64 protein-coding genes (1 of these 64 only partly in view) are annotated in these 55,413 nt (G+C 58.2%); 37 read left to right on the top strand and 27 right to left on the bottom strand.

Annotated features, from left to right (window positions below; translation table 11 throughout):
• The 3 genes in view from LYZ69_00320 to LYZ69_00310 are tightly spaced (each overlapping or abutting the next) and all read left to right on the top strand, a layout consistent with a single transcriptional unit that may run on beyond the window.
• A protein-coding gene (locus tag LYZ69_00320) for a chromosome segregation protein SMC (protein ID MDV3276893.1) crosses the window boundary here: on the top strand, window positions 1-60 show its final stretch. Its footprint begins 3,483 nt before the window's first position; 60 of the gene's 3,543 nt are visible here — the last part of the coding sequence; its start codon lies off the left edge, out of view; its stop codon occupies window positions 58-60.
• Window positions 53-715 carry a hypothetical protein gene (locus tag LYZ69_00315; GenBank protein ID MDV3276892.1) on the top strand — a complete coding sequence of 221 codons (663 nt, stop codon included), beginning with the start codon at window positions 53-55 and terminating at the stop codon, window positions 713-715. Before LYZ69_00320 ends, LYZ69_00315 begins: the two co-directional genes overlap by 8 nt.
• Window positions 708-1,247 (top strand): SMC-Scp complex subunit ScpB, encoded by a 540-nt coding sequence (locus LYZ69_00310; protein ID MDV3276891.1) that lies wholly within the window; start codon window positions 708-710, stop codon window positions 1,245-1,247. Before LYZ69_00315 ends, LYZ69_00310 begins: the two co-directional genes overlap by 8 nt.
• 46 nt (window positions 1,248-1,293) lie before the next feature.
• Here the strand turns inward: LYZ69_00310 and LYZ69_00305 are convergent, their stop codons facing one another.
• Window positions 1,294-2,445, bottom strand: a complete 1,152-nt coding sequence (locus LYZ69_00305) for a transposase (GenBank protein ID MDV3276890.1) — start codon at window positions 2,443-2,445, stop codon at window positions 1,294-1,296.
• Between the two features lie 116 nt (window positions 2,446-2,561).
• Between LYZ69_00305 and LYZ69_00300 the strand changes: the two genes are divergently transcribed.
• Genes LYZ69_00300 through LYZ69_00270 form a run of 7 tightly spaced genes read left to right on the top strand, consistent with a single transcriptional unit; the run spans window position 2,562 to window position 6,042 of the window.
• Window positions 2,562-2,948 (top strand): 30S ribosomal protein S8e, encoded by a 387-nt coding sequence (locus LYZ69_00300; protein MDV3276889.1) that lies wholly within the window; start codon window positions 2,562-2,564, stop codon window positions 2,946-2,948.
• Window positions 2,945-3,271, top strand: a complete 327-nt coding sequence (locus LYZ69_00295) for a hypothetical protein (GenBank protein MDV3276888.1) — start codon at window positions 2,945-2,947, stop codon at window positions 3,269-3,271. Before LYZ69_00300 ends, LYZ69_00295 begins: the two co-directional genes overlap by 4 nt.
• A 37-nt stretch (window positions 3,272-3,308) precedes the next feature.
• Window positions 3,309-3,539: a Gar1/Naf1 family protein gene (locus tag LYZ69_00290; GenBank protein ID MDV3276887.1), complete on the top strand. Its 231-nt coding sequence runs from the start codon at window positions 3,309-3,311 to the stop codon at window positions 3,537-3,539.
• Window positions 3,539-4,486, top strand: a complete 948-nt coding sequence (locus LYZ69_00285; protein ID MDV3276886.1) for a transcription factor IIB — start codon at window positions 3,539-3,541, stop codon at window positions 4,484-4,486. The genes LYZ69_00290 and LYZ69_00285 overlap by 1 nt, the downstream gene beginning before the upstream one ends.
• Window positions 4,486-5,013 carry a MarR family winged helix-turn-helix transcriptional regulator gene (locus LYZ69_00280; protein MDV3276885.1) on the top strand — a complete coding sequence of 176 codons (528 nt, stop codon included), beginning with the start codon at window positions 4,486-4,488 and terminating at the stop codon, window positions 5,011-5,013. Before LYZ69_00285 ends, LYZ69_00280 begins: the two co-directional genes overlap by 1 nt.
• Window positions 5,014-5,023: 10 nt before the next feature.
• Window positions 5,024-5,434 (top strand): cytidine deaminase, encoded by a 411-nt coding sequence (locus LYZ69_00275; protein ID MDV3276884.1) that lies wholly within the window; start codon window positions 5,024-5,026, stop codon window positions 5,432-5,434.
• On the top strand, window positions 5,431-6,042 hold the full coding sequence (locus LYZ69_00270; GenBank protein MDV3276883.1) for an RlmE family RNA methyltransferase: 612 nt from the start codon (window positions 5,431-5,433) through the stop codon (window positions 6,040-6,042). The genes LYZ69_00275 and LYZ69_00270 overlap by 4 nt, the downstream gene beginning before the upstream one ends.
• On the opposite strand, the gene LYZ69_00265 is transcribed toward LYZ69_00270, so the two are convergent.
• Window positions 6,003-7,193 carry a tRNA (guanine(26)-N(2))-dimethyltransferase gene (locus LYZ69_00265; protein ID MDV3276882.1) on the bottom strand — a complete coding sequence of 397 codons (1,191 nt, stop codon included), beginning with the start codon at window positions 7,191-7,193 and terminating at the stop codon, window positions 6,003-6,005. The two genes, LYZ69_00270 and LYZ69_00265, sit on opposite strands and share 40 nt — an antisense overlap.
• A 215-nt stretch (window positions 7,194-7,408) precedes the next feature.
• Here LYZ69_00265 and LYZ69_00260 point away from each other — a divergent pair, with 215 nt between their 5' ends.
• Complete coding sequence (locus LYZ69_00260) at window positions 7,409-7,906, top strand: nucleoside-triphosphatase (protein ID MDV3276881.1); 498 nt, start codon at window positions 7,409-7,411, stop codon at window positions 7,904-7,906.
• A 67-nt stretch (window positions 7,907-7,973) separates the two neighbouring features.
• A complete protein-coding gene (gene rnhB, locus LYZ69_00255; protein ID MDV3276880.1) occupies window positions 7,974-8,594 on the top strand; it encodes a ribonuclease HII in 621 nt (206 codons plus the stop codon).
• Here rnhB and LYZ69_00250 read toward each other — a convergent pair.
• Window positions 8,588-9,238 (bottom strand): fibrillarin-like rRNA/tRNA 2'-O-methyltransferase, encoded by a 651-nt coding sequence (locus tag LYZ69_00250; protein ID MDV3276879.1) that lies wholly within the window; start codon window positions 9,236-9,238, stop codon window positions 8,588-8,590. The genes rnhB and LYZ69_00250 overlap by 7 nt on opposite strands.
• Window positions 9,235-10,428: a hypothetical protein gene (locus tag LYZ69_00245; protein MDV3276878.1), complete on the bottom strand. Its 1,194-nt coding sequence runs from the start codon at window positions 10,426-10,428 to the stop codon at window positions 9,235-9,237. The genes LYZ69_00250 and LYZ69_00245 overlap by 4 nt, the downstream gene beginning before the upstream one ends.
• A gap of 72 nt (window positions 10,429-10,500) precedes the next feature.
• Between LYZ69_00245 and LYZ69_00240 the strand changes: the two genes are divergently transcribed.
• The 4 genes from LYZ69_00240 to LYZ69_00225 all read left to right on the top strand — a co-directional run bounded on the left by LYZ69_00240 (window position 10,501) and on the right by LYZ69_00225 (window position 13,842).
• A complete protein-coding gene (locus LYZ69_00240; GenBank protein MDV3276877.1) occupies window positions 10,501-11,310 on the top strand; it encodes a YhfC family glutamic-type intramembrane protease in 810 nt (269 codons plus the stop codon).
• A gap of 134 nt (window positions 11,311-11,444) precedes the next feature.
• Complete coding sequence (locus LYZ69_00235) at window positions 11,445-11,555, top strand: hypothetical protein (protein ID MDV3276876.1); 111 nt, start codon at window positions 11,445-11,447, stop codon at window positions 11,553-11,555.
• Window positions 11,552-13,174 carry a tRNA uridine(34) 5-carboxymethylaminomethyl modification radical SAM/GNAT enzyme Elp3 gene (locus LYZ69_00230; GenBank protein MDV3276875.1) on the top strand — a complete coding sequence of 541 codons (1,623 nt, stop codon included), beginning with the start codon at window positions 11,552-11,554 and terminating at the stop codon, window positions 13,172-13,174. The genes LYZ69_00235 and LYZ69_00230 overlap by 4 nt, the downstream gene beginning before the upstream one ends.
• Complete coding sequence (locus tag LYZ69_00225; GenBank protein MDV3276874.1) at window positions 13,171-13,842, top strand: hypothetical protein; 672 nt, start codon at window positions 13,171-13,173, stop codon at window positions 13,840-13,842. The genes LYZ69_00230 and LYZ69_00225 overlap by 4 nt, the downstream gene beginning before the upstream one ends.
• Here LYZ69_00225 and LYZ69_00220 read toward each other — a convergent pair.
• Genes LYZ69_00220 through LYZ69_00205 form a run of 4 tightly spaced genes read right to left on the bottom strand, consistent with a single transcriptional unit; the run spans window position 13,808 to window position 17,355 of the window.
• Window positions 13,808-14,668 (bottom strand): sulfurtransferase, encoded by an 861-nt coding sequence (locus tag LYZ69_00220; protein MDV3276873.1) that lies wholly within the window; start codon window positions 14,666-14,668, stop codon window positions 13,808-13,810. The two genes, LYZ69_00225 and LYZ69_00220, sit on opposite strands and share 35 nt — an antisense overlap.
• 50 nt (window positions 14,669-14,718) lie before the next feature.
• Entirely contained in the window at window positions 14,719-15,561 is an 843-nt protein-coding gene (locus tag LYZ69_00215; GenBank protein ID MDV3276872.1) for an ABC transporter permease, read from the bottom strand.
• Complete coding sequence (locus LYZ69_00210; GenBank protein MDV3276871.1) at window positions 15,558-16,367, bottom strand: ABC transporter permease; 810 nt, start codon at window positions 16,365-16,367, stop codon at window positions 15,558-15,560. The genes LYZ69_00215 and LYZ69_00210 overlap by 4 nt, the downstream gene beginning before the upstream one ends.
• Window positions 16,357-17,355: an ABC transporter ATP-binding protein gene (locus tag LYZ69_00205; GenBank protein ID MDV3276870.1), complete on the bottom strand. Its 999-nt coding sequence runs from the start codon at window positions 17,353-17,355 to the stop codon at window positions 16,357-16,359. The genes LYZ69_00210 and LYZ69_00205 overlap by 11 nt, the downstream gene beginning before the upstream one ends.
• 127 nt (window positions 17,356-17,482) lie before the next feature.
• Here LYZ69_00205 and LYZ69_00200 point away from each other — a divergent pair, with 127 nt between their 5' ends.
• Genes LYZ69_00200 through gatE form a run of 3 tightly spaced genes read left to right on the top strand, consistent with a single transcriptional unit; the run spans window position 17,483 to window position 21,919 of the window.
• Window positions 17,483-18,646 (top strand): RNA-guided endonuclease TnpB family protein, encoded by a 1,164-nt coding sequence (locus LYZ69_00200; protein MDV3276869.1) that lies wholly within the window; start codon window positions 17,483-17,485, stop codon window positions 18,644-18,646.
• Window positions 18,647-18,704: 58 nt separating this feature from the next.
• Window positions 18,705-20,021, top strand: coding sequence for a Glu-tRNA(Gln) amidotransferase subunit GatD (gene gatD / locus LYZ69_00195; GenBank protein MDV3276868.1), 1,317 nt, complete (start codon window positions 18,705-18,707; stop codon window positions 20,019-20,021).
• Between the two features lie 5 nt (window positions 20,022-20,026).
• On the top strand, window positions 20,027-21,919 hold the full coding sequence (gatE, locus tag LYZ69_00190; GenBank protein MDV3276867.1) for a Glu-tRNA(Gln) amidotransferase subunit GatE: 1,893 nt from the start codon (window positions 20,027-20,029) through the stop codon (window positions 21,917-21,919).
• 37 nt (window positions 21,920-21,956) lie between these two features.
• On the opposite strand, the gene LYZ69_00185 is transcribed toward gatE, so the two are convergent.
• Both LYZ69_00185 and LYZ69_00180 read right to left on the bottom strand, forming a co-directional pair.
• The gene (locus LYZ69_00185) at window positions 21,957-22,319 is read right to left on the bottom strand and encodes an SHOCT domain-containing protein (protein MDV3276866.1); all 363 of its coding nucleotides are present in this window, start codon (window positions 22,317-22,319) and stop codon (window positions 21,957-21,959) included.
• 123 nt (window positions 22,320-22,442) lie between these two features.
• Entirely contained in the window at window positions 22,443-23,216 is a 774-nt protein-coding gene (locus tag LYZ69_00180) for a nitroreductase family protein (GenBank protein ID MDV3276865.1), read from the bottom strand.
• A 203-nt stretch (window positions 23,217-23,419) separates the two neighbouring features.
• Here LYZ69_00180 and LYZ69_00175 point away from each other — a divergent pair, with 203 nt between their 5' ends.
• Entirely contained in the window at window positions 23,420-24,673 is a 1,254-nt protein-coding gene (locus tag LYZ69_00175) for an MFS transporter (GenBank protein ID MDV3276864.1), read from the top strand.
• Window positions 24,674-24,888: 215 nt separating this feature from the next.
• On the opposite strand, the gene LYZ69_00170 is transcribed toward LYZ69_00175, so the two are convergent.
• The 5 genes from LYZ69_00170 to glnA form a co-directional block, all read right to left on the bottom strand.
• A complete protein-coding gene (locus LYZ69_00170) occupies window positions 24,889-25,194 on the bottom strand; it encodes a TRAM domain-containing protein (protein ID MDV3276863.1) in 306 nt (101 codons plus the stop codon).
• Window positions 25,195-25,619: 425 nt separating this feature from the next.
• Window positions 25,620-25,991, bottom strand: a complete 372-nt coding sequence (locus LYZ69_00165) for a type II toxin-antitoxin system VapC family toxin (protein ID MDV3276862.1) — start codon at window positions 25,989-25,991, stop codon at window positions 25,620-25,622.
• Entirely contained in the window at window positions 25,988-26,197 is a 210-nt protein-coding gene (locus tag LYZ69_00160; protein ID MDV3276861.1) for an AbrB/MazE/SpoVT family DNA-binding domain-containing protein, read from the bottom strand. Before LYZ69_00160 ends, LYZ69_00165 begins: the two co-directional genes overlap by 4 nt.
• A 164-nt stretch (window positions 26,198-26,361) precedes the next feature.
• Window positions 26,362-28,407, bottom strand: a complete 2,046-nt coding sequence (locus LYZ69_00155; protein MDV3276860.1) for an amidohydrolase family protein — start codon at window positions 28,405-28,407, stop codon at window positions 26,362-26,364.
• A 301-nt stretch (window positions 28,408-28,708) separates the two neighbouring features.
• The gene (glnA, locus tag LYZ69_00150; protein ID MDV3276859.1) at window positions 28,709-30,169 is read right to left on the bottom strand and encodes a type I glutamate--ammonia ligase; all 1,461 of its coding nucleotides are present in this window, start codon (window positions 30,167-30,169) and stop codon (window positions 28,709-28,711) included.
• 130 nt (window positions 30,170-30,299) lie between these two features.
• Here glnA and LYZ69_00145 point away from each other — a divergent pair, with 130 nt between their 5' ends.
• The 5 genes from LYZ69_00145 (at window position 30,300) to LYZ69_00125 (ending at window position 33,537) form a co-directional block, all read left to right on the top strand.
• Window positions 30,300-30,746, top strand: coding sequence for an Lrp/AsnC family transcriptional regulator (locus LYZ69_00145; protein MDV3276858.1), 447 nt, complete (start codon window positions 30,300-30,302; stop codon window positions 30,744-30,746).
• A gap of 49 nt (window positions 30,747-30,795) precedes the next feature.
• Window positions 30,796-31,254 (top strand): hypothetical protein, encoded by a 459-nt coding sequence (locus LYZ69_00140; protein MDV3276857.1) that lies wholly within the window; start codon window positions 30,796-30,798, stop codon window positions 31,252-31,254.
• A gap of 76 nt (window positions 31,255-31,330) precedes the next feature.
• The gene (locus LYZ69_00135) at window positions 31,331-31,849 is read left to right on the top strand and encodes a hypothetical protein (protein ID MDV3276856.1); all 519 of its coding nucleotides are present in this window, start codon (window positions 31,331-31,333) and stop codon (window positions 31,847-31,849) included.
• A gap of 88 nt (window positions 31,850-31,937) precedes the next feature.
• Window positions 31,938-32,612 carry a DUF47 family protein gene (locus tag LYZ69_00130; protein ID MDV3276855.1) on the top strand — a complete coding sequence of 225 codons (675 nt, stop codon included), beginning with the start codon at window positions 31,938-31,940 and terminating at the stop codon, window positions 32,610-32,612.
• Window positions 32,605-33,537 (top strand): inorganic phosphate transporter, encoded by a 933-nt coding sequence (locus LYZ69_00125; GenBank protein MDV3276854.1) that lies wholly within the window; start codon window positions 32,605-32,607, stop codon window positions 33,535-33,537. Before LYZ69_00130 ends, LYZ69_00125 begins: the two co-directional genes overlap by 8 nt.
• Here LYZ69_00125 and LYZ69_00120 read toward each other — a convergent pair.
• Window positions 33,528-33,989: a hypothetical protein gene (locus tag LYZ69_00120; protein ID MDV3276853.1), complete on the bottom strand. Its 462-nt coding sequence runs from the start codon at window positions 33,987-33,989 to the stop codon at window positions 33,528-33,530. The two genes, LYZ69_00125 and LYZ69_00120, sit on opposite strands and share 10 nt — an antisense overlap.
• 474 nt (window positions 33,990-34,463) lie before the next feature.
• Here LYZ69_00120 and LYZ69_00115 point away from each other — a divergent pair, with 474 nt between their 5' ends.
• The 3 genes from LYZ69_00115 to LYZ69_00105 are packed head-to-tail and all read left to right on the top strand — an operon-like array spanning window position 34,464 to window position 37,656.
• Complete coding sequence (locus LYZ69_00115) at window positions 34,464-35,459, top strand: hypothetical protein (GenBank protein MDV3276852.1); 996 nt, start codon at window positions 34,464-34,466, stop codon at window positions 35,457-35,459.
• Window positions 35,374-36,942 carry a DUF87 domain-containing protein gene (locus LYZ69_00110; protein MDV3276851.1) on the top strand — a complete coding sequence of 523 codons (1,569 nt, stop codon included), beginning with the start codon at window positions 35,374-35,376 and terminating at the stop codon, window positions 36,940-36,942. Before LYZ69_00115 ends, LYZ69_00110 begins: the two co-directional genes overlap by 86 nt.
• A 27-nt stretch (window positions 36,943-36,969) precedes the next feature.
• Window positions 36,970-37,656 (top strand): helix-turn-helix domain-containing protein, encoded by a 687-nt coding sequence (locus tag LYZ69_00105; protein MDV3276850.1) that lies wholly within the window; start codon window positions 36,970-36,972, stop codon window positions 37,654-37,656.
• Here the strand turns inward: LYZ69_00105 and LYZ69_00100 are convergent.
• Complete coding sequence (locus LYZ69_00100) at window positions 37,644-38,681, bottom strand: hypothetical protein (protein MDV3276849.1); 1,038 nt, start codon at window positions 38,679-38,681, stop codon at window positions 37,644-37,646. The two genes, LYZ69_00105 and LYZ69_00100, sit on opposite strands and share 13 nt — an antisense overlap.
• A 55-nt stretch (window positions 38,682-38,736) precedes the next feature.
• On the opposite strand from LYZ69_00100, the gene LYZ69_00095 reads away from it, so the two are divergent.
• Window positions 38,737-39,006, top strand: coding sequence for a hypothetical protein (locus tag LYZ69_00095; GenBank protein ID MDV3276848.1), 270 nt, complete (start codon window positions 38,737-38,739; stop codon window positions 39,004-39,006).
• A gap of 78 nt (window positions 39,007-39,084) precedes the next feature.
• Window positions 39,085-39,885 (top strand): DUF92 domain-containing protein, encoded by an 801-nt coding sequence (locus LYZ69_00090; GenBank protein ID MDV3276847.1) that lies wholly within the window; start codon window positions 39,085-39,087, stop codon window positions 39,883-39,885.
• Here the strand turns inward: LYZ69_00090 and LYZ69_00085 are convergent.
• From LYZ69_00085 to LYZ69_00065, 5 genes are all read right to left on the bottom strand, one after another.
• Complete coding sequence (locus LYZ69_00085) at window positions 39,882-40,550, bottom strand: hypothetical protein (protein MDV3276846.1); 669 nt, start codon at window positions 40,548-40,550, stop codon at window positions 39,882-39,884. The two genes, LYZ69_00090 and LYZ69_00085, sit on opposite strands and share 4 nt — an antisense overlap.
• Before the next feature lie 302 nt (window positions 40,551-40,852).
• Entirely contained in the window at window positions 40,853-42,316 is a 1,464-nt protein-coding gene (gene glyS, locus LYZ69_00080; GenBank protein ID MDV3276845.1) for a glycine--tRNA ligase, read from the bottom strand.
• Between the two features lie 104 nt (window positions 42,317-42,420).
• Window positions 42,421-42,807, bottom strand: a complete 387-nt coding sequence (locus tag LYZ69_00075) for a Zn-ribbon domain-containing OB-fold protein (protein ID MDV3276844.1) — start codon at window positions 42,805-42,807, stop codon at window positions 42,421-42,423.
• Window positions 42,808-43,971 carry a hypothetical protein gene (locus LYZ69_00070; protein MDV3276843.1) on the bottom strand — a complete coding sequence of 388 codons (1,164 nt, stop codon included), beginning with the start codon at window positions 43,969-43,971 and terminating at the stop codon, window positions 42,808-42,810.
• Between the two features lie 7 nt (window positions 43,972-43,978).
• The gene (locus LYZ69_00065; GenBank protein ID MDV3276842.1) at window positions 43,979-45,043 is read right to left on the bottom strand and encodes a hydroxymethylglutaryl-CoA synthase; all 1,065 of its coding nucleotides are present in this window, start codon (window positions 45,041-45,043) and stop codon (window positions 43,979-43,981) included.
• A gap of 120 nt (window positions 45,044-45,163) precedes the next feature.
• On the opposite strand from LYZ69_00065, the gene LYZ69_00060 reads away from it, so the two are divergent.
• Entirely contained in the window at window positions 45,164-45,604 is a 441-nt protein-coding gene (locus tag LYZ69_00060; GenBank protein MDV3276841.1) for a helix-turn-helix transcriptional regulator, read from the top strand.
• 45 nt (window positions 45,605-45,649) lie between these two features.
• Here LYZ69_00060 and LYZ69_00055 read toward each other — a convergent pair whose 3' ends face one another.
• Window positions 45,650-45,850 (bottom strand): hypothetical protein, encoded by a 201-nt coding sequence (locus LYZ69_00055; GenBank protein ID MDV3276840.1) that lies wholly within the window; start codon window positions 45,848-45,850, stop codon window positions 45,650-45,652.
• A gap of 60 nt (window positions 45,851-45,910) precedes the next feature.
• A complete protein-coding gene (locus LYZ69_00050; protein ID MDV3276839.1) occupies window positions 45,911-47,080 on the bottom strand; it encodes a DDE-type integrase/transposase/recombinase in 1,170 nt (389 codons plus the stop codon).
• Between the two features lie 178 nt (window positions 47,081-47,258).
• On the opposite strand from LYZ69_00050, the gene LYZ69_00045 reads away from it, so the two are divergent.
• Both LYZ69_00045 and LYZ69_00040 read left to right on the top strand, forming a co-directional pair.
• Complete coding sequence (locus LYZ69_00045) at window positions 47,259-47,474, top strand: hypothetical protein (GenBank protein MDV3276838.1); 216 nt, start codon at window positions 47,259-47,261, stop codon at window positions 47,472-47,474.
• A 3-nt stretch (window positions 47,475-47,477) separates the two neighbouring features.
• Complete coding sequence (locus LYZ69_00040) at window positions 47,478-47,990, top strand: hypothetical protein (GenBank protein MDV3276837.1); 513 nt, start codon at window positions 47,478-47,480, stop codon at window positions 47,988-47,990.
• A 420-nt stretch (window positions 47,991-48,410) separates the two neighbouring features.
• Here LYZ69_00040 and LYZ69_00035 read toward each other — a convergent pair whose 3' ends face one another.
• Entirely contained in the window at window positions 48,411-49,106 is a 696-nt protein-coding gene (locus tag LYZ69_00035; protein ID MDV3276836.1) for a polyprenol monophosphomannose synthase, read from the bottom strand.
• 37 nt (window positions 49,107-49,143) lie between these two features.
• Window positions 49,144-50,256, bottom strand: a complete 1,113-nt coding sequence (locus tag LYZ69_00030) for a DegT/DnrJ/EryC1/StrS family aminotransferase (GenBank protein ID MDV3276835.1) — start codon at window positions 50,254-50,256, stop codon at window positions 49,144-49,146.
• 70 nt (window positions 50,257-50,326) lie between these two features.
• On the opposite strand from LYZ69_00030, the gene LYZ69_00025 reads away from it, so the two are divergent.
• Window positions 50,327-51,343, top strand: coding sequence for a hypothetical protein (locus LYZ69_00025; protein ID MDV3276834.1), 1,017 nt, complete (start codon window positions 50,327-50,329; stop codon window positions 51,341-51,343).
• A 47-nt stretch (window positions 51,344-51,390) separates the two neighbouring features.
• Complete coding sequence (locus tag LYZ69_00020; GenBank protein MDV3276833.1) at window positions 51,391-51,909, top strand: hypothetical protein; 519 nt, start codon at window positions 51,391-51,393, stop codon at window positions 51,907-51,909.
• 1 nt (window position 51,910) lies between these two features.
• On the opposite strand, the gene LYZ69_00015 is transcribed toward LYZ69_00020, so the two are convergent.
• Window positions 51,911-52,264 carry a hypothetical protein gene (locus LYZ69_00015; protein MDV3276832.1) on the bottom strand — a complete coding sequence of 118 codons (354 nt, stop codon included), beginning with the start codon at window positions 52,262-52,264 and terminating at the stop codon, window positions 51,911-51,913.
• A gap of 141 nt (window positions 52,265-52,405) precedes the next feature.
• Here LYZ69_00015 and acs point away from each other — a divergent pair, with 141 nt between their 5' ends.
• A complete protein-coding gene (acs, locus tag LYZ69_00010) occupies window positions 52,406-54,391 on the top strand; it encodes an acetate--CoA ligase (GenBank protein ID MDV3276831.1) in 1,986 nt (661 codons plus the stop codon).
• Between the two features lie 151 nt (window positions 54,392-54,542).
• Window positions 54,543-55,413: hypothetical protein (locus LYZ69_00005; GenBank protein ID MDV3276830.1), on the top strand; the 871-nt coding region annotated here is incomplete at its 3' end.

The following is a 55,413-nucleotide window of genomic DNA, read 5'->3' as shown; positions in this document are numbered from 1 at the left end:
GGAGGGGTTTCGAGAGTGGTCCATTACAAGCCAGCGGAGGTGCCGGTAAGCAGTGGGTGACAAGGCGCTCCTGTCCAGGCCGCCGCTCAACATGCTGGTCGACCCGTCGCTGGCAAAGCGCAAGAGTCCTTGGGAGATCAACCTATCAGAGCTCCTCGGCCTGTTCCTCCAGGCGATTTCCTTCTCTGATACAGTCGACATGAGGGCAGCGGGCACCGCCGCCCTGTCGTCGGCAACGATATACCGCCTCAAGGTGGAGAGCCTCTTCCTCTTCGAGCGCCTCCGGGCGCAGAGGAGAATGATTGACGCTACCGAGCCCCCACAATTCATCGTGATGCCGTTCAGGTACGAGGTTTACTCGACGAACATCGAGGAGCTGTTCGACGAGCTCGCGCGCCTTCTGGAGCAGATCGTAATCGACCAGGAGAGCGGCGCCGCGAACCCGCTTCCGATGGGGGACCTGCCTCCACCCAACTTCGACAACTACGTCATCTCGCTTCAGGCCCTTCTCCTGGAATTCCGCAAGATCCTGGCCGACAGGCTCAGAGCCACCGGCAGGACAATGCTCTCCGAGCTCATAAAGGGACTCAAGCCCATCGACGCCGCTCGCGTCTTCATCCTCCTCCTCTTCGCGGCGAACAGAGGCGAGGTCGTAATCGACCAGGGGGAGGCCGACGAGGACGCCATGGTGGTCTCGGTGGGCCAGCTTGAGTGAAACCCAGGAAGAGCAGCCGTCGAAGGAGATGACGGCAAAGGTGGAGGCCGCGCTCTACGCTTCCGGAAGACCCCTCGACGCAGAGGAACTGGCCAGGGTTGCTGGCACGACGTCGCAGAGAAAGGCTGTGATGGTCGCGAGAGAGATAGCAAAGACTGTCAACGGAAGCCTGAAGGCGGTCGAGGTGGTCGAATACTCTGGCCCGAGGTTCGCGATGCAGCTGAAGGCTGAGTACACCCAGGTCGCCAGGAAGTTCGCGACCAGGCCATTGCTCACTCTCGGGGCTACTAGGACTCTGTCCTTCATAGCCTACTTCCAACCGATCCACACGAGCGAGCTTGTGTTGAAGCGGTCCTCGAACGTCTACCAGCATCTCAGGGAGCTGGCAGACGTGGGTTTCGTAGTCGGAGAACGGGTCGGCAGGAGCAAGGTGTACAAGACAACGCCCAGGTTTGCAGATTACTTCGGGCTGAGCACGGACCTGGCAGCGATGAAGAAGCAGCTCGAAGCCAAGAACCTGGCCCTAAGGTAGGATCAGCCCAGATTTCTTCAGCAGGTTCTGTCCAGTCTTCGTTTGGTCAAGAAGAAGACCTGACTTCCACCAATCTGCTCTGAGGATTGGAGCCATCGTCGTCTCGTTCCCCTTCACTGCTTCCCTTTGGTGACCGAGCCTGCGGAACCGCGCAGGCCATCATGATGTTTCTTGAGGCGTTCACGTCCCTATCCCAGACCCGACCGCAAGGGCAGAGCATCCTTCTGTCCTCAAGCGACTCCATGCGGGAGTGACATTTTGCACAGTTTCGGGACGTGCCTCTCGGATTGACGTAGGAGACGGGCACGCCGAGCCATGCCGCCTTGTATTCCACTTGCCTCTGGACTTCGTGGAAAGTCCATGAATTCATCCTTCCTCTGTATGATGTTCCCTGACCGTTCCCTTTCCGATACAGCTTCCTGATTCCTTTCAGCTTCTCCATCCTGATTCCAAGACGGTTATTCCGGGCGTGTTCGACTATGGCCTTCGAGACCCTGTGGAGGGCTTGGATGGTTCTGTCCTTCTCGCGCTTGCCGTATTTGGAGTAGAGTCTCTGGCCGACCCTTCTGTCCTGTCTGGTTCTGTGGCCTATCTTCGCCTTGATAGCTCGGTAGGTCTCTCTGACCTCCGCTACCTGAGATGTATCATAGACCTTTGTGTTGCCGAGAGTGTCAGACGCGGTGACGTTTCTCTCGTTCACGTCGATTCCGACGTTTCCCAGAGGCTCGATGGCGACAACCTCTTTCGAGACGGCCAAACTGATTGTGCGGTCAGTGATTGTCACAGAACCCCTCTTGAGAGTCGGTTCTTCGATGAAGGAGAGGTGATAGTCGGAACCTTGGAGCGTGAGATGGACGAATTCTCTTGGCCTGATTGGGATTCTCAGCAGAAGATGGTTCAGAGTGTAGGTCTGGTTGTCCAGCTTGATGAACGCTTGCTCGATGTACGGGTCGGATTTTCGATTCTTGTTGCGATAGACCGAGTAGGCCACCTCGCAGGCAGAGAGGATGTAGTGGGTGTGGAGGCCGTATTCCTTCAGGCGGGGATAAGCCGACTCGATGAGCCCAAACCTATTCTTCGGGTTCTCTTTGAGGGCGATTCCAATGGCGTCGTTGCACATCAGGCGGAAGTCCTCGAAAAGAGAGGAGAGGTCGGCAGAGGGCCGATAGCAGAACTTGACAGAGATGGTTGACCGCATAGTCAGAATCCGCCCGGATCCATTTAAGCGCCACCAAACGAAGACTGGACAGAACCCTTCAGCAAAACGCTTAACACCACCCCAAGCGGGGCGATTCTCCTAAAGGCGCAATAGAGATGACACGGGCCTTGGAGAACCTGGCAAAGAGGAAGTCGACGGGCGGAAGATACATTCCCAGCAGGGACAGACGCGCGTTCGAGAGGGACGGCTATGCCATAGAGCCGCTCGTCGGGGCGACGACCAAACGCCTTTCGAGGACGAGGGGAGGGAGGGTCTCCGTGGGCTTGGTCACGGCAGACACGGCGAACGTCGCCGACTCGACTGGAAAGGTAACGAAGTCAAAGATCCTCAGAGTCAAGCAGAGCCCTGCCAACCGAGACTACGGGAGGCGAGGCGTGATTACGAAGGGTGCAGTGATAGAGACAGAGGCCGGCGAGGCGAAGATCACTTCAAGGCCCACAGACGACGGCGTAGTAAACGCGGTCCTGACAAAGAAGAAATGAAGGACTACGGGAGTTACGTCATCTGGCTCGACTACTTCAACTCGGAACTGAAGAGGGCGGGCGGCAGAAGGGTGCCGCTCAGCATGGCCACCAGGGCACCGACTCTGGAGGAGCTCGAAGATGCCTGCAGGAGGCTCAACCTCCAGCCCACGTCGCAGAAGGCTTCATTCCCGGCCTCGGCCTCAAGAGCGTCGGGCTATGTCTCAATCAAGAAGGCGAAGCCCAAACATGGTCTCGTTCTGAAGATAGCGAAGGAGCTCTCTGTCGTCAGGGGTCAGGCCCTGAAAAAACAGGGGCATCAGCGATCGGGTCAGAAAAAGTAGACAACCCTTGGGAACGTTTAAAGGTGGGAAGATAGCCATGATGAATTCCTTGCTTCAAGTTGGCGTTATTCTTCACCAAGCCAAGAGTGGGCGGCTGATTGTCCTCCTCTCGAGGGAAGTCAAGCCGGGCACTTCAATTCTGGACAACAAGGGTAAGAAGCTGGGCAGAATCGTAGAGCTAATCGGGCCTGTGAGGTCACCTTACGCTTCGGTCAGCGTTGCAACGAGCCGTCTCGGCAAGGACGGAGACCCAGCCTTCGTGGAGTGATGAACGAGTTGAGCCTCTGGAGCAAACGAGAAGACGGTTTCAGGACCTACTGCCCTGTCTGCGGGAACACGCTCATCGGCGACACGGAGAAGGGCGAGCGGGTCTGCCCGACGTGCGGGTACGTCACATCGGCCCCGGCCGACGAGGGCCCAGAATGGAAGGCGATTGACCTTGAGGAGAAGAGCAAGCGGGTTAGAGTCGGCTCACCCACGACACTCGCGCTTCACGACATGGGCCTTTCCACGGAGATCAGCAGGTCGATGCGCGATTCTCACGGGAAGTACCTGGACCCTGCGATGCGTGCCACGGTGGAGAAGATGCGGAAGTGGCAGAGCCGCACGCGAACCATAAACAGCGAGGAGAGGGGGCTCTCCAACGTGCTCTCGAAGATAAGCGAGCTCTGCGACGCTCTCAACCTCCCGGACAACGTGGCCGAGACTGCCGCTCAGATCTACCGCACCTCAGTCAGGATGAAGGTGGCGAAGAGCAAGTCCATCCTAGGGATGACGGCGGCGACCGTCTACCTAGCTTGCAGGAAGTGCGGGGTGTCCAGGACCCTCAAGGAGGTCGCTCGTGCTGCAAACATGGAGAAGGGGAGCGTTGCGCGGTACTTCAGGCTCGTCCTGAAGGAGGTCGAGAAGGAGTATGTGCCTCCGCCCTCGGTCGAGAAGTACATCTCCAAGCTCATCAACATGGCCAAGATCGACCCGAGGGTCGAGCACCTCGCGCTGAACCTCTCCAGGAAGACGAATGACTCGAAGATCTCTAGCGGGAAGGCTCCCGCTGGTCTGGCTGCGGCATACGTCTACCTCTCCTCGGTCATGATAGGAGAGCACCTACCACAGCGCGAGGTCGCCGAGTTCGCAGAGGTCACCGAGGTCACGGTCCGCAACAGATGTCGGGAGATTCTGGACAACTACGTCATCAGGCAGGAGTTCGGTTCATAATGCCGAAGGCAGTGAAGAAGGCCAAGCCCCGCGCGAAGCCTGTCCGGAAGCCAGCCCCGAAGCCTGTCAAGAAGCAGGTCCCCAAGAAGGAGAAGGTCAAGCAGAAGGCCCCGCCTCAGCCGGTGGAGAGGACCGAGGAGGAGCTCGTGGACCTGACGTCGAGGGTCTACAAACTCGTTGTGGAGAGGGGCAAGGACGGCGTGCTTCAGAGCGAGATCTGGAAAGAGCTCGGCCTCACTAGCAGGGACGGCTCCAGGCTCGCAATTAGGCTCGAACGGAGGGGCCTGATAGGGAGGGTAAAGGTCCTCGAGGAGGGAAGATGGACGTACAAGCTGACCCCGCTCCGCTTCCCCACGGACATGGCCTCAATAGAGAAGGCGCCGTGCATAGTTTGCCAGTACGAGCCGAAGTGCTCCATAGACGGGGAGGTCAGTCCATACATCTGCCCCTGGATCGGCCCATGGGTGATTGGGGAGTCGAAGGAGCCCAAGGCCCCGGTCGAAGCCGAGTCTGTCCAACTGAGATAGGTAATCACCGATGACAAGCAAGGAGCAAGTGAAGGTTCTCGTGGCCAGTGCAAGGAGAGCAATGAAAATGGCGTACTCCCCCTATTCCGGAGTCAGGATAGGCGCCGCCGTACTCACCTCAAGCGGCAAGATCTTCACGGGCTGCAACATCGAGAACGCGTCCTACGGACTTTCGTGCTGCGCCGAGAGAACTGCGATCTTCAAGGCTGTCTCGGAGGGCTCCCTCGACCTGGTCGCCATCGCTGTCGTTGGCAAGTCAGACGACTTCACGAAGCCATGCGGGGCCTGCAGGCAGGTGATGGTCGAGTACAACCCCAGGATGAAGGTCTTCAGGAGGGGGACGGACGGCTTCTCCTCCGACACGACAGCAGCTGAACTCCTCCCGTCGGCCTTCAGTCCAGAAGAGCTCATCAGAAAATGAGGCTTCAGGAGGCGAGGCGTGACCTCTACAGAAGGCTCGCCAAGGAGCAGGGATACAAGAGCAGGGCAGCCTTCAAGCTGATCGAGGCAAACGAGAAGTACGGGTTCATCGGCGAGGGGGACAGGGTCGTGGACTTGGGCGCAGCGCCGGGCGGCTGGCTGCAGGTCTGTTCCAGGATTGTAGGGCCGCGGGGCCTGGCTGTAGGCATCGACCTGCATGAAATCCGTCTCAAGGACAAGAACGTGAAGACGATTGTCATGGACGTGAACGACTCCGGCGTCCTCGAGAAGGTGTTGGAGCTCACAGGAGGGAGGGTCGACGTAGTCCTCTCAGACCTTTCCCCGTCCGTCTCAGGTGTCTGGGAGCTGGACCAGATCCGTCAGGTGGACCTCACCTTCAGGGCCCTGGAACTCTGCGAAGTCATCCTCAGGAGGGGTGGCAGCGCCTTCCTCAAAATCTTCGAGGGTGAGCGGTCTCAGGAGGCTCGGGACGAGCTCAGAAAGCGGTTCCGGACAGTCAGGACCGTCAAGCCTCAGGCGAGCAGGAGCGCCAGCTCGGAGCTCTACTACTACTGCGAAGGCTGGACTGGGTCATCGAAGCCGTCCTGACCATTCCCAGCGCGCCGGTTCGCCGCCTCTCTCACAGCTGACACCACGTCCTCGTGCAAGGCGTCTGTCTTCAGGCCTGTCTTCTCGAAGGGCTGTCCGTGAGTCTTGAACCCCTTGGACTCGAGAGACTCTGCAACCTTCTCGGGAGAGACGCTCGCCACTTTCAACGTCGAACATATCTCCTCAAGGCTGTAGCTGTACGGAGGGAACTCGTTCAGGCCGACCAATGACTCGATGACCTTGGCGGCCATGGCGAACTTCCTTTTCCTGCACGCAAGCAACGTCGCTTCCAGTACTCCCTGATCAACCATCCTCCCAGCCCAGAGCGGCCCTGCGGACCTCGCCCTCGCGCCGCACTTCTCGCACTTGCTGGACGGCTCCGTCGCTTGAGTAACGTGCCCACACTTGGCGCACCTTATCACGTAGCCCTCATTCTTCATCGACTCGTCGGCCTTCGAGGCGCCCACCTCAGCTCGTAGGAAAACGCGCAGGTAATGCCGCGTGCTATGTGCCAGGACGGGTGCAACGCCGATATCGATGGTCGCTGCGACCCGCCTGCAAGCGTTCGCAAGTATTCTGACAGCGGTCTCATGGTGAAACGAGTTGTTCAGGGGCGTCGCCCAGTATCGTCGCCTCGCCACGTGTGGATAGACTCCGCACAGCACTGCGGTGTCCGTGGCAGTGACGGAGACAAGCCCACCGCCGGAGACTGCCTTGAAAGCAGCCTGCAGGTAAGGCGCTGGCGTGCCGAACGGGTCGATGTCGACGTAGTCGAACTTTTGGTCCCTCCTGAACAGCGAGTGGAGGAATGTGTTTGCCTCCTCAGTGACGAAACTGCACCTCTTGCTTACACCGTTCAGTCGGGCGCTCCTGGCTGCAAGCTTGAGCGAATCGCTGTTGAAGTCCACCATGGTCACATCCATCCGTCTTCCCACTTCATTTGCGACCCTCACGCCCCTCGCTCCCACCCCCGCCAAAGCGTCGCAGAACGTCCTCCCCCGGTCCGCCTGGGTGACGGCGACGGAAATGTCCCTGTTCAAGGACGCTGCTGGATTGAAGAAGACGGGCGTGGTCGGAGGCACTGGCCCTGCAACGCTCGCCTTGGGAACGGTCAGTCTTGTCTTGCCTTCGAGGATTGTGACGAGATTCAAGGGCTTCTCGGCGCAGCCAACGCCACTGCGATGTTAAACGGTTCTGAAGGAACGAGACTGCAGACCTTTCGATCCTCGTCTGGGCACGCCTTGTCGTTCTCAGCTGGTCAGCCTGCCCCTGCGCCATACTATTCTAGGCCCTCCACAGTGGCTTGTGCGGCTTGGGAGGCATTTGGCTTGTCACCGGTCCGCCCGGTGTCGGAAAGTCCACAATCGTGTCCAGCGTGGTCCTTAGGCTGAAGGCGAGGGGAGTGATCGTGGGAGGATGCGTCACAGCTGAAAGGAGGGTCAAGGCGCAGCGTGTCGGGTTCGACGTGAGGGACCTCACGAACGGCACCCAGGGAGAGCTGGCCTCGCTGGTAGGGGGTCTGGGGCCGCGGGTCGGAAAGTACAGGGTGAACCTCAGGGACTTGGCCTCGGTCGGTGCGAAGGGGTTGCTCGACGCTGTTGCGTCGTCCGAACTGATCGTGATCGACGAGGTCGGGCCTATGGAGCTCGTCAGCCCCGAGTTCCGGCGCGCCGTGAAGACATGCATCGACTCTGGGAAGCCGGTTCTGGCCGTCATCCACGAGAGGATGGAGGACGACCTCCTTACCGAGCTCAGAAGCAGGGCCAAGACGCTCTTCGAGGTCGACGTCAACAACAGGGATGAGACTGCGGAGACACTCGGTTCGGAATTGATTGCGGTCTTTGGCGCCCCGAAATCTAGTTAAGGCAAGCAGCGAGTCACAGAAAGCGGCCATGCTTGTCGGGGGAGCTGACGAAGCTGGACGCGGGTGCTTGATTGGGGCTCTCGTTGTGGCAGGAGTCTCCGTGAAGGCAGAGACTGTCAGGTCGCTGAAGAGAATGGGTGTCCGCGACTCGAAGACCCTCTCCGCGAGCCAGCGCGACCGGCTCTACGACCAGATTCTGGAAAAGTGTGAACGTGTGTCGACTGTGCAGATCACACCTTCGGAGATTGACGCGGTCGTGAGCTCTGGCAAGAAGTACAGGAAGCTTAACCATCTGGAGGCGATCTACTTCGCAAAGGTGATCGGCGGCCTGGGTGCCACCAAAGTCATCGTTGACGCGTCTGACACAAGCCCCCGCAGATTCAGAAGTGTGATAATGGAAAACCTCAGGAGGCGTTGTACGGTGGTCGCTGCCCACAAGGCCGACCGCGATTTTCCCGTGGTCTCCGCAGCTTCAATTGTGGCGAAGGTGGAAAGGGACAGGTCTGTGGAGAAGCTCAGGAGAAAGCTCGGCGACTTCGGCTCCGGGTATCCGTCGGACCCAAAGACGAGGGCGTTCTTCAAAGAGAAGATGGCTCGAGGCGAGCCGCTTCCGGAGAGTGCGCGCAAGAGCTGGAAGACATGGAAGAGGTTCGGGCAGAGCGTCTTCGAGGCCGCAGGTCCTCAGTAGGTCGCGTAGATCAGAGCGTGGTCTTTGTCGAACGGGCTGAGCTCTATCATCTGAGAGACATGGAAGCCAGCCGCCTCCAGCTTCCGCGACTCCTCCCTGAATACATCCTTCGGCTCCCTGATGACGTCGATGCTCCTCGCTTTCACGATCAGAAGCAGCCTGCCGCCCTTCTTTAGCAGCCTCCGGCAGTTCAGGATTGCAATCTCGGTCTGGTCCTGCTGGGCTATGTCGCAGTACACGACGTCGCACTTGGTCAGCGAATAGCTTGACGGGTCCCGGGCGTCGGCCACGTACGGTATGACGTTCTTCCTCTTCCTGGCGACATTCTCCACGAACTCTCTGGCCACCCTCGGCGCGAACTCGACGCCGACGACGAGACCACTCTCGCCAACGATGTCAGAGACGTGGGATGGGGTAGTGCCCGTGGACGTGCCGAGGTAGAGCACCTTGTCGCCTTCCCTTATCAGGTCGTCGGGGAGCCCCTTCAGAATCGCAGCTGCCAGCTTGCTCCTGAACGGGTCCCAAGTCCTGAACTCGACCCCGTCCCGAATGAGAAGGTCCTCGTTGTACGTCTTGTTTCCCGGGACGAGGTTCTTCGTCAGGAGGGACGTTCTGCCGTCTCTCTCCTCTCTCCTTAGCTTCATCTTCTGCGCTGCTTCTGCCTTCGGTCGAACCCTTCGCGCCTCGGGGGCCGCCGGAATGGGGGTCTGCCCTCCTGTCTGCCAGGCCTCTCTTCCCTCTCGGCTTTGTGTTTGGGCGGTTCCTTGTACTTCGCCTTGATCTGTTCCAGCCTCAGGTCCAGGCCCGCCTTGACGGAGAGCTCCTCCGTGCCCCTGAAGTAGTCGATTCGCGCTGCTATCGCTATCTTGTTGGCCAGCGTCCTCGCGATCTTCCCCCTCTGCCACTTCGGGGCTCCGTGGACCTCCTGGTGCTGGAAGAGGATGCCGTGCTTCGGCGGCTTGGCTCCGGTCCTGAGCGCCCTGAAGAGTGCCTTCTCTGCGCCCAGAATTTGTATCGTGCTGGCTGGCATCACGGCGAGCCTGTCTAGACCGCCGGCCTTCGCCATCAGCCTTGCCCCTATCGTGGCCCCCGCAACGTCGGTTACGTTGGGCGCTATCTTCTTCATCATTGACTCCACGTAGGTGTTCAGCCTGTCCCTCTGGGAGGCGACCTCGAGGGCGAGCGTGGCGAGTGCCTTCACCCTGCCCAGATCGCCGTCCGAGATTTCCCCTCCCTTCGACCTCTCCCTGGCCGCTAGTATCGCTTCTACCTTCTTGTCCGTGAACCCCCTGCCCTGGAGGTTCTCTTTGCTGAACCCGTCTCTCCTGCCCACTTCGACGACGACTCTGCAGAGGCCGATGTTGTCGGCCATCATCTGGGTCAGCTCGGGGAAGTGAAGTCCGTACCACTCCGAAACCCTGGTCGCAGTCGTGTTGAGGAACTTGTCAGAGTCGTCGAGAGCCTGAATAGCCTGGACGAGGTGGAGGTCTGGCCTGGCTGAGGCCTCTCTTATCACAGCCTCTGCGGCTTCGATTGACTGCTGCCTGATGATCTCGAGCGCTGACGCCTCGTCAGGGGCGAGTCTCGACCTCACTATCAGGCCAATCTTGTCCGCGTCCAACCTCTCTCTGTCCTCCGGCCTGATGAGGGTCGCTTCTAGGCCGACGGCGCGGGCAGAAGAAAGTTCCGACTCGTTGGAGACCACTACGGCGGTTACACCCATCTGCTTCGCCTTGTCGAGAAGTTGCGACGCGGCCTTTGCCGCGCCAATCGCCTCGCCCGCCCTCAGGAGGATGCTGCCTGCCTCGGTTGTATAGATCGTGAGTTGCTCCAACGGAGTTCGGCGACGCCCTCAGCTCGCTCGATTAAAGGGTTTAACGTTCCGATGAACAGGCAGCGCTGACAGATGCAGAACATCGACCCTGTGCTGTTCGCGCAGCCCATCCTCGTGATAGCCATGTCGGTCGGCGCAATATGGTTCTGGTGGAGAAGCAGGGGGTTTCGTGGGATCCTCCTCGGCCTCTCTGCAGTTGCCTATGCAGCCGCAATCGCCGCAAAATACACGATTCAAATCCTCACGCTGGCTCCAGTAGTAGCCTACTTCGGACGGATGTCACTCGGGCTAGGGCTATACTATGGGTTGCAGACTGTCCTTCTCGAGGTCGGCTTCGCCTATCTTCTGGCCTTCTACGGTGCTCGGAGGAGGAACCTGAAGGTCTCCGACTCTGTGCCGTTCGGGCTCTCGTTGGCCTTCTGGGAGAACGGCGTCCTGCTAGGTCTGCTCTCGCTGCTCAACTTGAGCGTCCTGTACCTGCTCCTGGGATCGGGGACGGGCGATGCCCAGGTTGTCTACAATCAACTCGTCTCGACCACACCCTACCTCTTCCTCCCACCACTCAACCTCCTTCCATCTGTCCTCATCGGCGCTCTCGAGAGGGTCTCCTCCATGCTGGCTCACGTCGCGTGGGGGGTCCTGTGCGTGATTGCAGCTGCTACAGGGAATAGACGCTTCTTCTACGCCGCGCTGCCGATGGGGCTGATAGATGCCCTTGTACCATTCGCGAGTCTGGACACGAATGTCTTCGAGGCGGTGGTCTTCCTCCTCTCATGCGGGTTCCTGGTGGTTGCCTACTCAGCAACCTTGTCTGTCAGCCGGGGCGGGGCAATCCAGTCAGAACCCGTCCAGCCAGCGATTGCGCCTGCCTCGAAAGATTAAATTACGCAACCGAAGCTAGCCATCCAAAGGAGGATGAGAACAAAGCATGCCGACCCACGGGAGTCAGCAGTCTAGCAACAAGCTAGCTGCCTCCAGTCACTAAAGCCGGAAAAGTTAGATCACAAACTCCTAAGCTGGAAGCGAAGCCGAAGCCCAGCGCAATACCGAAGGTAAGGAACCACCGGACTTTCGAGAAGCGCTTTACCCTGAAGCGCAAACCGGGACAGAACTGGATGCGCCAGTGACCGCCCAGTCTGTTGACCGAGTCCCAGAAGCTGTCTCCTACATAGCGGGCCGCATCGCCAGCGGAGAGATAGCTTCCCGGGAAGGGCTGCAGCAGGCGAAGAGGAAGGCCGCTCGCGACTTTTCTCTGGACAGGTACGTCTCCAACTCGGAGGTACTCGCCGCGCTTCCGACCGACGGCAGGCAACGCTTTCAGGAAATTCTCAGGGTTCACCCGCGCCGGAGCGCATCGGGCATCGTTGTTGTAACTGCGTTTTCAGCGCCGTTTTCCTGCCCCCACGGTACGTGCACATTCTGCCCAGGTGGGCCGACCGAGGGGACTCCTCAGAGCTACCTGCCTGCAAGCCCGGGCATGCGTTCCGCCCTGGCCACCGAGTTCGACCCGTTCAGGCAGGTGCGCGAGTGCCTGAGGAAGTACACTGCCAACGGCCACGACACGAGCAAGGTGGAGACGATAATCGAGGGAGGAACATTCATCGCCGTACCTACGGACTACCAAGTGTCCTTCGTCAAGGGGGTCTATGATGGCCTCAACGGCACGGCTTCGTCTTCGCTCGAAAGCGCGCAATCTGCAAATGAGGGCGCCCAAAGCCGCTGTGTCGGGCTGACCCTCGAGTCCAAGCCCGACTGGTGCAGGCCGCGCGACATCGACTTGATGCTCAGCTACGGGATAACGAGGCTCGAGATCGGAGTCCAGAGCCTCAGGGACTCCACATTGAAGAGGAGCAACAGGGGTCACACTGTCGAGGACTCGATTAATGCATTCCAAGTTGCCCGGGATGCTGGCCTCAAGACTACTGTCCACATGATGCCGGGCCTGCCCGGCGCTTCGCCCGAGGAGGACCTACAAGACCTGAGAAGGCTCTTCGACGACGAGTCGCTCCGTCCTGACATGATGAAGGTCTACCCGACCCTCGTGGTCCGCGGGGCCTCCTTGGAAAGGCAGTTCCAGGCGGGCCTCTACGAGCCGTACGAGCTGGGTACCGTCGTGGAGCTGCTCAGCCAGATGAAGCGTTTCGTGCCTCGTTGGCACAGGATAATGCGCATCCAGCGCGAAATCCCTGCCTATGAGATATCAGCGGGCGTGACGAACGGCAATCTCAGGGAACTCGTCCTCGCCAGGGCGAGGGCAAAGGGGTCGCCGTGTCAATGCATCAGGTGTAGGGAGGTCGCCCTTGCAGAACCCTCTGACCTCGAATCGGAAGACGAGCTCCGCCTCGGGCTGGAGCGCTATCCCGCGTCCGGTGGCACGGAGCTCTTCGCGTCCTACGAGTACGGGAGGAGCGGCCGTATCGCAGCCTTCGCCAGACTCAGGCTACCATCCGAACGCGCCCACAGGGAAGAGATGCGCGGGTCGGCGGTGGTCAGGGAGCTGAGAGTGTACGGTACTGTCGTAGGGATAGGCGCGAAGAGCGGCAACGCTTGGCAGCACAGGGGTCTCGGGGCGTCGCTGATGGGAGAGATGGAGCGGGTGGCCAGGGAGGAGTTCGGCTCGTCCAGACTGCTCGTTACGAGCGCGGTCGGGACCCGCAACTACTACCGGAGGCTCGGCTACGAGAGGCTCGGCCCGTACATGGTCAAGCAACTAACCGGTAGCAACAACGGGAACCCCACGCCATGAAGATCGGGGGCTGCGAGTTCCCGGACTCGTTCCTCTACGACGTGGACAGCGGGACGTGGGGACGGAGGGAGGAGCATCTCTACACGATTGGGGTGGCCCCTCAACTCAACTGGGTCTCCGGAGGGTTCACCTCTGTCTCGTTCAAGCAACCCGGTACTCGCGTAGCAATCGGCAAGAGCGTTGGCTCGGTCGAGGGGCCCAGACACTTCGACGTGGTCAGGGCACCTTTCGACTGTGTAATCTCTTCAGTCAACGGGGAGGTATTCTCTGAGCCCAGGCTCATCAACAGGGACCCCTACGGGAGGGGTTGGTTTGCGATCCTCGAGTTCCTCGGCGGTCCTTCCAAAATGAAACCGCTGGGCGAGGTCTCCCAGTCGCTTAAGGCGAGGCTGAAGGAGCTCGGGCTGAGGTGCTTCGCGGAATTCCCAGACCGCGAGATGTTCGAGATAGGAGTGGAGTGCTCGGCCGTGCTCGTGAGGTTGAACGACCTGCTTGGGGCTTCGCCCTCCGGGACAATCGTCCACATCGTGTCTGACGACCCTACCTCCGACGTCGAGATGGCGAGGTGGGAGCTTCAGACTCGCAACCGAGTGCTCGAGTCGATTCGCGAGGGGAGCCTCTTCCACTTCATCGTCAAGAAGTCCCCGATTTCCCAATCGGGTACATGATCGAGTTCCCCCACTCCGTCCACGACCCGTCGTAGTTCCTGACTTCTGGGTAACCCAATAGGTACTTCAGGACGAACCACGTGTGGGAAGACCGCTCGCCTATCCTGCAGTACGTGATTATTTCCTTGTCTTTGGTCACGCCAGCCGAGGCGTACAGTTTCTCCAACTGCTCCCTTGGCTTGAATGTGCCGTCAGAGTCGTTCACAGCCTGCGCCCAAGGTATGTTCTTCGCGCCTGGAATGTGCCCTCCTCTCTGTGCCTGCTCGTTCGGGTACTCTGGGGGCGCCGTGATCTCTCCGCTGAACTCCTTCGGTCCTCGGACGTCAACGAGGACCTTTTCCTTCTTGCCAATTGCCCTCCTCACATCCTCCCTGTAAGTTCTGACCTTCACGTCGGGCGACCCCACCCTGAAGGTCTGCCGCGGGAATGCAGGGACGTCCTTGGTGACAAGTCTGTCCTCGAGCAGCCACTTCTTCCTGCCGCCGTCCATCAGCTTCACGTTCTCGACCCTGTAATACTTCAGGTCCCAGAACGCGTACGCAGCGAACCAGTTGTTGAAATCGCCGTAGAGGACCACAGTCGTGTCGTTCGAAACACCACTCCTCCCCATCAGGTCCTCGAGCTGCTCCTTAGACAGGATGTCCCTCGTCACAGGGTCGTTCAGGTCTTTCCGCCAGTCGAAGAGGACAGCCCCGGGGATGTGGCCCAGGGAGTAGTTAGACGCGGGGTCGTAGTCTACCTCGACGATTATGACCTTCGGGTCATTCAGGTGCTGGCTGACCCACTCGGTGTTGACGAGGACCTCGGGGTGTGTGTAGCCACTCATGTTATAACATATGTGATATTCAGCCATTAAAGCCTTTCGTCTTGCTTGTGTTACGCGAGCCGCCTGTCAATGACGCCGCTCCTCCTCGCCTTCTTCTCAGCCGCGAAGTAGACCCAAAGGCCTGCCCCCAGCGTGACAAGCCCTCCTATTACACAATACAGCAGCGCGGTTGCGTACGCCTGGGGGAGGTTGTAGATGATGGCGTCTCTGGCGGCATTGATGAACTGGGTGTAGGGGAGGGCGGCTGCTCCCACGGAGACCGGCCAGGGGAGAATCGACGGAGAGAAGAGGGCGCCAGAGAAGACCATGAGCAGCCCAGCGATGTAGCCCGGCAGGGCCCACTCGAACCTGCTCGCGTACAACGCGTACGCCCCAAGGAAGTACCCGAGCCCTAACGCGCCGGGTATGTTCACGAGCAGCGCCACGGCCAATAGCGTTACGGAGACTGGTGTGATCACGAGCGGTATTGAGGTGTGAAAGAAGGAACCCAACAGATAGTAGACGACGACGAGGGCGGCCATCGAAGTAATCGTGGAGTTCACGAACGCAGAGAGCGCCCTACCAGCAAGGTAGAGCGCAGAGGAACGGGAAGTGATGTAGATGTGAGGAAAGACTCCGAGGTTCTTCCCTTCAGCTATCGCCTGCGTCGGGACCCAGGCGTAAGAGGCGATGTGTGCGTACAGTGTAGAACCGACGAGGACGAACGCGAGCCTCGTCGGGTCGAAGAGTCCCGCAGTGCTCGAGCCGAACCAGTAGATTATCGACGTCGTCATGGCCGACGCTATGGGCGCGACAGTCCTCAGCATGAGTGCAGCGCCCGGGTTGGTCCAGGAGAGGTCGTGCTGGACTCCCATCCACGCGGACGCGAAGAGCGACCTCAGGCTAATCATCATCTTATTCTCACCGTTATCGTCCCATCCCTCCTCCCCTTGTTCTCGAGCGCCCTCAGCGCGAAGCTCGCCAAACCGAGTAGGACAACCGACATCACTGCGAGGGCAACCAGGTTGGGCCAGACGGCAGCAAGCCCTTGAGAGAAGAAAAGTGACCTGCGCAGCGCGTCCATCCCAAGGGTGAGGGGTATCAGCGATGCTGCGACTTGGAGCGCGAACGGGAAAGGAGAGAAGTTGCCTATCGACGGGAAGTAGACGCCTGAGAGCATCGACACGGGCTCCTGAAGGACTTCGTTCAGCGACTCAGCCGACCTGCCGTCCGCAAGGTACAGGGACGACAGTGTCATCCCCATGGCATAGAGCGCGGTCAGGGTGAGACTGAAAGTTAGTATCACGGCGCCCCAGGAAGGGGCGATTGGAGGGTGGAACAGAGCCCATCCGATGGCCGTCACGATCGCCGCAGACGGCACCGTGCCTACTATCCCGCCCACCGACATCCCGATCAAGAGCGCGCTCATCGGGGTTGGCGAAGTGAGATACACCTCGAAGAGGCCTTCCTCCTTATCCCAGTTGAACTGGCTCGCCATCGACCAGAGGACGTTGCCCCAGAAAGACACCATCACACCTCCCAGGATTGCGAAACCCGTGTACGCGGCCAGGCCCGCGCTGACGTAGAGAAGCGAGAGGGCCAGCGAGGACAGGACTGGGAAACCCATGTTGACCACTATCCACAGGGGCTCGCCGAAAATGCTCCAGAGCCTTACGAGAGCCCTCGCCTTCATCGCCCTCAACCAGGCGCTACTCTTCACCTTGCTCCTCCCTCTCTTTGAAACCGCGGCCGACGAGCGCCACGAACACCTCCTCCAACGTCGCAGCCTTGCGCCACGTCGCGACGACCTTGTGCCCGGCCCTTTCGACGACCTTCACCGCTTCCGACGCCGCTCCGTCGTTCTCCACGACAACCTGGACTGTGGACAGGCCCCTCTCCTCATCAGCGGTCGAGGTGAACCCCTTCACGCCGGGAACCTTGGCGAGCATGTCCAGACTGGTCGGAGGAGGTGAGACCTCCATCACGAGCGCGGGTGCTCCGAAAGACCTCTTCAGAGCATCTGGGGTTCCAGAGGCAATGATCTTCCCCTTGTCAATGATAGCGACCCTGTCGCAGATTGCCTCCACCTCCGCCATGTTGTGAGTCGCGAGGATTATCGTCCTGCCATGCTGCTTCGCCTGAGCCTTGAGGAACTCCCTGATACTGAGCGCAGTCATGACGTCCAGGCCTATCGTGGGCTCGTCAAGGAAGACGACCTTGGGGTCGTTGATGAACGCTCTTGCGATGGTTGCCCTCTGTCTGTACCCGGTTGATAGCGCGTAGAACTTCCTCTCCAAGTACTTCGTGAGGCCGAGCATCTCCGAGAGCTCTGTTATGCGCTTCTCGGCTTCATCGGTCGGTATCCCGTAGAGCTGGGAGAAGAACCAGAGGTTCCTCTTGGCGCTGATGAAGTCGTAGCCTGCCTTCTCTGCCCCGCTTGCCATGTTGATGACGCGTCTAACCTTCTCGGGTTCGGTGGCGACGTCGAATCCGATCACCTTCGCCCAGCCCCCGGTCGGCAGCAGAAGTGTCGCGAGTATCCTGATCATGGTGGTCTTGCCCGCGCCGTTGGGACCTAGCACGCCGAAGACCTCCCCCTCGTACACCTTCAGCCCCACCCTGTCCAGGGCTACGACGGGGCTCTCCTTGGTCTTGAACTCGCGGCTGAGGTCCGAGACCTCGACGCTCACTCTCCTCTCAGCAGACATCCATACTCTCCTCTGGAATCTCTGCGGCTCCTGCTTCTGCGGCGCAATAAAGCCTTTCCAAGCACGATGCAGTTCTGTTAGGTGGTTGAGGCATGGGCGGTCAAATAGAAACCAAAACAATGTAATCGTGAAGTCGGTCAAGGCCGTCAGGTTCACGTACAAACCCACATCAGAGACGAGAGAACTCCTCGAAAACTTTCGTATGATGGTGAACCAGGCTATCCACATCTGCCTTGTCGAGAGCATCAAGGGTCGCTTGAAACTACGCAGTCGCATCTACCGCGAGTTCCGGGAGCGATATGGCGTCGTCTCCTGCTACCCTTACTCCGTGGCCGAGATCGCCTGGTCGATAGTCAAGAAGCACCGCCGCTGGCAGCGGGAGCCATTCGCTTCTAGGCTAATGCTCAAGATGGACTCCGCCAGCTACTCCCTCAACTACGGCATACTTAGCCTCCCAAACAGGAAAGGCCAGCGAATCCTGATACCTCTTCAATACGGCGACTGGCAACGTTCCTTCCTGATGAACACGACCCTCAAGCGGGGCTCGGTGACTATGACCGACTTCACAATCGTCATCGCCTTCTCGAAAGAGACGGCGGTCGCCGAGCCCCTGAGAAAGGTCGGATACGACCTGAACCACAAATCCATTGTTGGGAGCGATGGCACCCGAATCGACCTCTCCAAAGTCGCGCGACTTCACACTGAATATGGTGTCAGGCGCAGCGAGTTCTACGCTAGGCATCCCAACGACAGGCGGTTGAAGCGGAAATTCGCTGGTTCAAGGAGGGAGAAGGAACGCGTCACGCAAACCCTCAACGTCATCTCCAAGCAGGTCGTTGAGAAGGCCGTCAAGAACAGGCAGGCAATAATCCTTGAACGACTCAATGGGATTCGGAAGGCCCACAGGAAGGGGAATGGAAAGGGACGCGACTCCCGCCGAAGGGCCAACCTCTGGCCATTCCGACAGCTCCAACAGCAGATTGCTTACAAGGCGGCGTGGGCCGGAGTCCAGGTCGAGTTCGTCAATCCTAGGAATACATCCAAGGAATGCTCTTACTGCCACCATGTCAACAAGAAGCTGAAGATAACGGAACGGAGTTGGCAATGCCCATCGTGTGGGTGCCAGCTCGACCGCGACCTCAATGCTGCGGTGAACATCGAGAGGCGCGGGAAGATACCATGTCTGCCAATGGTTCAGGCAGGAGCGCGGGGCACAGATGAAGCTGTGAAGGGGAACGAGGCGACGACGGCTCCAATCCTCCGAGCAGAAGTCCCGAAGTTAGGTGGTTAGGGCATGTCTCGACAACTTAGCAGAACTTTAAAGACTGACGAGGCTCGAAGCACGTTGCATGGACGGTCTCGCAGGTTACAGGGGAGCTGCGCTTGAGCTTCTCAAGAGAGCGGGTGCGACTATCGGAGACGTACTCGAGGTCACCACGGGTTGGGGCGAGGTCACAGGTACACTGGTTCCGCGCTATCTCTACTCGGACGACGAGCACATTGTCCTGAAGCTTCGCAGCGGCTACAACGTCGGTCTTGCAGTCTCTAAACTCAAGGGAGTGAAAGTCAAGGCGAAGGGCGAGAAGCCTTCCTTCGTCGTCCCCCCGACCCCGAAATCAAAGGAGGGGTTGCCCAGGGTCCTGATAGTCAGCACTGGCGGCACCATCGCGAGCAGGGTCGACTACAGGACGGGGGGAGTGCACCCTGTGGTCACCTCCGACGAACTCTACGCCCTCATTCCGGAACTTTCTGAGGTCGCCAATGTAGAACCCGAAGTAATGTTCAGCATCTTCAGCGAGAACGTCGAGAGTTCGCATTGGTCGAAGCTTGCCGAGAGGGTGATGAGGGCCGTGCAAGACAGGTTCGATGGGGTCGTGATCACACAGGGGACTGATACTCTGGGATACACGGCCGCTGCGCTGAGTTTCGCGCTTTCAGGGGTGCCAATCCCTGTCGTCATAACTGCAGCGCAGAGGTCCTCGGACAGGCCGTCGACTGACGCGACCCTCAACCTCCTCGGCTCTGTGACAGCAGCCGCGGGCGCCGGCTTCTCAGGCATCTACGTCGCGATGCATCTCGACGAAAGCGACGACAGGGTAGCCTTCCATCGCGGGACGAGAGTGAGGAAGTTCCACACAAGTGCGCGTGACGCTTTCAAGTCCGTCGGCGTCCCACTGGCAGCCATCTGGGGAAGGTCTGGGTTCGATCATTTAGACGACTCCCTTCCACATCGAGGGCACGGTTCTGACTTCAAACCCAGGACCGCCTTCGACGAGAGGGTGGCGCTCGTGAAGTTCTATCCAACAATGCCCCCTTCGTTTGTCGAAGCGCTCGAGAGCCAAGGCACTAGGGCGCTTGTGATTGAGGGTACGGGATTGGGCCACGTGAACTCCAGGAACGTGACGGCCCTGCGAAACTACATCTCAAAGGGCGGACTCGCATTCATGACCTCCCAGTGCATCAACGGCCGAGTCGACTTGGAGGTCTACGACACAGGCAGGGACTTGATTGCGGCGGGAGTCGTTCCCCTCGATGATATGCTCGCAGAGACGGCCCTCGTAAAGGCCATGTGGGCGTTGGGCAACACTAAGACTCCGGAAGAAGCCAAGCGACTGATGGTGCAGAATCTGGCGGGAGAGACGACCGCCCGCCTATTCCCAAGCTGAGGCCCTTGGATTTCCCCTTCGACCCAGAAAAGATCAACCTGAAGGTGGGGCTCGAAATCCACCAACAGCTCGCCACATCGACCAAGCTTTTTTGCGCCTGCCCAATCGCCAAGTCGGACGAGCTCCCCTACTCTTTCGAGCGGAGGCTAAGGCCGGCGCAAAGCGAGACTGGCAGGGTCGACCCAGCGGCAGTCTTCGAGTTCTTGAAGGGAAAGTCGAATGTCTACGCCTGGAGCCCGGAGTCCTCCTGCCTTGTTGAGGCAGACGAAGAACCTCCTCATCCTCTAAACGCGGAAGCGGTCGACGGGTGCGTCTTGATTGCGAGCCTGCTCGGCTCGAGCGTCCTCGACGAGGTTCACGTGATGAGGAAGATAGTAATCGACGGCTCGAACACTTCCGGCTTCCAGAGGACAGCAATCATAGCGCTCGGCGGGGCCCTCACCGCTCGAGGAATGAAGATTGGCGTGCAGACTGTGACCGTAGAGGAGGACGCTGCGAGGATACTAGATGAGGATGCCCGGTCGAGGCGCTTCGGGCTTGACAGGCTCGGCGTCCCACTCGTCGAGATAGCACTGGACCCAGTCACAGCAACACCGGACGCAATCAGCGACGTCGCCCTCCATCTCGGTCGGGTGCTCAGGTCCACGGGGCGTGCGGCGAGGGGGCTGGGAACGATACGGCAGGACCTGAACGTGTCTGTGATGGGGGGAAAGGTGGTGGAGGTCAAGGGAGTGCAGAAGCTGAACCTCTTGCCGAAGGTGGTGGCGTACGAAGCTGCCAGACAGATGGGCCTGATCAAGGTCGCCGAAGAGATTGTCAAGAGGAAGATCAAGGACGCCCGCTGCCGCCACAGCGATGTTTCCTCGCAGTTCTCGGCTACCGGCTCCAAGGTGATACACAGGCAAATGAGAGACGACGGCAAGGTCGTCTGCATTACGGTCGCGGGTCTCCGCGGCCTGCTGGGATGGGAGCCCTATCCGGGCGTGAGGCTAGGTCGGGAGCTCGCGGAGGTCGCCAGGGTGAACTCGCTGGGAGGCGTAATCCACTCGGACGAGTTCGCGAAGCAAGGGATAGGCGCAGAAGAGGAAGGCGCACTCAGGCGTGAGGTCGACGCATCGAAGGACGATGGGCTCGTGCTGGTTGCCGGCGAACCGGAGAGGGTGGACACCACAGTCGAGCTCATCGAAGAAAGGCTGAGGCAGGCCCCAGCTGGTGTGCCCGCGGAAACGCGGGCCGCCACAAATGACGGCGAGACGCGCTTTCTGCGTCCAAGGCCTGGAGCGCAGAGGATGTATCCCGAGACTGACATTCCAGTAATGGTGGTCACACTCGACAGGCTCAGGAGGGTCGCAGAGTTGGCGCCTGAACCTTGGGACGCTAAGGTCAAGAGGTACGAGAAGGACTACTCGCTTAGCGGCGAGATGGCCCTCAAGCTCTACGACTCTGACAGGGCGCCCCTGTTCGAGAACCTGTCAAGGCGACTTCGCCTCGAGCCGTCGCTCATTGCCTCGATACTGCTCGACGTCCCTGTCAGGCTCGCGAGGGAGGGAGTGAACGAGGAGAAGATGACGGACCAGGTCCTCAGCGATGTCCTCGACGCAATTGCTGGAGGAAAGCTAGCGAAGGAAGCAGCCACTGACGTATTGAGGATCGTGGGAAAGGGGCAATCTGAAGACGTTACCACCGCCGTAGCCAAGCTCGGGTTGGTCCCTATGACGCAGGAGGAGCTGCTTTCATTGATTGACAGAGTAATTCAGGAGGAGAAGAAACTCGTCTCCGAGCGGGGTGAAGCGGCTTTCTCGCCGCTCATGGGCGAGGTCATGAAACGTGCCAGGGGAAGGGCGGACGGCGGACTGGTCGGGAGACTGCTCAAAGAGCGACTCTCAGGCGCGGCGTGAGCCCCAGCTCGGTTCTCTTGACATTGACTAGACTTGCTCAGCCGTGCTGTTCTAGGTCTCGAGTCATCTGGTCAAACTGATCTTTGGTTATCTCGCCACGAGCATATCTCTGCCTCAGTATCTCGTGCGCGTCGTCGCGGTACCAGTAGCTCTGCCTGTAGTATCTCCTCGAAGGGCCCCAGGCCCACCTGAACCCCCAACTGAAGATCCATACTACGAAGACTATCCCGACCAGCCCCCAGATCCAACCGAAATCGAATGGGAACGACATCATCGTCACAGGTGCGGTCGCAGGCCTGAAAACACTCGAGATGAAGACTCCGGCCCCGATGAGTATGAACATCACTGCTAGGCCTAGCCACATCCAATGGAAACCATTGCGTCTCTCTCGTTCCTGCATCGAGCTTCGGAAGCTGCATCCCTGCGCGTTATTTACACATTTCGAGAATCACATCTTCGGCCGCTCGCGAGAAATTTTCTTTCAGGTTTCTTGATGGGACGCCGTTCCCGACCTTATCGCGAGCTACTTTTCATCTAGGGCGACCCGATATGCCGCCTTGGTCATCTTCCTGATGGCAAGAATGTACTTCGGGACGTCTTCGTCCTTCAGGAAGAGCCGCATATCGTACTTGTCGTAGTGGACGAGTTTCTCCAGAGGCCATCTGTTCGGGGTGGACGGACCTGGCTCGTACGCCCTGTAGCCTATCGGAATGATTGGTCCGGCCTGCAGAGGCTCGGGGTAGCCCAAAATCTCCCTGTATCCCAGCTGACGCACGATATCCACGCGCCTGCTACCTAGCCCCAGTGACGCGGCCGCCAGGTGGATTAGCATGTTCATGTGGCCGTGCGAAGACGCGCCGAGGATGCCGGTGACCTCCCCCGCCATGATTGACTCGCCTTGGGCAATCAGCACAGACCCAAACTGCTTCCTCGGGTCGTAGAGCGGGATTATGAGCAAGGGCGCCTCCCCCCAAGTAGCAAGCATCTTCGCTGCCTTGTCCCTCTCCTCGTCCCCGACGTTGAACGCAGGGTGCCTATACTTCCGTTCGCGCATCTGCTCGATGCTCCAGATCGCTACGAACTGCTTCACGAACTCCTTCTGCACTTTCCTGATCGTCTTTCTGTCTTGGACCACCATGAACTCCCAGGACTGGGAGTTCGCCCCCGACATGCTGAGCCTGGCCACTTCGAGAATCTTCTCTGCCGTTCCCTGTGGGAGTGGGTCAGGCTTGAATTTGCGTATGCTCCTCCTGTATCTGCAGAGCTCCAGCAGCTCCTCGTACGTTGCTCTATTCATTGATTTGTGCGCTGTTCCAGAGGATATAAGTCGGCGGCCTGATTCTCATTGGTGATTTTCACGTCCGAAAATCATCCCTTGGGTCAAATACTCACCGCCTGAGGCCCAGCCTCAAGGGTGAGGAGAAGTTGGAGGGACAAACGCTACCAAAATCAGGGAGCATCGCCGCCCCTCATGTCCATACCAACGCCTCGGTCGCGGCAATGTCCTTCGTCGGAACAGCCGTCGAGAACTACAGCCTGATCCTGGCTGCCCTCGCTGCAGGTGCGGTTTGGCCGTCGATCTTCTTCCCAAATGTCAACCCGCTGTCTGCACTCGTGCTCTCAGTCAGCACGTTCTTGGTCGGGATGCTGTCGCAGCCCTTGGGCGCCTTCGCTTTCGGGCACTACGGAGATACTAGGGGGAGGCTATTTGCGCTCGTGTTCACTTTGGTTACCTCAGGCATTGGGGCGGTGGGGATTGCTCTCACGCCCGGGTACGTTCAGATTGGCATCTTCGGCGGGGTTCTCATCGTCATCTTCCGGTTCCTGCACGGCTTCGGGTTCGGCGGGGAGTGGGGAGGAGCGTCTACCTGGATAACTGAGCAGGCGAGCAAGTCGAAGTGGAGGGCTTTCTGGGGTAGTTGGGTCGGACAGGGACAGATAATCGGCGCAGTCGTCGCATCCGCGACCTTCGTAACACTGCTCGGGATTCTTGGCCATGCCCAGTTCTTCGCAATTGGCTGGAGAATCTGCTTCATGCTGGGCGCCGCAGGACTCATCATTGCGGCGATAGCGAGGTACTCGTTCTCAGAGACCGAGATATTCATGTCAATGGTTGCGAGGAAGAAGACTCTGAGGATGCCGGCTGTAAGGGTCCTCAAGGAGCAATGGAGGCTTGTCCTCCTCCTCTCGCTGACCGCGATGTCCACATCTGCTGCATTCTTCGTTCTCACTACATTCGCGTCGGGATACTTGGCAATTTTGGGGGCTCCATCCGCGCCGCTGATCCTCGGGATAGTCATTGCCGGAATCATAGCCATCTTCGAGGTGATTGGGTTCATGATCATCGCTGACAAGGTAGGCAGGAAGCTCGTGATGCTGGCCGGGGCCCTCGCTCCTGCCCTCATGGCGTTCCCGTTCTTCATCCTGCTCAACACGAAGAGCTCTTTGTTCATCACAATTGGGGTGATCCTGCTTCTCCTGACGACAACCGTCAACACTGCGCTGGCCACAACGTGGTTCAGCGAACTCTTCCCTTCGGTCTACAGGTTCTCAGGCGTCGGCCTCAGCCACAGCATCGGCATCTTCCTGGGAGGAGGATTGGCTCCACTAATCGCCGCGGCCCTCATTTCGTCCGCGGGCGGCGCTATCCAAGGCTGGCCGTATGTGTCGCTGATGATAGTAGTCTACTGCGCCATCTCCCTCTTGGCCATCATGTTCTGCCCAGAGACCAAGGGCATCGAGATGGAGCGATGAGGGTGCTCTAGAGCCGAGAACTTCCGCTCTTCTGATATCTCTTCTCTTTAGGAACGATCAGGCGAGAAAGATCACCCCCTTGTCCCTTCACGTTCTCCACGAGAGGGTCAAGAGTCAAGGGGCGACCAAGTCGCCGCCGGAGTGAGGTGAGAATAGTATGGGAATGGTTGACTCTATGAATCAACCAATACTCGTGCGAGAGACCTTACGACCGATTAACTCGTGGTCTTTCCTGTCGATTCAGAGGCTGGTGCCGCTGTGGCCTCTGAACTCTGTACGACCTGTCCAGACGCAAACCGCTCCGAGACTTGTGTGACCCTTATCCTCACGTTCTGGCCTTGCTTCGTGCCAGGGACAAAGACCACAAATCCGTCGACCCTTGCGATGCCTTCACCACGCTTGCTGGTGTCAGAGATACTTACGTTGTACTCCTTGCCAACTTCGACTGGCTTGTTGAAGGAACCAGAACCTCTTCCGAATCCTCCTCGATTGCCATATCCTCCGCGCTGTCCGAAACTCAATTACTTTCACACATCCTACCGTTATTCCTTCCAGTAAGTAATGGGTTGTTGGAGGGCTAGTTAAAGGGGCGTAATGGTAGCTCTACCGGTGTGGCCAAGCCTGTCTCCTTGTAGAGGAGGCTCAAACCAGGGGCCCCGACCCATCCAGGCTAGATTCGAGCTTCGTCTGTCATAGGTCGAAGTAGATGTGTAAGTTAACTTCTGCCTATCGCCTCCGAATCGCCTGTTTCCATGTAGGTAGAACTCCCGCGGGGCACTATGCTCCAGTCGAAAGTCGCGGAGGTTACAGCCCCAACCAATGAAGAAGTGCGGTCGCCGGGACTTCCACCCAGCATGCTGGGCGGAAAGTATCTGGATTTACTAATAGAGAGTTTGGCAAAGCATCGGGGAATCGAGTGAACTATGCCGCTAAGACACTTTCCAGCCTAAACGAAGGTTACCCCTTTAAGACCCTTGAGGTCCTCATCGCTCGTGTGTAGCTCCGCCGATTGTTGACGTGCGGTGGCGTAAACAAGAGCGTCGGCGAAATGAAGGTCGTGTTCGAGACTGTAGTCTGCGGCCTCCAGCGACAGTGTCTGGTCAATGGGTACGACTGTCGTCTGACTCAAGGCTGCAACAGCCTCCAGGGCTACTTCTTCTCCTTTCGCTCTCTTGACCTTCTTGTATACTTCGTACAATACAACTACCGATGTGATCAACTCGCTCGGCTTAATCGAGTCTATGATTCGATTGTATACCACTGCCTTCGGGCCCTCAGTAAATCGTTCGATCCACCCGTAGCTGTCGACGCTTATCAAGCTCGCTCGGTCTCGTCTCGGAGGTCATTTGATTCAAGTCCGTGTATCATTCCTCTGGTTTGATTGAGCGGCCGCACCGGGACATACTGGAGTATTCCATGTTTTGCTATGACTACCATCTTGTCGCCTGGCTTGATGTTAGCCTCCTGGCGCAGTTTCTCAGGTATCACAACCTGGTACTTCCTCGACACTTTGACAGTCTCCATCGTTACCCCTAACGTATAACGCTCTTGCCATCGATATAAGAGTTTCTCTGCCTTAGGCATTCATTGGCGCAATGCGGTCGCCGGGACTTCCGACCACTTTTCCGGTCGGAAAGTCTACCTGAACTCCCCTGTGCAATGTCCAAATGGCCGCACGGGGCGGCTAGTCAGTTCGGGCGTGGCCAAACGGATGTCCCGTCATAATCAACCAACTCAAAACGGGCCAATCCCAATTGCTCTACTCTCTCGAATAGTAGTAGCCTGCCAAGGTCGTCCAGCGACAGCGTACCAACGTAGGAGGCGTCACTCCTAGTTTCTGTAATACCATAGACTCGCAATGGTTTACGCTTCCCATCCTTGTCCTGTACTTCGGCGTCGGATTTCCTCTCGAGTTGCAGTCTTGTGTCGATGAAATCCAGTTCAGGGTCTGTCTCTATTCTCAGCATTCTCGATTCCAACCTCTGTCCCACGTCCAAGGATTGCAGCCGATTGATCACAGGTAAGTAGCTTGCCACGTGGGGGGAGCCAAAAATGATACCTTCGGGCTCCTCCTTCACAGTCCGGAACTCCGATTCTTCTGGCTGGTACCCCGATATCACCACGCTTCCTTCGTTCCGCTTCATGCTCACGCTGCTGTTGCCTTCAGAAGTCTTGCCCTCTAACGAGAGCGAGACGGGAGTCCAGTCCTTGCTCAGTTCCAGACGCATGACGAAGCTGTTGATTCGTGGAGGCGCATTCATCAATGACTGGGAGGCAATGAGGAATCCCCTGTGGGGTAATTTCGACAGAACCAATCGCTCCTTACCCAATGGAGTATCTGACGATTTGACCAAGTAGCTGGCATGGAGTTGGTCTTGCCCCTCGTTCGAAAATGGTTGGAAGAGACCATCGAGACGTTCTTCATCAATCATGTACGTAGCAACCAACTCGTCGAGCTTTCTAAGAAGCTCCTTCCTGGCAAACCATCGACCCCGGACCATCACCCCGAGAGGGCTTGCAATGGTACCCACATCTTCCAGTGGGTTGGCCTTCAATAGGATCAGGTCCGCTCTCTTGCCGACCTCTATCGTGCCAAATTCGCCTGAAGCGACCAGAAACTCGGCCGCGCTCTTTGTACCAGCTTTGATCGCTTCGTAGGGTGTAAGCCCAGCATCCACCAGATTCTGGAGCTCTTCATGGATGGAGAATCCTGGGATCACGAATGGATTGGGGGTGTCCGTACCCAACAAGATCCTTGCACCTGCCCTGTGCAGTTCCCGAGTCAGGTTTGCTCTCAGCGCATCCGCCTTTCTCATCCTCTCGAAGTCCGACGGGCTCATATCCTTCAGGCGGAAGTCCTTCGTCGGGTCCCAGCTTGCCAACCATTCAGGCGGAACGAACCTCATTCGCGGGTCATCCAGCAGCCTTCCGGCATCCTCGGCCGAAACGAATTTCTGGTACACAACCAGAGTTACGCAGTTCCAGGAATTTGCGGCCAGTGTAGCGGCGATGACCTGAGGGATCTTCTTCTCGTCGACGAAATCTATAGCAGTCCTTCTCGATTCTGGGTCAAGTTTTCCCTTTACCGGAGAGCCGTCGGCTTGGATGGCATCGATGTACCCTTGGAGATGCTCGATTGAATCTTGTCCCAGCTCCAAAGCTTTCTCCAACCCAACCGCATTCGGTACATGCCCTGCCACAGACATTCCGTGCTTCCTTGCTGAAGCGACAATGGCTCGGTACGCTTCAAGGGACAGTCTATTGTAGACCTTGACGAAATCATAACCCAACTCTTTCTCCCGCGCGACTTCTCTCTCGGCTTCCTCCTCAGTCGCAACAACTTTGGAGGCATTCCAGATAGGCGGGTCGCCATCAATCAGTGGACCGGCCGTGTAAATGGTTGGTCCAACCATGGACCCTTTGACAATTCTTTCCCGCCATGCGAGCTGTCGATTGCTGCCCCACATGTTGCGAATGGTCGTCACACCGTTCGCAATGAAAAGGAAAAAGTCTGCTTCTCCCCAGGTGTGGGTATGCATGTCCGCGAGACCAGGCATGAGATACTTCCCTCCGCCATCTACACTCACGGCATCCCGAGGAACTCTGACCTTGGCTGAATCATCAACCTGAACAACCTTTCCCCGATGTACAATGACGGTCTGGTTTCTTAGGACCCGCTCCTTGTCCATCGGGATGAGGTCCACATCAACAAAGGCTATGGGCTCGCCCTGCATTTCAGTTTCATCTTTTCTTCCTGCTTCGCCCATTCAAGACATTTCTACCGAAGGCCTCAGCCTTGAACCCCCCAGTTGATGAATCTTCAATCGATGGCCTAAGATGGTCAATGCTGAGTACCCGAAGACCAGATTTCTCTGTGGTCGCCGGGGCTTGAACCCGGGGTTCGGTGTTCCCAAATCTCGGATAATCCCAACTTGGGCCTACTTCGAAGACTAGATCGAAGAGAGCTCCTCCGGAAAGAGAGTCGTTCGAACCTACATTAGTTCGACCTGTGGAAATTGACTTCCACAAGTCGGCTCACAAATCGAAGTACAGATAGAATTCATACGGGTGCGGTCTCGCTGAGACTGCCCTGTACGCCCCCATCTCGAGTTCCATCATGACGTCCAGCAGGTCCTTCGAGAAAATCCCTTCGAGGAACGCGGAGTCGCTCTGCAGGCACTCTACCGCCTCCTTGAGGTTGCCGGGCAGCTCGCCTACTGACAACTCTTTCCGCTTCTGCGGCGTGAGTTTGTAGATGTCGTCGTTTACCGGGTCTCCCGGGTCCTTCTTCTTCCTAATGCCGTCCAGCCCCGCAGCCGCAATCGCAGCGAACGCGAGATAGGGGTTGCACGAGGGGTCGGGGGTCCTGAACTCGACCCGCTTGGTGCCCTCCGAGCCCTTCTCGTAGACGGGGATTCTAACGTTCGCCGACCGGTTGGACTTGCTCCAGGCGACGTAGACAGGCGCCTCGAAGCCAGGGACGAGCCTGTGATATGAGTTGGTCGTCGGGTCTACAATCGCGGTCAGCGCCCTGCTGTGCTCCATGATGCCCCCTATGTAGTACCTCGCCGTCTGGCTGATTTCCGCGTACTCGTCCTTGGGGTCGAAGAAGGCGTTCCTCTTGCCGATCCAGAGGCTCGAGTGGGTATGCATTCCGACCGCGTTGTCTCCGAAGATTGGCTTCGGCAGTGTGGTGGCTATCAGCCCTCTCCTCGCAGCCACGTTTTTAGTGACGAACTTGTAGGTCATCACGCTGTCGGCCATCGTTACCAGCTCATCCCTGTAGACGTCAATCTCGCATTGACCGGCTGTGGCCACTTCGTGGTGGTGTGCGTTCGAGAGTACACCGAAACCGTCCCTCAAGTGATTGACGCATTCGCCGCGGTAATCGCTGAGCGTGTCGACTGGCTGTGCCGGATAATAGCCGTCCTTGAACCTGATTGGGAAGTTGGTCCCCCTGGCTTCGTTTGCAGCCTCGACAGAGCTTATCCTGAAACCGGATGCGAAGGGGTTGTTTGCTTCCCAGGTCACGCTGTCGAAGACGAAGAACTCGACCTCAGGACCCCAAAGAGAGCTCGTGAAGCCCGCGCTTCTGATTTTCTCCTCAGCCTTCTGCGCAATAAAGCGTGGGTCCCTGCTGAACCTTCCCGCACCGTAGCCTGCCCTGACATCGCAAATCAGCCTCGCGGTCTTGACCGAGTCCTCGATCCAAGGTACTACACCGTAGGTGCTCGGGTCGGGTACTAACAGCATGTCCGACTCGTGTATCTCGACAAAACCTCGCACGGACGAGCCATCCAGCTTCGCGACGCCATCTCTGAACATCTCCTCGCCAATCATCTCGGATGGTATGGTTACGTGCCGCAGCCTGCCGGGGACGTCGGTGAACTGGAGGTCGACGAACTTGATTCGCTGTGTCCTGATTGACTCCATGACCTGCTCAGGTGTGAACGTCCTTTGCGTTATTCCGCCGTTCTTCGAGATGGTGAAAACCATGTTCTGAACCCATTTCCCGCAACGAATATAAGGCTACGCAGAAGAAGACTGGACATTCATGAAGCACCAACGCGGTAGACTGGAAGAACGTTCGGGAAAGGTCGGCGGGACACCGGCGATTGGTGGACATTTGTCCATCGACCAGCTCGATACCAAGTTACTTGTCCGACTGACACGGGACGCAAGGATGTCCTTCAGGGAGCTCGCTGCTGAGCTGGGCGTGTCGCCTTCTACCGTAGTCTCCCGCGTGAAGAGGTTGGAGGAGCACGGCGTGGTCACGGGGTACGAGGCTAAGGTTGATTCAGAGAAGCTAGGCTACGAACTAACTGTTGTCACCGAGATTCTTGTCTCGAAGGGGAAGCTCCTGGAGATGGAGAGGGAGATAGCGAAGCTCCCCGGCGTCTGCGTGGTGTACGACGTCACTGGCGAAATCGACGGAATTGTGGTCGCCAAGTTCAGGAGCAGAGATGAGTTGAGTCACTTCACAAAAGGACTTCTCTCTATGCCCTTCGTCGATCGCGCGAACACCCATGTGGTCCTCACGACCGTGAAGGAGGATTTCCGGGTCCCTCCCTAGAAGTGAGGCCACCTAAACGCTCATATCGGAAGGCCGCATGGTGGTCTCGTTGGTAAAGATCAGGGTCAAGCTGGGCGCCGCGGAGGCGGAGGTCGAGGCTGACCCGGAGCATCTCAAAGAGGCAATCGAACTAATCCCCGAGGTCTTGGGGAAGCTGCCGGGCAGAGGCTCTTCCGAGGTCGATCCACGGGGGGAGCAAACTGAACAACCACCTGCCGAAGGAGGACACCATTCCTCACAGAGTCTGCTCCCAGCAGTCACCATCGAGAAGAACGACTCGCTGGCAGACATCATTGGGAAGTTCTTTGCCGATCCTTGGGGGAGGGAGCGGAGGAAGCTCTCTGACGTGCGGGAGGCGCTCCAGTCCTACGGCCTTAACTACCCGAAGCAGTCCGTTGCGGTCGCGCTCCTGCGCCTTGCAAAGACGACCAAGCTCAGGCGCTTCAAGGCAGAGGACGGCGAATACGTTTACACCGCGTCGTCAGTCTCAGTCTCGAGCCCCCAGTAGCCCGCCCATCGCCCGCCGAAACTCGTCAAAACCTTAATTCCCCATTCCGTTCTGCCCAGTGCGGAGCCACAACGAGATGTCATCAGAGAAGAGCCTCTCAATCACAGTCTCCTACGGCGACGTCAAGGTCGACTTCGCCGGACCTCCGGATATGGTAATGCGCTCGCTTCACGAGTTCGTCTCCAAGGTGATACCTGACGTGGACCTTGCACGGGTAATCACGGCAAACTTCTCGCTGAACGAAATCATCCAGATGTTCAAGGACTACGTCAAGATAACGCCCGAAGGGCCGAGGGTCTGGGCTGGCGACAAGAAGCTCAGCGACAGGGAGGTCATCCTCCTCCAGCTCGTTGCCTCCAGGGCGGCGAACCTGACCGGCAAGGTCGCCTCCGACGCCATGGGTGTCTCGGATATCGAGTCGGCGACAGGCCTGTACCCGAAGACAATTTCATCGAGGTTGAGTGAGCTGACAAAGCAGGCGCAGGTCGAGAGGATAGACAGCGAGGGGGGCGGAAGATACAGGATCACAACCGTCGGCATTCACAGGGTGCACGAGCAGCTAACAAAGAAGTTTGCGAGGCCGCAGCCTAGTTAGCGCTGCAGCCGGCCCGTGAAGTGCGATGTTGCTCTCCCTTCACCGCTGATTGAACCATTATTTACGACGAGAGCAGCGTCTCGGCGTCATGAAGTTCCCGATATCCTTGTTCGCCAGCAAGGAGAAGGCGATTCTAATTGGACTGGACGAGGGATACTCGATTGTCCACCAAACCGTTCTCGATTTCTATCGGCTTCTCGACGCCGTGGCTTCGCGGGACGTAGCCGGGGCTGCAGCTTCTTTCCAGAAGGTCCTGGAGGGTGAGAAGAGGGCAGATGACTTCTTCAGGAAGCTCAGTATCCAGATAGCCGAAGGCGCGTTCTTCGGCGGTGTCAGGGAGGACATGCTCGACCTGGTCGAGGAGATCGACAACGTGGCTGACAGCGCAAAGGGTGCCTCCAGGCTCTTGCAGGCAGGAGAGACGCTCGACGACTTCGCCATTTCCCTCATCGCCTCCCCGGACATGAGCGCCTTCGCAAACGCAGTCGTGGCCACGGTCGAGGCTCTCGGCGAACTTCTCAGCGCCTTCAAGCTAGGCAAGAAGCAGATGCTCCTGAGGGTCCAACCTGTCGAGGAGAGGGAGGAGGACGCAGACGCAGCGAAAGACAACCTGACGAGGCGCCTCTTCACCTCAGGGCAGCGACCAGACCCGATCACAGTGATCCAGATGCGCGACTTCCTGCTCGTCGCGGACGACATAGCGGACAACGCGGAAGATGCGAGCGACGTTGTCCTTGTTCTCGTGGCCAAGGGCTATGGTTGAGGTCCTCCTCATACTGGCGGCTGCCCTCAGTTTCCTCTTCGGATGGAACAACAGCTCCTATCTAATCGGGAACATGGCTGGATCGGGAACCCTGTCGCTGAGGGCATCGATAGTTGTGACCGCGCTGGGCATGCTTGCAGGCGTTGTCTTTGAGGGACAGAAGATGCTTACAAGCCTAGTCGGCTCGCTGGCTTTCCCGGTCTCTGGGTGGGGCGTCACCCTCACGTTCGCTCTCTCTATCGTTTTGATCTTCGCCCTGACCGCGACCAAACTCCCCGCCCCTGTGAGCAGCGCGATGGTAGGCGGCTTCCTCGGATTCGCGGTCGGAATGGGTGCCACGGTCAACGTGGGGCAGACCGAGCTGGTTGTTACTTTCTGGTTCGTCGCCCCCCTTCTCACAGCGGCTGCGGCATTCGCAATCCACAGGGTCATAACTCGGCTCATCTCCTCGCTCAGCCTCATAGCAGCTGACTCATTCAACAGGGTGGGGATGGTCGCTTGTTCCTTCGCGGTCTCTTACACACTGGGCGCGAACAACCTCGGGCTGATAGCCGGGACCTCCCTCTCTGGTAGCCCGGTCGGCAACGCGGCGCTGGTGGCATCAGCCTTGGCCCTCATTGCAGTCGCCGGGATGCTTCTTCTGGGCAGGGGCGCCGTGAGCGGCACGGTCGGTGACAGGCTCCTGTCACTCAGCCCCCAGGGTGTAATCTCCGTCTTCGCAAGCAGCGCTATTCTGGTGTGGGTGGGGACACAACTTGCCGTCCCAACCTCCATCAGCCAGTGCGTGTTGGGCGGGATGCTCGGAGCGGCATTCTCTCAGCGGACAGCGTTCGTGAACGTGAAGCTTGCCTACGAGGCCCTGTCAACGTGGGTTCTCATTCCTACCATTGCTTTCGTCCTTGCCTTCATGATAGTCTACGCCTGAGTCCTCCCTTTCTCTCCCTGCTGACCCTCAGCATCTCGCTTCTCACCTTCAGCAGATTCAAGGGGCCTCTTCTGGACGTACCTGTAGTTTCGCATGCTCCCTTCGCGGAAAAGCGTCCCCTCCCTGACGAGGTCTACCAAGGTGTGGGCGACAGCTGTCCTGTCGTAGTGATAACCTCTCCTGCTCATCTCATCGTGGACCTCCGACAGCGCCCTTGACTCCCGGAAGAAGCCTTCCTTCCATATCGTCACGAGCAGTCCCCTGCACGTCTCGAATCGCCTCTCGCCCGCCTCGGACGACAGCTCGATTACATCTGGCTCCTTCGAGGTCATGCCGGCTAGCACGCTCTCGACGGCTTGTTGCACCCTGTCTTCCCTGGCTGTAATCTCTATCTCCCAAGACCCTCGCTTCAGCTTCACGGTGACATTTTGGGGCTCTATATGTTCGGACAAGGGGACCTTGTTGCGCCTGTTGACCATGATGCCTCTATTTGAAGAGTTAGGGGCCCGGATTCTCGCAGAGTGGGCATTAAATGACGAATTCGAGTTCGGATGAGGTTGGGCACACCTCGGCAGCTTCGCTGGTGGAAAGAACGGTCGAAGAGGGTGAGGGTTAAGGTCATAGAACATTACGGCGGAAAGTGTGCGTGCTGTGGGGAGTCTAGGATAGGATTTCTCAGCATCGATCACGTACGGGGCGGAGGCAGAAAGCATCGCAGAGAGCTCGGTGCGACGAACTACGGGGGTACGAGATACTACATCTGGATAATAAAGAACAACTTCCCCGAGGGTCTTCGGGTCCTCTGCTACAATTGTAATATGGCCAAAGGGTTCAATGGTTACTGCCCACACGAACGCGAAGCGCTATTGGGCAACACCAACATGCGCAATACATAAATACCACACGAGGTGTCCATCTTGCGCAAGATGGCCATCGCAAGAAGCGTCCTTCCCGACACCAACCAACTCGAGCTCCTCGACTCCCTCGCGAGGGAGTTCAGGGAGGAGTTCGAAGCACTGTCAGAGAACGCGGAGAGAGTGCTCTCAGGCCGGCACTTCGTCTTCAATCGATACGGGAAGGAGTTGTATCCGTACTTCGAGGACTCCGACGCGGCTGTGGTCCCTGGGTGCATAATTCCCATCAAAGAAGGGCGACCGGTCGCGTCGGTCGACTCGACCTGCGTCCTGATTGGCGAGACGTCGGACGGCGCGCTCTATGCAGCGAGGACCGCCGTCGGAATCTCAAGGGAAGGCTCGCTCAGGAACTTCTTCAGGCTAGGGCCGATCCTCGTCTACGCTTCAGCCTCCGGCCTCGCGGGCATGAGGTCCGAACTGTCTTCCCCTGAGATGTCCCTCCTTCTTTCTGACCACGCGGTTGCTGAGCGGGTCATCAGGAACACGATAGAACGGCGCGTCACAGAGTCGCTGCTCTCCTCTGAGGAGGAAACGATAGTGATGGCCGACGGTTCACTGAGGCATCCGTTCGGCCAGTTCGCCGGCTCGATGGCCCCGAACGGCCTGTCTGGAAACTGCCTTGTGGGCTTCTCAAAGTCCAGCGACCTGATCCTATCCGAGAGCGCGGTCGGCTCCATCACTAAAATGCGCGGCGCAGCCTACCACAGGCTGGGCTCAGGGCTGGTCAGCACGGTACTGGCGAAGTTCACCGTAGACGGGCTCGTATTCAGGCTCGACGTGGCCGCGACAAGGGAACCCGTCGAGGCGGTCCTCGGAAGGATCCTGTGGAACGACGCGTTCTCGGCAGGTTACCCTGAGTCTCTGAAGGCTGCGCACCATCTCTCCGTCTTCTCGAAGGCAGATGGCGAGGCATTGAAGGCCTTTGTCACCAAGAAATTCAGGCTCAAGCAGCTGCCGACGTTCACGCTCCGAACCATCGCTCTCGGGGGCTTCAGAGGAGGGGCCTAGATCGAAGATCCTGAAGAAGGACGGCGACGACATCCTCGTCGTCGCAGCCGCCCGGGAGGATGTGAAGGTCGGCGACTATCTCCTCGCGACCCAGGAGAAGCGGAGCCTGGTGCTCCAGGTCTACGACGAACACTACCTGGACGTGGAGGGCGTAGAGGAAGAGATAGCCCGGGAGGAGGTGCTCTCAGCTTCGATGCACGGCGTCACTGAGGATCCGACCGACCTGACGACGATCTCAACGCTCATCAGGGACATGAGGGTCTTGGTCTGCAAGGGGCGAGGAACGATCACGAGGGGGAGGCTCTCGCCGAGGGCCGACTGGATGCCCTCAAGGACCAGCTCGACGGTCTCCAGGCTTCTCGTCAACGAGCTAACGGCGAGCGTCGCGCAGCTCGGCAAGAGGATCATCAGAATCGGCAGGGTGGACTCGGGGTCGGAGTTCGGTGTCATGGCGGAGGCCTTGGACGGAAGGATCACAGTCATCACCGGACGCAAGGAATCGGGGAAGTCGCACCTGGCGAAGATGCTCCTCAGGGGGCTGCTTGAGCACGGCGCCTACAGCATCGTATTCGACCTCAACGACGAGTACGGCGTAATCGGGCAGAAGCACGACGGCAGCAGGATTCCCCTCTCTCACAAGGTGAAGGTCGTGAGGCCGGGGAGGGAGATGAGGCTCTCGCTCTCTTCCGTCGGGTTGCGGGCGATAACCTCGCTGCTCCTACATTCCCTCGACATGCCGGGGACGTCGCTCCGAGAGTTCGTCAAGATTTGGGAGATGCTCGAAGGCCGGGGAGAGCTGACCCTCGTCTCGCTGGAAGTCGCGATACATTCCTGGAGGTGCAACGAGTTCGTCAGAGACGCCCTCTTCGCGAGGTTTCACACGATCGCCTCCTGCGGCCTCTTCACAGACTCGCCCGAGAAGCAGTTCGACCTGCTCAGCTTCTTCTCCTCGAGCAGGGGGGGCGGGTCGCTCGTCATTTCCCTAAGCGACGTCTCCCCCCTCAATAGGAGGATGACGGTTGAGCTTGTCCTGTCTAAGCTGGTCGACCTTCTCGAGCACAAGAAGATCCCGCCCGTCTTTCTATTCGCGGAGGAGGCCCACCTGTACCTCAGGGAGACCTACTGGGAAGACCTCATCACTAGGATGAGGCACTTCGGCGTTTTCACCGTCTTCGTGACCAACCAACCCGATGCAATCGACCAGAAGATCTACAGGCAGGTGGACAACATCTTCCTGTACACCTTCAGCAACGACGCGGACCTCTCGATGGTCTCCCAGGCTTCGATGGCGGACACGGATACCGTGAAGGCGCTCGTCAGGACGCTCCCGCCCCACGTCTGCCTGCTTCTCGGATACGCAGTCAACAACCTGCCCGTGATGGTGACCGTCGACCCGTTCGACTCCCCGCCGAGCGGAACGACGAGGAGGTTCTTCGAAGAAGAGCCAATCGCCTTCGCAGAGGCCACTTCGTCAAAAGCTTAAAGGAAGTTCGCTTTCAGTCTAAGCGTCTTGTCGTCGACCAGCGACGCGGTCGCGAAGATAGCTGGCAACGTGGTGGCCAGCGAGGAGCCAGGTAGGGCGATGAAGGCCTGGAGAGAGAAGCTCGGCATAAGGCAGGTGAACCTCGCGAGGTCGCTGAAGATCTCGCCCTCCGTCCTGAGCGACTACGAAAGCGGTCGAAGGCCTTCGCCGGGTGTCCAGTTCGTGAGGAAGTACGTTGAGGCTTTGGTTGCCCTGGACGAGGCCAAAGAGAGGGTCGTCTCGAAACTCGTTTCGAGCGACAAGGACGCGGCCATCCTTGCGATTGGCGAGTTCCAGCAGCCAGTCTCCGCCGCAGACATCCTCAACGCTGTGAAGGGAACCGTCCTTGTCGGTGAGCAGAAGGACCTCAGGCTGTACGGGTACACGGTCGTCGACAGCATCAAGACGATATACGCCCTTTCCGGCTACGATTTCTACAGAATCTTCGGGGCCACAACCGAGAGAGCACTGATATTCACCAAGGTTGGAATGGGGAGGAGTCCGCTGGTGGCAATCAGGGTGTCGCAGCTGAAGCCGAGAATGGTGGTCATCTACGGCCCGACTGAGTTGGACCCGCTCGCAGTGGACCTTGCGCGCAGGGAGGGCATCCTGCTCGCGCTCTCAGGCGCGGTGAGCGAGGAAGCGATGATCGAGGCCCTCCGTCAGCTCCGATAGGCAGCCACCCCAACGAGAAGGTCCGCCGTCTTCCTAGCCCCGTCGAAGGAGCGCGGCGCTCCTCTCCTGCCCAACCTCTCCTGAATCAACTCAGAGAGGCGTCCGATGTCGTCCGGCTTGAAACCAAGAGCGGCCGCGTTTCTCTCCTGCTCTGCGTGATTCCGCATCGGGACCACTATGATGGGTGTTCCCGCACCGGTGGCCTCGTCGATGGTGCTCTTGCCTGCGGTCGAGATTACAAGGTCGGCGGCAGCGACGAGATTCTGGTTGTCCCTCACGACTCCTAGGTCGTAGACGCGGTCGCCGGCGAGCGTGTCTCCCCTGTTGCCTGTAATCACCAGGTAGTCATCCCCAGAGCGTGCGAGTGCCCTCATCAATGGCCGGACTAGGTGGTCGCCAAGACCCGCACCGCTGAGGCTCAACAGGAGCATGCGCCCTTGCTTGGGAAGGGAGAACTCGTCAACCACATTCGCCTTGGACCTGGTCACGCCCCTGACGATGGGACCAACGTAGCGCCTGTTCGCCGAGTCCGTGCCGGCTTCAGGGACTATCAGGAGGTCGACCTGACTTTGGAGTGCTTCGTACCAGCTCTCTACCCGTGCCTCAATCTTCCGCGCGAGCCAACCCCTTGCGAATCCGAGCTCGAGCTCGTCCGTTATCATGACGTTCCTCAGGCCTCTTTCCTTTGCGGCGACGAGCCCAGAGAACTCCTCATCCCCAACAACAAGGTCTGGGCGCGCAGCTGTGATGAGCGCGGCCATTCGCTTCTTGCTCTTTCTGAACCCCCTCCAGTACCGGAAGTACCAAGTCGAAGCGCTCTTCATCTCGCCTGAAACCACCTTCGGCACAGGCTCTGTGATTACATCCTCGACAACGAATCCGTAGGAACGGATGAACTCCACGGCGTTTCGTCCGCTGGCGTAAATGGGGTCGAATCCCCTTCGTCGGAGCTCCTCTCCGACCGCAACGGCTCTCGCGGCGTGGCCGAGGCCGATTGGGCTGACGCCGTAAAGAATCTTGGTCAAGCGAAACGACGACGAGGCGACGCGTATTTAATCTGCCGAAAGGGCTGCGGCACTTGTGCCCCGCCTTGCAGAGTCCCTGACGCTCCTTGACGAGGCAGTAACGGACTTCCTCTCAGAGAAGACCCTTGATTCGCGGAGAATCCTACAGGCCATATTCGCGGTCAACAACGAGATTGGCCAGTTGCTGAGACCCTCGGGAGACCCTGCGCTGAAGGCGCTTCAGTTCATGGTCAACGACGTGACTGTGGCTGCCAAGGCCGCGAATCGGAAGAAGCTCCAAGAAGCAATGGAGAGGCTGAGCAAGGCATCCCGGAAATTGAAATAGTCAGGGAGAAACGCCAGTAGAAACTGAACAGCCCCACGAAGGTTAATTACTGCATGCGGGGCTGCGTTTGGAGATTTGGTGCTGTCCGTCATTACAGCGGTTCTAGACTTCTTCCTGGTGATAGCCTTCGCCCTTTCAGCCATCTTCCTGAGGGCCCTCGATGGTAGGGGTTTCATCGCAAGCGTTGCGGTCGGCTGTGCCATCATCCTTGGTGGTGGCCTGAGCTGGTTCCTGGTCGTGGCTGTATTCTTCACTCTCGGCGTCGCCTTCACCTGGTACAAATACGGCTACAAGAAGAAGCTCGGAGGCGCGCAGGAAAAGGGAGGAGCGAGGAACTGGCCGAACATACTTGCCAACGGAGGCCTGGCGTCGATTTTCGCAGTCGTGTACTACTTCCAGCCTAGCCTGCTCGTCGCTGCACTCTTCCTCGGAAGCATCTCCACCTCGGCTGCGGACACGGTCGCAACTGAGCTCGGGCTGCTCAGCAGTAGAAAACCCAGGCTGATTACGAATCCGAGCAAGGAAGTGCCTCCCGGCACTTCTGGCGGAGTCTCACCCCTCGGCTTCGTCGGGGCGGTCCTTGCGTCTGGGGTCATCGGCCTAATCGCCGTCCTCCTGGGCGTCATCCAGTCGCAGCTGCTTCTCTTGGTCGTGTGCGGAATCGGGGGAGTCTTCGGGGCTGTCTTCGACAGCTTTCTCGGCGCGTCAATCCAGCGGAAGGGATACTGTCCAATCTGTCACAAGCCCACCGAGTCTCTCAACCATTGTGGCGAGAGGACAACGCGGACGGGGGGAGTGCCCTTCATAGAGAACAACGTCGTGAACCTAATGGCGACACTCGCAGGCGCAGTCGCTGCGGGCGCAGTCGTGCTTCTTTAGAAGTAATAAGCTACGGTCACTGTGACAGTCTGCGCGTATGCTCTCTCGTTGTAGAGATAGATCGTGTACGCCATGTTGGGCAGGACCGGCAAGAGAAGGCTTCCAGAGGCTGTTGATGCGCCCGCCGCCGAAATCGAGGTCGGGGGCCCTTGCTTGTCCGGCAAGGTCGAAAACGCCACCGCGGAGATGCTCCCAGGTGAGAAGGTACCTGCGACAGTGAAGTTCAGAACAACGTAGCCTGCGTATTGATTCGTGTTGAAGTTCCAAGAGACGAAGTTGCTTGTGCTGGAGTTGCTCTGGATTTCCACTGACTGCCGCTGCTGGATGACCTCGAAGCTTTTCAAATCTGTTATCGCCTGCAGAGAAACGATTCTTGACTGAGATTGGTTGTACTGCGCTTGCAGGGACGCGAGACGGGCCTCCAGCTGGCTCAATTGACTGGAGTAAGACGATATCGTCTGCTGGTATGTCGACGTTTGTCCAACGAGAGACGACACTTGAGTATTGAACGCAGAGATTGATGAGCTGCCGGCAGCCAGCATTGAGTTCTGGCTGGCGACTGTCCCAGAAGTAGTCATGTAGTAGTAACCGAAAGCGGCAATTATCACAACCAAGACAACTGCGAGAGATAACAAAGTGGCGCGGCTGCTCTTGAGCTTTTCCACGACGGTTGCGTTGTTGGCAACTAATCAGTTAAGACTTGGCCCTAATAGATTAGGAAAGCTCCGTGAGCGAGAGAACATGGGAGGAAGCGGAGCGTAAACTCTGAGGAGGGGTACGTTGATGGGTTTGTGAGTGTCGACCTGAAGAATAGGCCGACTGCTGGCTGCGTGGTCCAGGCTGCGAACAGTAGTGCAATCGGAACAGCGCCGGCAAACAACCCGAGGCCGGGGCCATCACGTCTGGGCGACAGAAGAACGCGACCTCACCTCCCAATTACCTAGTGACGGAAAGAATCCTAGCGGCTTCAGCCGGAGATCGGCGGGAAACTCGTCAGCCGCCTCAGCTTCTCGGGCAGCTCGTCAATCCTGACCCTCTCCTGTTCCCTCGTATCCCTGCTCCTCAGCGTCACAGTCTCGTCTTTCAGGGAGTCGTAGTCCACCGTCACGCAGAACGGGACTCCCACCTCGTCAGCCCTTGCGTAGCGCCTTCCTATTGAACCAGAGTCGTCGTAGAACGCCTCCACGTCGTCGGCAAGGCTGGCGTGCACTCTCGTGGAGAGTTCTGGGATGCCGTCCTTGTTGACTAGGGGGAAGACCCCGACCTTCTGCGGAGCAAGGTACGGCCTGAGCGCAAGCGTCCTCCTCTCCCCCTCAACCCTCAACGAGGTCTCAAGAATCGTGTAGATGCTCCTGTCCACCCCCATCGAGAGCTCGAAGACGTGCGGAAGCACCTTCTCGCCGTCGTCGTCGACAGTGAAGTCGCTCCCGCTCACCGCCGAGTGCCTGCCCAGGTCGTAGTCGCTCCTGTAGTTGCACGCCACGAGCTCGAGCCATCCGACCGACGTGCTCACCTCCAGGTCATACGCCACCTTCGAGTAGAACGCCCTGTCTTCGTCCGAGAGCATCCTGAAGCGGATCCTCTCCCTTTCGATGCCGCAGGCTAGGTACAGGTCCTGGATCAGGGCGAGGTAGTATCCAACTAGGCCGTTCGGCATCAGCCCCGCAGCCACAGCCTCCTTCACAGATAGGTCGGAGGCCCGACCGTCGGGAGTCGTGATGTTCAGGCGCGTTTCCTCCTTCGCTCCGAATTTCGCCTGGTCGACCTTCTTCGGGTTGAAGAAGACCTCTACCTCCGCCTGGTTAAGCTCCCTCAGCCTGATGAACCCCTGCCTTGGTGCTATCTCGTTCCTGAAGCTCCTCCCCACCTGCGCGAACCCTATCGGCAGCTTGATTCTCTGGGTTTTGAAGAGCAGCGGGAAGTCGACGAAGATGCTCTGGCACGTCTCAGGCCTCAGGTATGCCTCCTCCTGGCCGGCCCCCACGCTCACCCTGAACATCATGTTGAACCTCCTCGTCCCAGACAGCTTAGAGCCGCATTTCGAGCACCTCACACCCGCCTCCTCCATCAGTTTGTCGTAGTCTCCGTCCGCCAGCTTCTCAGGGGTCTGCTTCCCGCTCTTCTCTTCTATCAGCTTGTCCGGCCTGAAGACTGAGCCGCACTTCGAGCACTGGACGATCGGGTCGGTGAACCCCTGCAGGTGTCCAGAAGCCTCGAAGACGGCCTTCGGCAGGATCTGCGCTCCGTCAATCTCCACCATGCCGTCCTTCCTGACTAGCATCCTCCTCCAGAGTTCCACGAACTTGTTCCTTATCGAGACTCCGAGCGGGCCGTAGTCCCAGAATCCCGCCGGCGAGTTGGGGTACGAGTCTGCCGCCTTGAAGAAGAAACCCTTCTGCTGGGCCAGCCTCATGACCTCTTCGAAGGACATGTTCACGACCCCGTCGGGAAGTCGGGATATATGTGTGGGTCTGGCGGGATGTCGCCCTCGCTCTTGTTCACTCCCTGCTCATTCTCAACCTTGATGAAGAAGTATCAATCCACGATGAACTTGTAGCCGTAGAGGATCTGGCCTGACTCACCGTCGACCCTGACCCTCCTGACGACCGCCCTGACCTTGGCTCCTGTCTTGACAGTGTCTCCGGGACTGTCCACGATCTGGCTGAGGACCCTAGCGCCGTTCGTCAGCTCGATCACGGCCAGGTGGAAGGGAGCCTGGTCTTCGAAGCCTGGCATCGGCTCATGGAGTTCCGTATGAGTCATGATCTTGCCTGTCCTCGGCATTTCGCTGTCCTCGATCTTCTCTGAGCCGCAGCGCTTGCACTTGTAGACAGGTGGGAAGAACTCCGCACCGCACTCGGTGCACTTGCTGCCGATGAGCCTGTAGTACCTGTCCCTGATCCTCCAGTGCTGGATGGCCAACTAGGCCGCCCTCCCGAAAACGTGGACTGCGCTGGTCGTGTCCACTCCGCCCACATTCTGGGTCACGCCGTAGTCAGCGTCCTTGACCTGGTTCTTCCCCGCCTGGTCGGTCAGCTGGAGGAAGGCTTCAGAGATCTCATAGACGCCGGTCCCGCCCACCGGGTGGCCCCTCGCCTTGAGGCCGCCGAACGTGTTTATCGAGAGGTCGGAATTCAGGTTGTACTTGCCGTGCGCAGCGTCCTTGGACCCCATCCCCCTCTTCGAGAATCCCATTGCCTCTAGGGAGAGCGCTCCGGTCACCGAGAACGCGTCATGCACCTCTGCGAAATCGAGCTTGGCTGGGGAGAGCCCCGCATCCTTCATCGCTTGCTTGAACGCCTCCTCTGTGGCAGTGAATCTCAGCATATCCTTCCTCTGATACAGGCTGAACACTGCCGTAGTGACGCGGCCAGCCAGGACCTCGACCAGGTTCCGTTTCGGCCCAGACGCTGCCTTGTCGTTGACGAGCAGCACGGCCGCAGCGCCGTCGCCAGTCGGTGCGCAGTCGAAGAGCCGGAGAGGGTCGGCAATCATCGCGGACCTTGCGACAACGTCGGGCGTGATGGCCTTCCTGAACTGTGCATGCTCGGCGTTGACGCCGTTTGCGTGGTCAATGACCGGGATTGAGCTCAGCTCGTCCCTGGTAACGTTCATCTGTTCCATGTAGTAGCGCGCCAATAGAGCGTTGAGCGCAGCGAAGGTTGCGCCAACAAACTGTGTCCACTCAGCAGACTCCGCCATGCACAGCGCCTTGGAGACCGAATCCCCCTCCATGTCCCTCATCTTCTCGACTCCCACGACGAGGGCGGAGTCTATCGCGCCGGCCTTGACCAGCGAATATGCGACGTTGAACGCTGAGCCGCCTGACGAGCACGCTGCCTCCACCTTGAAGGCTGGGATTCCTTCGAGACCGAGCGCGTTCGCGACCAGGGCGCCAAGGTGCTCCTGGCTCGCGGCCATAGAGCTGAACATGTTGCCGACGAAGATCTGCTGGGGCTTCAGCTTCGGTGCGCCCTTGAGCGCCTTCCTGGCCGCCTCGACAGCGAGGTCGAGGAGGGAGCTCTCCCAGTGGTCCCCTATCTTGGTGAGACCCACAGAAGTGATGTACGCCCTGTTCCTCGCCATACCAATCCTACTTCTGTAGCTTTCCCCTGTACTTTGTGTAGGTGGCGTAATCAATCTTGATTGACCTTTGGAGCAACGACTTCACTGTGGGCGTCTTTCCCCTTCTCTCCTCTATGCCATCCAACACCTCGATACAGAAGGCGTCGGAGCCCGCGCCCGACCCGAAACTGCACATGAGTATCTTGTCCCCCGACTTCGCTTCGTCCAGGATGGCGGCCAGCCCTATCGGCGAACTCCCTGCGTAGGTGTTGCCTATCATCGGGTTGAGTAATCCTGTCTTCACCTGGTCGACAGTGAACCCCAGCCTCAGAGCTACCTCCACGGGGAACCTGGGGTTAGGCTGGTGGAAGACAGCGTAGTCGAAGTCGCTGGCCTTGTGGCCCGTCTCCTTGAAGAGCGTCCTGACAGCGTTCTCTGTGTGGGTGAAGTACGCGGGTTCGCCAGTGAACCTCGAAAGGTGCCGCGGGTAGCGTTCGTGCGCCCGCCTCCAAAAATCGCCCGTGTCCGAGACGTAGGAGGTGCTGCAGTCTATGGCCGCTACCGCATTCTTGTCCTTCTTGCCGAAAACGAAGGCAGCTCCCCCACTGGCTGCCGTGTACTCAAGGTCATCTCCGGGTCTCCCCTGCGCTGTGTCCATCCCGATTGCGAGGCCTGCATCTATCATGCCTGACCCTACCAACCCGATGACCACCTGCATCGCTTCCGTACCTGCCTTGCATGCGAACTCCAGGTCGGCCGCCAGGGTATGGTGCTGCCCGAGGGCTTGAGAGACCATAGTGCTAGTCGGTTTGACCGCGTACGGTTTCGACTCCGTCCCCACGAAGACTGCGCCGAGGTGGTCGACACCAGCCATCGTCACCGCGCTCCTCCCCGCTTCGATAGCCATCGTCACGACGTCCTCGTCTGTGGAGGCGACCGCCTTCTCGACGTTCGGACCAGAGCCTCCTCCCTTCCAAATCCTCGCTATCTCCGTGGTCGGGAGCCTGTAGTACGGGATGTAAGCCCCGTAGCCGAGGATGGCGACTGGGTTAACTGTCTTCATAACGTGCATCCGGGAATCATCCGTGGCCAATTCGACGGCTACATAAATTATACTGCAAATAAGGCTTCGAGTCTTAGCCAAACGTCGAACCTTCTTGCAAGACCGGGCTCCCAATCCGTTTAATACGCGACGACAGTGTTCTCCGTCCGATTGGAGCCGAGCGGACGCAGCAGGAAGGAGCTCAGAAGCCTCTTCGAGAAGTTCGCCCTCCAGGCATCGGCCTTCTCCCGAGAGGTCTACCCAACCCCCGCTTCTCCCTACGGATCCAAGGAATCGGTCGACCTTAACCTCCGCATAACGAAGGCAATCTTTGGCAAGTGGGCCCCAGAGATCGTAGTCGCACTCTACACTACGAAGAAGATGGGATTCGAGGAGCTGAGGAAGACGCTGAGACCCATTAGCAGGAGGGTGCTGTCGCTCAAGCTCAAGAAGCTGGAGGCGATGGGATTTGTCAGACGAGAGGTCCTGTCGGCGAGGCCGCCAAGGGTAGAATACAGCCTCACCGACGACGGGCTGCTGACCGCAAGGCTCGCCGAGCCCTTCTTCCTGTTCCTCAGGTCTGGGTCGGAAAAGCGCGAGAGTTCAGGTTGAGTACGTACCGATGCTGGGTTCCTGCGTGTTCAGCTGGGAATGAGGCTAGACTGCCTTAATTTGCTTCACGACCGAGGGGCGCACCTTCTTGAAGACCCTGTAACCGCAGATGCACTTCACTTCAGGGAGCTTCGAGAGCTCTTCTTGGGTGGTCCTGGTCCCGCACCGCACGCACTCGTAGACGGCGCCTACGAATACCTTGACCTGCTCTGCCGGCTTCGGGGGTTCAACAGGTGCCTCTGACATGGATGGGGCCAGCCTCCGTCGCTCGTATTTGTATCTTTCTCAAACGGGTGCTGTCAACTCTTAGGCGGATTCGACCTCCTTCGGTTCCCTGTCAACTTTCGTCGGAAGGCTCGCGTTTTGGATGATGGTTAGCCACTTGTCCGAACCCTCGACCTTGATACCCGCCTTTTCTGCAGGAGTCTCACCGTTCAAAGATTCGTGTGGCCTGATGAAGTTGTGGTAGATTTGATACCCTTTCAGAATGGGCGTGTCCTTCCGCTTTAGCCCCCTCATCACCTTCTCCCTATCCCGAATCTCCCCGTTCATGCGCTCCATCTTGTTATTGTGGACTTGGCCGCTCAGTCTGATGTCTCTGACGTGCATGGAGAACGGGGCATGCTTAGAGTAGAACTCCTTCTTGAACGGTTGATTGAAGTGGTGGCCGCCATCGGTTATCAGGGTCAGAGGTCGCTTCCCTGCGACCCGCTTGGCCTCCGCGAACAGAGGCCTCACCCCCGCCTTGAACTTAGTGTCTGAAACCTGTTGGGCTATCCAGAACCGCGTCTCGTCGTCCATCATGGCGAACAGATACTTCATGTTGCCCCTCACCTTGAAGTATAGCTCGTCGGCCCTCCAAGTGTCCGAGACCTGTGGAGTCAGTTTGTCCAGATACCTGTCCATCAGCCCGACGTATTTCTGAATCCACTTGTAGATTGTCTGATGCGAGACTTGAACGCCGAGCAGACGGAGAGCCTTCTGCGTGTTCCGTAGGCTCTCTCCTGAGAAGTAGAGTTGAATCGCCATCGTAATCCCCTTCGGGTCATGTTTCATCTTCTCGAACCCGATGTTCACCGTGAAGTATCTCCCGCATTCTCGGCATTCGAACTTCTGGATATCGCCCGTCTTGTTCCGCCTTATCCCATCCTTTACCAGCCGACCTGACCCGCAGAAGAGACAGACATCAATCTTGACCGTCTGAATCACCACTGACTTCCTGACCTGCTCTCTCAGAGTCCATGAAATCTCGACAGCCCAGACGTGCTTGCACTTCACGAGCCTATACTTCGAGTCAGGGCAGGAGCAGGCCCACCCCGTCTCGGTCTTCTGGACTTGGTATTCCTTGTCGAGCTTCTGCGAATGGACGCGGTAGGAGAACTCATCCACACGTTGAACCCATCCGAACTCGTGGGCGATTTCGGAACCCCTCGCCTCCCGTTCGTTGAAGGTCGCTCGGAGGTTGAACTGATTCATCAGTCCGCCTCCATCTCGCGTCTCTGTTCGAGGTATGAAGAAAGCTCCTCGAACTCGTCGGCGTCCATTTCGTGTCGGAGTTGTTCGGTTGTCATGCCCATACACCCATACACATGGGCATATTAATACCTATGGGAACCCATTCAATCTTATATATGGGCATATCCCGATAGAAGGCATGGACAAGGCGGGCGAGGAGAAGCCGAGCGTCGAGAAGATGAAGACGACAGTAGAATGGGAGAAGGAGCTTGATAACAAGTTCCGCAAAGCCGTCGTAGAACGGAAAGGTTTCCGCAAGGGGGCGTTAGGAGAGGCTGTCTCTGAGGCAGTCGAATGGTGGGTAGACCCGCGCATCCATTCGCTCGTTGAGAAGTATCTGAAGGAGAAGAAATAGCACATGGTTGGCCACTTCCCCGACAGACGTTGGAGTGCCATCTGCCCTAAGACACAGCAGAAACTCGACTTCGACGACTACTTCTACGAAGGTGAGGCCTACCACTCACCCCAAGTCTATGTCTACTCAACAATGAAGTTTCCCAAGGGAAGTGGTGATGAAGTGGAAGTTCGGTGTTCCAAGTGTAAGGAAACACACCTCTTCCAGAGGGGTGAGCTTCTCGCACCCGTGGACATTGTCGAAGCCGACCAAGAAGAACTGAAGAACTTGGCCAAGCTGGAGGAGATAGCAGACAAAAGAGAAGCGAGGGAGCACGAGAAGGAGATAAAGGGATATGAAACCAGAATTAAGGAACTCGAAAGGAGGGTGAATGAGAAGGATAAACTCCTTTCTGGCAAAATGAACGACTTGGCCGAAGCCTATCTCACCATTGCCAAGTTCGTCAACATAGAAGTTCCCAAGCTGATTGCCCAAGCCAAATCAGGAAAGGCCAACTACGAGGCGACTAACCCTTGACTGAGAATGTCATCTGTTGCCCGACTTGCAGACTTGACCTGATAGCCGAGGAGTTTCCAGCCCACAGATGTCAAATCAAGCCCTTTCAGTGGTTCTTCGAGGGTGAGTGGTTCTTCGGAACGGAAAGCAGAGGATGGTGCGCAATCAACTGGAAGCACCCATCCGACGAGATTTTACACGGAGAAGACTTGGGGGAACTCCGACTAAGAGTTTACAGAACCCTCAAACGGGTTCTGTTAACTTGGGAGGCCATCAGGCATCTGCCTCCAATTTCTTCTCGCTGTTAACTCTCTGGACATGGGAGGCGTTCTGGATGATTGTGAGCCACTTGTTCTCGCCCTCGACAGATACTCACTCAGTATCGTTCTCACGATTTCGAGTATCGTGTCTAAGAGCCTCTTCTCCCGGTCCAAACCCACGCTAGACGCCGAACAGGCGCAGTTTCCAAACGCCGAGCAGAAAACCAACGATTTCGCTTATTCCCATCTTCGACTTGCCGGCCTTCCTGGCCTGGAACCTGAATGGCACCTCGACCATTTTCATACCTCTCTTCTTCAGGAGGTAGAGCGACGCCACCTGGAAGAAGTAGCTCTGAGAAGGAAGCTCCGAGTCCACGAGCACCCGCGTCGCCCTCGAGCTCAGGGCCCTGAAGCCGGAGGTCGAGTCGTTTACCCCCAAACCGAGAACGACTTTGGCCATCACGTTCGCCCCCTTGCTCACACCTCTCCTCCACAAGCTCCATCCCTCGGTCCCGCCGCCTTCAACCTTCCTCGAGGCCACAGCGACGTCCGCTCCATTTGCAATCGCCGCGACCAGGTCCGGAATCTTCTCTGGGGGATGCTGGAGGTCCGCGTCCATCTCTATCAACACGTCTGGCGACAGGGTCTCCAGCGCCCTTGCAAACCCTTCGATGTGAGCAGAGCCTATGCCCTTCTTGCCTTCCCTGATCAGAACGTGCACCGACTCATTCCCCTTCATCGCCTCCCTCACGACGTCGGCCGTTCCATCGGGGCTGGAATCGTCGACAAACAGCACATGCAGGCCTTCAAGCGCCACCTTACCCAGCCGTTCGAGGAGGGGCGCGATGTTCTCTCTCTCGTTATATGTCGGGACCACCATGCACACCTTCAAGCGTCTGTACCTCACGACTATCCTAGGCGATGAGGGACGAGGCCTCGATGAATCCGTCGGCCACCCTCTTGAGTTGATCGTCCGTGATGGCTGGGTGGACGGGAAGCGAGAGGACGTGTTTTGCAGCGTCCTCGGCGTTCTTCAATCTCAGCCTAGCATAGCCTCCTTTCGCGTAGAGGGGGGTTCTGTGGACCGGCATCTTGAAGTAGACTGCAGCCCCAATTTCCTTTTCCTTCAGCTTCTCCAGCACTTGGTCGCGCTTCTTCCTGAGATAGAGGGTGTAGAGGTAGTATACGTGTGTCCTGTCCGAGGCCGTCTGGTTGAACTCGGCGCCATTGACGTTCCCGAGCCGCTCGCTGAGGTACGCCGCGTTCTTCCTCCTGGCTGCGAGGAATGAGGCGAGTTTGTCCATCTGGACCGACCCGATGGAGGCTGCGATTTCCGTGAGCCTGTAGTTGAACCCGAGATACCTCGAGTCGTACCCGTGCAACATGCCGTGATTCCTCACAAGCCTGAGACGGTCAGCGAAATCATCGTCGTCCGTCGAGATGGCCCCTCCCTCTCCGGTAGTCACGACCTTCGTCGCGTAGAGGCTGAAGCAGCCGACGTCTGAGAGCGTCCCGGTCTGCCGGCCCTTGTACTCTGCTCCGAGCGATTCAGCTGCGTCCTCGACCACTGCCACGGAGTGCTTTGCCGCGATTTCCCTGACTTCGTCCATGTCGGCCGGGTACCCGTAGAGGTGGACAGGCATGACTGCTTTCGTCCTCCTAGTGATCGCCCTCTTCAGCGCAGATGGGTCGATGTTGTAGTCCCTTTTGTTGTCAACGAAGACTGGCTTGCCCCCGCATGCCAGCACGACGTTCGCCGTCGACACAAACGTGAACGACGGGATTACGACTTCGTCACCCTTCTTGATCCCAAGCGCGAGCATGGAACAGTGGAGCGCAGCCGTGCCAGAGTTCGTGGCAACAACGTGCTTCACGCCAAGGAGCCTCCTCATTTTCCCCTCCAGTTCACGAACCATCTTCCCGCCCTCGAAGGAGGCGTCAGTCAGCATGCCGCTTTCAATTACCGACAGCACTGCCCTCTTCTCCTCCTCTCCGAGGATTGGCTTGTTTATCGGGATGAAATCCAAGCTTCTCCCGACCTGCCCACGGCGGAAGAGTATTTGAGAATCATGGGCCAGCCACGGGCGGAGGCATGCCTTGACTATCGTCCCCAAGTCGATGGGTCGCGGGACGTTGGTCTTCCTTTGCCTTGTCTTGGCTGCTGTGGGCGCAAGGCTGGCGATGGCCTGGCTTCTCCCACCGCTTCTGGACGTGTACTACTACGACAGCCAGGCTGCGCAGGCCCTCCTCCACGGCTTGGACCCTTACGGCCACCTCTACACGGGCGTGCCTGTCTGGCTAGCGACGCCGGGGGCATCGAACGTGTTCGCCTATCTCCCTGCTGTTCCGCTGTTCCTTCTCCCCTTCGGGTTATGGGATGTCAGGTTAGGGCTGATCGCGGCAGACCTTGTCGTCGCATTGTCGATTCTCGCACTCGGGGGAAGGCATGCGAGGACAGCGTCGCTCGTATTCCTCCTCGCGCCGTTCACTGCTCTCTTCTCGACTTCCTATCCCAACAACACTCTTGTGGCCATGGCGTTCCTCGGCCTCTTCGCGGCCTTGGAGGCGCGCGGGAAGGGTGCAGTCGGGGCGCTCTTGCTTGGCATCTCACTAGCTGCGAGCCAGTTTCTCTGGCTACTCTACCCGCTCTTCGTTGCCATGTACCTGAGGAAGGGGAGGATGCTCGAAGTGGCAATCAGTCTGATTGCTGCTGCGGCAGTCATCTCTCCCTTCCTAGTCTGGGACTACAACTCCTTCTTGCACGACGCTATCCTATTTCAGTTCGCTAGGATCCCGCAATCGCTGTTGACGCCGATGCCCTTCGGCTTCAACGTCAACCCCACCCTGGACGGGCTCTCCGCCACAATCACAGGCACAGGGCTGCCGATTCTGGTCCGTTTGCCAAGTGCGATTGCTGCGCTGGTCTTCGCAGCCTTGAGGTCGCGCGACATCGCGTCTACGATGAGTAACTCCTTCTGGTTCATCCTCCTCGCCATCTGGGTCCTGCCGAGCGACTTCTCTTGGTGGTACCTCGAACTGCCTTTTCAGATCCTGCTCATGTGGTTCATCCTGAACCGTGGTAGGACGGCTGGTTCGCAGGCTACGAACGCTTAAAGGGCGGTCGGAGGCCGAGCCCCTAGCAAGCGGTAACTACGGCTTTGATGGACCCAAAGACTAGACGTGTTTTCAGGATAATCATGTGGGCTTCCCTCCTCGTGATAGTCGCCGTCATGGCCTACGGAGTCGTCGAATCGCTGCTGACCACCGGGACAGGGCTCGCGATTGGCATAGTCCTGGTCAACGTGGAATGGCCGCTTCCTTGGTTCGCGGAACCTGTTTCGTACTTCAGCCTCGCATGCGTCGCCCTGTTCTACTCGGGCCTCAGGCTCTGGGAGGAGAGGATATCGAAGTGGCCAGCGAGCGTCCTCAACACCCTTCAGCTGCTCGGCTTCCTAATCGCATTCGCATCAGCCTACGAGGTGCTCTACAACTTCATGATCTGGGGGGCGTTCTACTCTGTCGACATCCTGAAAGGCGAGATAGATCCAAGGTTCATAGCCACCGGAATTCCAATCCCGTGGAACCTTAACTTCGCGACAAAAGCCTTCTCAGCGCTATTCGTGATAAGCGGCTATTCTGTCTATTTCATTAGGCGGTTGACACACGGAAACCTGATCTGAGCTACTTCGCGGAGTAGCTGACGGCCAAGAGGTACAGTTGGAAGAGGCCAAAAACAACGAAGGCCGCCACCGATGCCCCTGCTATGGTGGCGAAATCGCTCGTAACCAGCGGGGCAGCGACGTAGACCTGGTAGGCTGACAGCGCAAGACCCATCAGAGCGGATGCGCTCGCCCACGCAGTCGTCAGGTTCGAGGCAGGGCGGAGTTTGAGCAAGGCACCGCTGATCAGGCACGCGAGCACTGGCCAGAGCACCAGCGTTGAGCTTGTGAGGACCACGAGGCCAAGCCAGACCAACCCAACGACGACGAAGACGTACGCCAGGTTGCCCTTCAGAAGGGAGCTGATTGATTGCAACCCCGCTGGCGGTCCTGAAACTCGATTTAAGCAGTGTGGCTGACACTGGGCACACGAACCCGGTTCCGGCGGGCATCCCTAAGAGGTAAGGCCGTTGATGGGAAAGGGTTATTGGAAGCTCTTGAGAGTCTTGCCACGCGGATGTCCGTGAACTGGGCTCTTCCGTTCGACGAGATGATTTCCCCGGAAGACAGGCGGAACATGGTGCCAATCAAGAGCTACCACAGTGCTCACTTGAGTTCCGTCCGGAAGTACAAGAGCTTCTGGGCGGGAGTCGCCAAGGAACTCCCTTGGTACAAGCAGTGGACGAAGATAATCGACGAGTCGAAGCCACCCTTCTACAAGTGGTTCGTAGGAGGCGAACTCAACGCGTGCTACCTCTGCGTCGACAGGCATGCGCAATCGTGGAGGAAGAACAAGATCGCACTGATTTGGGAGGGAGAGCCATACGAGAACGGCAGGCCAAAGGAGGTGAGGAACCTCACCTACGGCGACCTGTACACCGAGGTGAACAAGGTGGCATACCTCCTCAAGAACAGGTACGGCCTCAAGAGAGGAGACATGATAGGGATCTACATGCCAATGATTCCTGAGCTGCCAATCGTAATGCTCGCTGCCTCGAGAATCGGAGTGGCCTACAGCGTCGTCTTCTCTGGGTTCAGCTCCGAAGCGATAGCAGAGAGGATGAACGACGCGGAGGCCAAACTCATAATCACGGCCGACGGCGGTTTCAGGGCGGGCAGGGTCGTCCAACTGAAGTCGATTGTCGACGAAGCTCTGAGAAAGACGGCCACTGTGAAGAACTCCCTCGTAGTGAAGAGGGCTGGCAACGAGGTCGCCATGGAGGCAGGTAGGGACGACTGGTACCATGAAGCCCTCGCCGATGTCCCACAGGACGCGTACGTCGAACCAGAGAGGATGAAGTCCGAAGACCCGCTCTACGTCCTCTACACCTCGGGGACCACGGGCAAGCCGAAGGGGCAGGTCCACGACACCGGCGGTTACATGACCTTGCTTCACGCCACGCTGCACTGGGTCTTCGATGTCCAGGACGACGACATCTACTGGTGCACGGCCGACATCGGATGGGTGACAGGACACTCGTACACAGTCTATGGCCCCCTCATGGAAGGAGTGACAGGAGTGATGTACGAAGGCTCCCCGACCTACCCCGAGCCAGACAGGTGGGTCTCAATCGTGGAGAGGCACAAGGTCAACGTACTGTATACATCACCAACGGGGATCAGGGGCTGGATGAAGTTCGGGGACGAGTGGGTCACCAGACACGACACATCTTCCGTCCGCCTCATGCACTCGGTCGGCGAGCCGATCAACCCCGAGGCGTTCAAGTGGTTCCACAGGGTGGTAGGGAGGGAGGAGGTCCCGTTCGGAAGCACCTGGTGGATGACCGAGACTGGCGGGATTCTGATCAGCCACCTTCCAGGCAAGGCGATGGTTCCGATGAAGCCAGGCACGAACGGCCCGCCCATTCTCGGGATTGATGCAGACGTCTTCGACGACAAGGGGGCATCGCAGAAGGCGGGGGAGAGGGGGTACCTCGTGATAAAGAAGCCATGGCCAGGAATGCCGCTTACCATCTACAAGGACCCGGAGAGGTTCAAGCAGGTGTACTTCAGCAAGTTCCCAGGAACCTACTACGCGGGCGACTACGCGGTGAAGGACAAGGACGGTTACTTCTGGATTCTGGGACGAGCGGATGAGGTGATCAAGGTCGCGGGGCACAGGCTGGGCAGCTACGAGCTGGAGTCAGCGCTCGTCCAGCACCCCAGCGTGGCTGAGGCGGCTGTTGTCGGCATCCCAGACGAAGTGAAGGGGGAGGTGCCTGTCGCATTCGCGATTCTCAGGGCTGGGAACACTCGTTCCGAGGAGTTGAGGAAGACGCTCAACGAATGGGTGAGGGAGAAGGTCGGCCCAATCGCCTCGCTCAAGGACGTCTACTTCGTCTCGAGACTCCCGAAAACGAGGAGCGCCAAGATAATGAGGAGGGTCGTCCAAGCAGTCGTGGTAGGCAAGCCAGTCGGCGATGTCACCACCCTAGAGGACGAGGCCTCTGTCGAAGAAGTCAGGCATGCCTATTCTGAACTCAAGAAGGAAATCTCCGTATAGCTCTACGCTCAGCGTCGAGTCTGAACAAACCCACTTCCAGCCCGACTACCCGTCGTTGACGGAAGGCTGACTGCCGCTAAACTGGCCTCCGTAGGGGTACTCGGTAGCCTTATCTGCGATTCGAATGCCTGAAGCCGAGAGGCGCTGAACAATGCAGAAGCCGGCCCAAGGTTACAACCTCGCAGGGAAACTGACGGAGCTGACAAAGCCGGTAGCCGACCTCGCAGAAGGTCTTCTTGCATCTGCGATCTATGACGGCGACCTCAGGCTCGCAGTCCTGAAGTTCTACGACGCCAAAGCCGGGAGGTTCTGGCTCTGGCGTGACAACACAGGCCACAAGCCGTACTGCGTCGAGGGTGACACGCTACTACTTGGTGATAACAAAACCATTGCGGAAGTTTGTGAAGGAAATCAAGTATTGGGACTTCGCGGCCATGCCCTGGTAAGTGGCAAGGTAGTTAGACCATATGAGGGTAAGATGGTACGAGTTCATGCCTGTGGGCTCTTGCCATTCAGGATTACGCCAGAACACCCAGTCCTGGTAGCGCGGTCAAAGGCATCCCGAAACAGGTTAACCGAGTTTGGCACCCCCTGTTGGAAACTCCCCGCAGATTTGCAACCAAAACTATCAAGGAACGAAGGTGATTATCTTGTCATGCCAGTTGCTAGACCGCAGTATGACACTGACATCATCCCACTGACCAAATTCAGCAGGATGCGCAGCGGTTGGCTGAAGGTCAAGGAGTTGCCTATTAAAGAAGAGACTGCGTGGTTGCTGGGTCTCTATGTAGCCGAAGGATCGTCGGGCGGTCGCAGAGGCGCGGTCTTTTCCTTGAGCAAAGATGAGGCAGCCATACGAAACAGAATAAGTAGCATTGCAAAGGAGATCGGCTACTCGGCTCATTCTATAGATAACGGAAAGCATTCTGTTCGTGTTCATCTCGGTGGCGCTGTCATGGCGAGGGCCATGGACGAATGGTGTGGCCATGGGGCGAGGAACAAGAAGATACCCGATTTCATCT

The sequence above is a fragment of the Nitrososphaerales archaeon genome, assembly GCA_032906765.1.
GTDB lineage: Archaea > Thermoproteota > Nitrososphaeria > Nitrososphaerales > Gagatemarchaeaceae > DASPPF01.
Note: the sequence above shows the minus strand (reverse complement) of the source record. Positions and strands in the feature narration are given on the sequence as shown.

Excerpts from the sequence above, each read along its gene's own strand:
- LYZ69_00305 (MDV3276890.1), bottom strand. The coding sequence starts at position 2,445 with ATGCGGTCAACCATCTCTGTCAAGTTCTGCTATCGGCCCTCTGCCGAC.
- LYZ69_00300 (MDV3276889.1), top strand. The coding sequence starts at position 2,562 with ATGACACGGGCCTTGGAGAACCTGGCAAAGAGGAAGTCGACGGGCGGA.
- LYZ69_00295 (MDV3276888.1), top strand. The coding sequence starts at position 2,945 with ATGAAGGACTACGGGAGTTACGTCATCTGGCTCGACTACTTCAACTCG.
- LYZ69_00290 (MDV3276887.1), top strand. The coding sequence starts at position 3,309 with ATGATGAATTCCTTGCTTCAAGTTGGCGTTATTCTTCACCAAGCCAAG.
- LYZ69_00285 (MDV3276886.1), top strand. The coding sequence starts at position 3,539 with ATGAACGAGTTGAGCCTCTGGAGCAAACGAGAAGACGGTTTCAGGACC.
- LYZ69_00280 (MDV3276885.1), top strand. The coding sequence starts at position 4,486 with ATGCCGAAGGCAGTGAAGAAGGCCAAGCCCCGCGCGAAGCCTGTCCGG.
- LYZ69_00275 (MDV3276884.1), top strand. The coding sequence starts at position 5,024 with ATGACAAGCAAGGAGCAAGTGAAGGTTCTCGTGGCCAGTGCAAGGAGA.
- LYZ69_00270 (MDV3276883.1), top strand. The coding sequence starts at position 5,431 with ATGAGGCTTCAGGAGGCGAGGCGTGACCTCTACAGAAGGCTCGCCAAG.
- LYZ69_00250 (MDV3276879.1), bottom strand. The coding sequence starts at position 9,238 with ATGAAGCTAAGGAGAGAGGAGAGAGACGGCAGAACGTCCCTCCTGACG.
- LYZ69_00240 (MDV3276877.1), top strand. The coding sequence starts at position 10,501 with ATGCAGAACATCGACCCTGTGCTGTTCGCGCAGCCCATCCTCGTGATA.
- LYZ69_00225 (MDV3276874.1), top strand. The coding sequence starts at position 13,171 with ATGAAGATCGGGGGCTGCGAGTTCCCGGACTCGTTCCTCTACGACGTG.
- LYZ69_00220 (MDV3276873.1), bottom strand. The coding sequence starts at position 14,668 with ATGAGTGGCTACACACACCCCGAGGTCCTCGTCAACACCGAGTGGGTC.
- LYZ69_00215 (MDV3276872.1), bottom strand. The coding sequence starts at position 15,561 with ATGATGATTAGCCTGAGGTCGCTCTTCGCGTCCGCGTGGATGGGAGTC.
- LYZ69_00205 (MDV3276870.1), bottom strand. The coding sequence starts at position 17,355 with ATGTCTGCTGAGAGGAGAGTGAGCGTCGAGGTCTCGGACCTCAGCCGC.
- gatD (MDV3276868.1), top strand. The coding sequence starts at position 18,705 with ATGGACGGTCTCGCAGGTTACAGGGGAGCTGCGCTTGAGCTTCTCAAG.
- LYZ69_00185 (MDV3276866.1), bottom strand. The coding sequence starts at position 22,319 with ATGCAGGAACGAGAGAGACGCAATGGTTTCCATTGGATGTGGCTAGGC.
- LYZ69_00180 (MDV3276865.1), bottom strand. The coding sequence starts at position 23,216 with ATGAATAGAGCAACGTACGAGGAGCTGCTGGAGCTCTGCAGATACAGG.
- LYZ69_00175 (MDV3276864.1), top strand. The coding sequence starts at position 23,420 with ATGTCCTTCGTCGGAACAGCCGTCGAGAACTACAGCCTGATCCTGGCT.
- LYZ69_00160 (MDV3276861.1), bottom strand. The coding sequence starts at position 26,197 with ATGGAGACTGTCAAAGTGTCGAGGAAGTACCAGGTTGTGATACCTGAG.
- LYZ69_00155 (MDV3276860.1), bottom strand. The coding sequence starts at position 28,407 with ATGCAGGGCGAGCCCATAGCCTTTGTTGATGTGGACCTCATCCCGATG.
- glnA (MDV3276859.1), bottom strand. The coding sequence starts at position 30,169 with ATGGTTTTCACCATCTCGAAGAACGGCGGAATAACGCAAAGGACGTTC.
- LYZ69_00135 (MDV3276856.1), top strand. The coding sequence starts at position 31,331 with ATGTCATCAGAGAAGAGCCTCTCAATCACAGTCTCCTACGGCGACGTC.
- LYZ69_00130 (MDV3276855.1), top strand. The coding sequence starts at position 31,938 with ATGAAGTTCCCGATATCCTTGTTCGCCAGCAAGGAGAAGGCGATTCTA.
- LYZ69_00125 (MDV3276854.1), top strand. The coding sequence starts at position 32,605 with ATGGTTGAGGTCCTCCTCATACTGGCGGCTGCCCTCAGTTTCCTCTTC.
- LYZ69_00115 (MDV3276852.1), top strand. The coding sequence starts at position 34,464 with ATGGCCATCGCAAGAAGCGTCCTTCCCGACACCAACCAACTCGAGCTC.
- glyS (MDV3276845.1), bottom strand. The coding sequence starts at position 42,316 with ATGTCCTTCGAAGAGGTCATGAGGCTGGCCCAGCAGAAGGGTTTCTTC.
- LYZ69_00070 (MDV3276843.1), bottom strand. The coding sequence starts at position 43,971 with ATGGCGAGGAACAGGGCGTACATCACTTCTGTGGGTCTCACCAAGATA.
- LYZ69_00055 (MDV3276840.1), bottom strand. The coding sequence starts at position 45,850 with ATGTCAGAGGCACCTGTTGAACCCCCGAAGCCGGCAGAGCAGGTCAAG.
- LYZ69_00050 (MDV3276839.1), bottom strand. The coding sequence starts at position 47,080 with ATGAATCAGTTCAACCTCCGAGCGACCTTCAACGAACGGGAGGCGAGG.
- LYZ69_00045 (MDV3276838.1), top strand. The coding sequence starts at position 47,259 with ATGGACAAGGCGGGCGAGGAGAAGCCGAGCGTCGAGAAGATGAAGACG.
- LYZ69_00040 (MDV3276837.1), top strand. The coding sequence starts at position 47,478 with ATGGTTGGCCACTTCCCCGACAGACGTTGGAGTGCCATCTGCCCTAAG.
- LYZ69_00020 (MDV3276833.1), top strand. The coding sequence starts at position 51,391 with ATGGACCCAAAGACTAGACGTGTTTTCAGGATAATCATGTGGGCTTCC.
- acs (MDV3276831.1), top strand. The coding sequence starts at position 52,406 with ATGTCCGTGAACTGGGCTCTTCCGTTCGACGAGATGATTTCCCCGGAA.